Origin of the sequence: Paenibacillus pseudetheri, assembly GCF_924513355.1 — a bacterium.
Taxonomy (GTDB): Bacteria; Bacillota; Bacilli; order Paenibacillales; family Paenibacillaceae; genus Paenibacillus_AQ; species Paenibacillus_AQ pseudetheri.
In genome coordinates, this window is record NZ_CAKMAB010000032.1 from 1 (window position 1) to 57,671 (window position 57,671).

General features: G+C 45.0%; 56 protein-coding genes and 3 pseudogenes (1 of these 59 running past the window's edge). 44 read left to right on the forward strand and 15 right to left on the reverse strand.

The window, feature by feature from the left end; all coding sequences use genetic code 11:
- Window positions 1-197: 197 nt before the first annotated feature.
- Window positions 198-959, reverse strand: coding sequence for an AAA family ATPase (locus L1028_RS22410; RefSeq protein ID WP_149644975.1), 762 nt, complete (start codon window positions 957-959; stop codon window positions 198-200).
- Between the two features lie 514 nt (window positions 960-1,473).
- On the opposite strand from L1028_RS22410, the gene L1028_RS22415 reads away from it, so the two are divergent.
- The 12 genes from L1028_RS22415 (at window position 1,474) to L1028_RS22470 (ending at window position 12,870) form a co-directional block, all read left to right on the forward strand.
- On the forward strand, window positions 1,474-2,490 hold the full coding sequence (locus L1028_RS22415; protein ID WP_423803077.1) for a CgeB family protein: 1,017 nt from the start codon (window positions 1,474-1,476) through the stop codon (window positions 2,488-2,490).
- A 51-nt stretch (window positions 2,491-2,541) separates the two neighbouring features.
- Window positions 2,542-3,657: a CgeB family protein gene (locus tag L1028_RS22420; protein WP_234539990.1), complete on the forward strand. Its 1,116-nt coding sequence runs from the start codon at window positions 2,542-2,544 to the stop codon at window positions 3,655-3,657.
- A gap of 19 nt (window positions 3,658-3,676) precedes the next feature.
- Window positions 3,677-3,856: a hypothetical protein gene (locus tag L1028_RS22425; protein WP_234539868.1), complete on the forward strand. Its 180-nt coding sequence runs from the start codon at window positions 3,677-3,679 to the stop codon at window positions 3,854-3,856.
- Between the two features lie 245 nt (window positions 3,857-4,101).
- Window positions 4,102-5,565 (forward strand): glycosyltransferase family 4 protein, encoded by a 1,464-nt coding sequence (locus L1028_RS22430; RefSeq protein ID WP_234539870.1) that lies wholly within the window; start codon window positions 4,102-4,104, stop codon window positions 5,563-5,565.
- 331 nt (window positions 5,566-5,896) lie between these two features.
- The gene (gene wecB / locus L1028_RS22435) at window positions 5,897-6,991 is read left to right on the forward strand and encodes a non-hydrolyzing UDP-N-acetylglucosamine 2-epimerase (RefSeq protein WP_234539871.1); all 1,095 of its coding nucleotides are present in this window, start codon (window positions 5,897-5,899) and stop codon (window positions 6,989-6,991) included.
- Complete coding sequence (locus tag L1028_RS22440; protein WP_234539873.1) at window positions 6,981-7,967, forward strand: polysaccharide biosynthesis protein; 987 nt, start codon at window positions 6,981-6,983, stop codon at window positions 7,965-7,967. Before wecB ends, L1028_RS22440 begins: the two co-directional genes overlap by 11 nt.
- Window positions 7,964-8,803 (forward strand): dTDP-4-dehydrorhamnose reductase family protein, encoded by an 840-nt coding sequence (locus L1028_RS22445; protein ID WP_234539875.1) that lies wholly within the window; start codon window positions 7,964-7,966, stop codon window positions 8,801-8,803. Before L1028_RS22440 ends, L1028_RS22445 begins: the two co-directional genes overlap by 4 nt.
- Complete coding sequence (locus tag L1028_RS22450; protein ID WP_234539877.1) at window positions 8,800-9,783, forward strand: SDR family oxidoreductase; 984 nt, start codon at window positions 8,800-8,802, stop codon at window positions 9,781-9,783. The genes L1028_RS22445 and L1028_RS22450 overlap by 4 nt, the downstream gene beginning before the upstream one ends.
- Window positions 9,780-10,496, forward strand: coding sequence for a glycosyltransferase (locus L1028_RS22455; RefSeq protein ID WP_234539878.1), 717 nt, complete (start codon window positions 9,780-9,782; stop codon window positions 10,494-10,496). Before L1028_RS22450 ends, L1028_RS22455 begins: the two co-directional genes overlap by 4 nt.
- Window positions 10,497-10,503: 7 nt before the next feature.
- Complete coding sequence (locus L1028_RS22460; RefSeq protein WP_234539881.1) at window positions 10,504-11,079, forward strand: class I SAM-dependent methyltransferase; 576 nt, start codon at window positions 10,504-10,506, stop codon at window positions 11,077-11,079.
- Between the two features lie 31 nt (window positions 11,080-11,110).
- Window positions 11,111-11,833 carry a glycosyltransferase gene (locus tag L1028_RS22465; RefSeq protein ID WP_234539883.1) on the forward strand — a complete coding sequence of 241 codons (723 nt, stop codon included), beginning with the start codon at window positions 11,111-11,113 and terminating at the stop codon, window positions 11,831-11,833.
- Window positions 11,830-12,870: a glycosyltransferase family 4 protein gene (locus L1028_RS22470; RefSeq protein WP_234539885.1), complete on the forward strand. Its 1,041-nt coding sequence runs from the start codon at window positions 11,830-11,832 to the stop codon at window positions 12,868-12,870. Before L1028_RS22465 ends, L1028_RS22470 begins: the two co-directional genes overlap by 4 nt.
- A 65-nt stretch (window positions 12,871-12,935) precedes the next feature.
- Here L1028_RS22470 and L1028_RS22475 read toward each other — a convergent pair whose 3' ends face one another.
- Window positions 12,936-14,006, reverse strand: coding sequence for a glycosyltransferase family 4 protein (locus L1028_RS22475; RefSeq protein ID WP_234539887.1), 1,071 nt, complete (start codon window positions 14,004-14,006; stop codon window positions 12,936-12,938).
- Window positions 14,007-14,207: 201 nt separating this feature from the next.
- Here L1028_RS22475 and L1028_RS22480 point away from each other — a divergent pair, with 201 nt between their 5' ends.
- Complete coding sequence (locus tag L1028_RS22480; protein ID WP_234539889.1) at window positions 14,208-15,326, forward strand: YhcN/YlaJ family sporulation lipoprotein; 1,119 nt, start codon at window positions 14,208-14,210, stop codon at window positions 15,324-15,326.
- Between the two features lie 81 nt (window positions 15,327-15,407).
- Here L1028_RS22480 and nagA read toward each other — a convergent pair whose 3' ends face one another.
- The 8 genes from nagA to L1028_RS22520 all read right to left on the reverse strand — a co-directional run bounded on the left by nagA (window position 15,408) and on the right by L1028_RS22520 (window position 24,374).
- Entirely contained in the window at window positions 15,408-16,595 is a 1,188-nt protein-coding gene (gene nagA / locus L1028_RS22485) for an N-acetylglucosamine-6-phosphate deacetylase (protein ID WP_234539891.1), read from the reverse strand.
- Window positions 16,583-17,311 carry a glucosamine-6-phosphate deaminase gene (gene nagB / locus L1028_RS22490; RefSeq protein WP_234539893.1) on the reverse strand — a complete coding sequence of 243 codons (729 nt, stop codon included), beginning with the start codon at window positions 17,309-17,311 and terminating at the stop codon, window positions 16,583-16,585. Before nagB ends, nagA begins: the two co-directional genes overlap by 13 nt.
- Window positions 17,311-18,189: a MurR/RpiR family transcriptional regulator gene (locus tag L1028_RS22495; RefSeq protein WP_234539897.1), complete on the reverse strand. Its 879-nt coding sequence runs from the start codon at window positions 18,187-18,189 to the stop codon at window positions 17,311-17,313. The genes nagB and L1028_RS22495 overlap by 1 nt, the downstream gene beginning before the upstream one ends.
- Before the next feature lie 237 nt (window positions 18,190-18,426).
- Window positions 18,427-19,404: a LacI family DNA-binding transcriptional regulator gene (locus L1028_RS22500; RefSeq protein WP_234539900.1), complete on the reverse strand. Its 978-nt coding sequence runs from the start codon at window positions 19,402-19,404 to the stop codon at window positions 18,427-18,429.
- Window positions 19,405-19,694: 290 nt separating this feature from the next.
- Window positions 19,695-21,494 carry an FTR1 family iron permease gene (locus tag L1028_RS22505; RefSeq protein ID WP_234539902.1) on the reverse strand — a complete coding sequence of 600 codons (1,800 nt, stop codon included), beginning with the start codon at window positions 21,492-21,494 and terminating at the stop codon, window positions 19,695-19,697.
- A 47-nt stretch (window positions 21,495-21,541) separates the two neighbouring features.
- The gene (gene efeB, locus L1028_RS22510; protein ID WP_279306906.1) at window positions 21,542-22,873 is read right to left on the reverse strand and encodes an iron uptake transporter deferrochelatase/peroxidase subunit; all 1,332 of its coding nucleotides are present in this window, start codon (window positions 22,871-22,873) and stop codon (window positions 21,542-21,544) included.
- A 5-nt stretch (window positions 22,874-22,878) separates the two neighbouring features.
- Complete coding sequence (gene efeO, locus L1028_RS22515) at window positions 22,879-23,778, reverse strand: iron uptake system protein EfeO (protein ID WP_234539904.1); 900 nt, start codon at window positions 23,776-23,778, stop codon at window positions 22,879-22,881.
- Window positions 23,779-24,206: 428 nt separating this feature from the next.
- A complete protein-coding gene (locus L1028_RS22520; protein WP_234539908.1) occupies window positions 24,207-24,374 on the reverse strand; it encodes a hypothetical protein in 168 nt (55 codons plus the stop codon).
- 248 nt (window positions 24,375-24,622) lie between these two features.
- Here L1028_RS22520 and L1028_RS22525 point away from each other — a divergent pair, with 248 nt between their 5' ends.
- Window positions 24,623-24,847 carry a helix-turn-helix domain-containing protein gene (locus L1028_RS22525; RefSeq protein ID WP_019908812.1) on the forward strand — a complete coding sequence of 75 codons (225 nt, stop codon included), beginning with the start codon at window positions 24,623-24,625 and terminating at the stop codon, window positions 24,845-24,847.
- Between the two features lie 119 nt (window positions 24,848-24,966).
- Here L1028_RS22525 and L1028_RS22530 read toward each other — a convergent pair whose 3' ends face one another.
- Window positions 24,967-25,287 carry a hypothetical protein gene (locus L1028_RS22530; RefSeq protein WP_234539911.1) on the reverse strand — a complete coding sequence of 107 codons (321 nt, stop codon included), beginning with the start codon at window positions 25,285-25,287 and terminating at the stop codon, window positions 24,967-24,969.
- 512 nt (window positions 25,288-25,799) lie between these two features.
- On the opposite strand from L1028_RS22530, the gene L1028_RS22535 reads away from it, so the two are divergent.
- The 7 genes from L1028_RS22535 (at window position 25,800) to L1028_RS22565 (ending at window position 34,555) form a co-directional block, all read left to right on the forward strand.
- The gene (locus L1028_RS22535) at window positions 25,800-26,789 is read left to right on the forward strand and encodes a LacI family DNA-binding transcriptional regulator (protein WP_234539913.1); all 990 of its coding nucleotides are present in this window, start codon (window positions 25,800-25,802) and stop codon (window positions 26,787-26,789) included.
- Between the two features lie 21 nt (window positions 26,790-26,810).
- Window positions 26,811-27,788: an N-acetylglucosamine kinase gene (locus L1028_RS22540; protein WP_234539915.1), complete on the forward strand. Its 978-nt coding sequence runs from the start codon at window positions 26,811-26,813 to the stop codon at window positions 27,786-27,788.
- Window positions 27,785-29,083, forward strand: a complete 1,299-nt coding sequence (locus L1028_RS22545) for a 6-phospho-beta-glucosidase (protein WP_234539917.1) — start codon at window positions 27,785-27,787, stop codon at window positions 29,081-29,083. Before L1028_RS22540 ends, L1028_RS22545 begins: the two co-directional genes overlap by 4 nt.
- A gap of 24 nt (window positions 29,084-29,107) precedes the next feature.
- Window positions 29,108-30,034: an ABC transporter permease gene (locus tag L1028_RS22550; protein ID WP_234539920.1), complete on the forward strand. Its 927-nt coding sequence runs from the start codon at window positions 29,108-29,110 to the stop codon at window positions 30,032-30,034.
- A gap of 95 nt (window positions 30,035-30,129) precedes the next feature.
- Window positions 30,130-31,020 carry a carbohydrate ABC transporter permease gene (locus tag L1028_RS22555; RefSeq protein ID WP_042130810.1) on the forward strand — a complete coding sequence of 297 codons (891 nt, stop codon included), beginning with the start codon at window positions 30,130-30,132 and terminating at the stop codon, window positions 31,018-31,020.
- A 34-nt stretch (window positions 31,021-31,054) separates the two neighbouring features.
- On the forward strand, window positions 31,055-32,701 hold the full coding sequence (locus L1028_RS22560; RefSeq protein WP_234539922.1) for an extracellular solute-binding protein: 1,647 nt from the start codon (window positions 31,055-31,057) through the stop codon (window positions 32,699-32,701).
- 120 nt (window positions 32,702-32,821) lie between these two features.
- The gene (locus L1028_RS22565; protein WP_234539925.1) at window positions 32,822-34,555 is read left to right on the forward strand and encodes a family 10 glycosylhydrolase; all 1,734 of its coding nucleotides are present in this window, start codon (window positions 32,822-32,824) and stop codon (window positions 34,553-34,555) included.
- 272 nt (window positions 34,556-34,827) lie between these two features.
- On the opposite strand, the gene L1028_RS22570 is transcribed toward L1028_RS22565, so the two are convergent.
- Window positions 34,828-35,148, reverse strand: coding sequence for a hypothetical protein (locus tag L1028_RS22570; RefSeq protein WP_234539927.1), 321 nt, complete (start codon window positions 35,146-35,148; stop codon window positions 34,828-34,830).
- Window positions 35,149-35,318: 170 nt separating this feature from the next.
- Here L1028_RS22570 and L1028_RS22575 point away from each other — a divergent pair, with 170 nt between their 5' ends.
- The 8 genes from L1028_RS22575 to L1028_RS22610 all read left to right on the forward strand — a co-directional run bounded on the left by L1028_RS22575 (window position 35,319) and on the right by L1028_RS22610 (window position 41,315).
- Entirely contained in the window at window positions 35,319-35,633 is a 315-nt protein-coding gene (locus L1028_RS22575; RefSeq protein WP_234539930.1) for a hypothetical protein, read from the forward strand.
- A gap of 202 nt (window positions 35,634-35,835) precedes the next feature.
- Window positions 35,836-36,888 (forward strand): helix-turn-helix transcriptional regulator, encoded by a 1,053-nt coding sequence (locus tag L1028_RS22580; protein WP_234539932.1) that lies wholly within the window; start codon window positions 35,836-35,838, stop codon window positions 36,886-36,888.
- Between the two features lie 150 nt (window positions 36,889-37,038).
- Window positions 37,039-37,251: a hypothetical protein gene (locus tag L1028_RS22585; RefSeq protein WP_234539999.1), complete on the forward strand. Its 213-nt coding sequence runs from the start codon at window positions 37,039-37,041 to the stop codon at window positions 37,249-37,251.
- A 121-nt stretch (window positions 37,252-37,372) separates the two neighbouring features.
- Window positions 37,373-38,371 carry an NADP-dependent oxidoreductase gene (locus tag L1028_RS22590; RefSeq protein ID WP_234539935.1) on the forward strand — a complete coding sequence of 333 codons (999 nt, stop codon included), beginning with the start codon at window positions 37,373-37,375 and terminating at the stop codon, window positions 38,369-38,371.
- Window positions 38,372-38,527: 156 nt separating this feature from the next.
- Complete coding sequence (locus L1028_RS22595; RefSeq protein ID WP_234539938.1) at window positions 38,528-39,172, forward strand: DEAD/DEAH box helicase family protein; 645 nt, start codon at window positions 38,528-38,530, stop codon at window positions 39,170-39,172.
- A 150-nt stretch (window positions 39,173-39,322) separates the two neighbouring features.
- Window positions 39,323-39,880 carry an RNA polymerase sigma factor gene (locus tag L1028_RS22600; RefSeq protein ID WP_076300428.1) on the forward strand — a complete coding sequence of 186 codons (558 nt, stop codon included), beginning with the start codon at window positions 39,323-39,325 and terminating at the stop codon, window positions 39,878-39,880.
- Window positions 39,877-40,830 (forward strand): hypothetical protein, encoded by a 954-nt coding sequence (locus L1028_RS22605; protein WP_234539940.1) that lies wholly within the window; start codon window positions 39,877-39,879, stop codon window positions 40,828-40,830. Before L1028_RS22600 ends, L1028_RS22605 begins: the two co-directional genes overlap by 4 nt.
- 161 nt (window positions 40,831-40,991) lie before the next feature.
- The gene (locus L1028_RS22610) at window positions 40,992-41,315 is read left to right on the forward strand and encodes a hypothetical protein (RefSeq protein WP_234539942.1); all 324 of its coding nucleotides are present in this window, start codon (window positions 40,992-40,994) and stop codon (window positions 41,313-41,315) included.
- An 87-nt stretch (window positions 41,316-41,402) separates the two neighbouring features.
- Here L1028_RS22610 and L1028_RS22615 read toward each other — a convergent pair whose 3' ends face one another.
- The gene (locus L1028_RS22615; RefSeq protein WP_234539944.1) at window positions 41,403-42,125 is read right to left on the reverse strand and encodes a YheC/YheD family protein; all 723 of its coding nucleotides are present in this window, start codon (window positions 42,123-42,125) and stop codon (window positions 41,403-41,405) included.
- Window positions 42,126-42,362: 237 nt separating this feature from the next.
- Here L1028_RS22615 and L1028_RS31760 point away from each other — a divergent pair.
- Window positions 42,363-42,754, forward strand: a pseudogene (locus tag L1028_RS31760) (collagen-like protein).
- Between the two features lie 51 nt (window positions 42,755-42,805).
- Here the strand turns inward: L1028_RS31760 and L1028_RS22625 are convergent.
- Window positions 42,806-43,498: a YetF domain-containing protein gene (locus L1028_RS22625; protein WP_234539948.1), complete on the reverse strand. Its 693-nt coding sequence runs from the start codon at window positions 43,496-43,498 to the stop codon at window positions 42,806-42,808.
- Between the two features lie 214 nt (window positions 43,499-43,712).
- On the opposite strand from L1028_RS22625, the gene L1028_RS22630 reads away from it, so the two are divergent.
- The 11 genes and pseudogenes from L1028_RS22630 (at window position 43,713) to L1028_RS22675 (ending at window position 53,648) form a co-directional block, all read left to right on the forward strand.
- The gene (locus tag L1028_RS22630; protein ID WP_234539951.1) at window positions 43,713-44,648 is read left to right on the forward strand and encodes a LytTR family transcriptional regulator DNA-binding domain-containing protein; all 936 of its coding nucleotides are present in this window, start codon (window positions 43,713-43,715) and stop codon (window positions 44,646-44,648) included.
- A 138-nt stretch (window positions 44,649-44,786) separates the two neighbouring features.
- The gene (locus tag L1028_RS22635; RefSeq protein WP_234539953.1) at window positions 44,787-45,632 is read left to right on the forward strand and encodes an ABC transporter ATP-binding protein; all 846 of its coding nucleotides are present in this window, start codon (window positions 44,787-44,789) and stop codon (window positions 45,630-45,632) included.
- Window positions 45,629-46,339: an ABC transporter permease gene (locus L1028_RS22640; RefSeq protein ID WP_234539955.1), complete on the forward strand. Its 711-nt coding sequence runs from the start codon at window positions 45,629-45,631 to the stop codon at window positions 46,337-46,339. The genes L1028_RS22635 and L1028_RS22640 overlap by 4 nt, the downstream gene beginning before the upstream one ends.
- A gap of 204 nt (window positions 46,340-46,543) precedes the next feature.
- Window positions 46,544-46,924: a FlxA-like family protein gene (locus tag L1028_RS22645; protein ID WP_234539958.1), complete on the forward strand. Its 381-nt coding sequence runs from the start codon at window positions 46,544-46,546 to the stop codon at window positions 46,922-46,924.
- A 173-nt stretch (window positions 46,925-47,097) separates the two neighbouring features.
- Window positions 47,098-48,000 (forward strand): helix-turn-helix transcriptional regulator, encoded by a 903-nt coding sequence (locus L1028_RS22650; protein WP_234539960.1) that lies wholly within the window; start codon window positions 47,098-47,100, stop codon window positions 47,998-48,000.
- A 216-nt stretch (window positions 48,001-48,216) separates the two neighbouring features.
- Window positions 48,217-48,931: pseudogene (locus L1028_RS22655) on the forward strand (GyrI-like domain-containing protein); the annotation flags it as partial.
- Window positions 48,932-49,084: 153 nt separating this feature from the next.
- Window positions 49,085-50,476 carry a hypothetical protein gene (locus L1028_RS22660; RefSeq protein ID WP_234539962.1) on the forward strand — a complete coding sequence of 464 codons (1,392 nt, stop codon included), beginning with the start codon at window positions 49,085-49,087 and terminating at the stop codon, window positions 50,474-50,476.
- Between the two features lie 465 nt (window positions 50,477-50,941).
- Window positions 50,942-52,312 (forward strand): annotated as a pseudogene (locus L1028_RS22665) (SMI1/KNR4 family protein); the annotation flags it as partial.
- A 33-nt stretch (window positions 52,313-52,345) separates the two neighbouring features.
- A complete protein-coding gene (locus L1028_RS31765; RefSeq protein WP_423803078.1) occupies window positions 52,346-52,654 on the forward strand; it encodes an immunity 51 family protein in 309 nt (102 codons plus the stop codon).
- Window positions 52,655-52,810: 156 nt separating this feature from the next.
- A complete protein-coding gene (locus L1028_RS22670) occupies window positions 52,811-53,050 on the forward strand; it encodes a hypothetical protein (protein ID WP_234539966.1) in 240 nt (79 codons plus the stop codon).
- A gap of 133 nt (window positions 53,051-53,183) precedes the next feature.
- Window positions 53,184-53,648, forward strand: a complete 465-nt coding sequence (locus L1028_RS22675; protein ID WP_234539967.1) for a phage tail protein — start codon at window positions 53,184-53,186, stop codon at window positions 53,646-53,648.
- A 188-nt stretch (window positions 53,649-53,836) separates the two neighbouring features.
- Here the strand turns inward: L1028_RS22675 and pdxR are convergent, their stop codons facing one another.
- Complete coding sequence (gene pdxR / locus L1028_RS22680; protein WP_234539969.1) at window positions 53,837-55,267, reverse strand: MocR-like pyridoxine biosynthesis transcription factor PdxR; 1,431 nt, start codon at window positions 55,265-55,267, stop codon at window positions 53,837-53,839.
- Between the two features lie 171 nt (window positions 55,268-55,438).
- On the opposite strand from pdxR, the gene L1028_RS22685 reads away from it, so the two are divergent.
- The 3 genes from L1028_RS22685 to L1028_RS22695 form a co-directional block, all read left to right on the forward strand.
- The gene (locus L1028_RS22685; protein WP_234539971.1) at window positions 55,439-55,987 is read left to right on the forward strand and encodes a pyridoxamine 5'-phosphate oxidase family protein; all 549 of its coding nucleotides are present in this window, start codon (window positions 55,439-55,441) and stop codon (window positions 55,985-55,987) included.
- Between the two features lie 244 nt (window positions 55,988-56,231).
- Window positions 56,232-57,161 (forward strand): phosphotransferase, encoded by a 930-nt coding sequence (locus L1028_RS22690; RefSeq protein ID WP_234539996.1) that lies wholly within the window; start codon window positions 56,232-56,234, stop codon window positions 57,159-57,161.
- Between the two features lie 297 nt (window positions 57,162-57,458).
- Window positions 57,459-57,671, forward strand: partial view of an extracellular solute-binding protein gene (locus tag L1028_RS22695; protein ID WP_234539974.1) — the 5' end (the start) only. 1,452 nt of this gene lie beyond the right edge of the window; 213 of the gene's 1,665 nt are visible here — the first part of the coding sequence; it begins with the start codon at window positions 57,459-57,461; its stop codon lies beyond the right edge, outside the window.

Below are 57,671 nucleotides of genomic sequence, written 5' to 3' on the forward strand. Positions count from 1 at the left end.
GCTTTCACGTTATCTGGAACTTTGTTAACCTTTTGGAACCGCCGTATGCGGACCCGCATGTACGGTGGTGTGAGAGGACGGGGGCTTGCCGCCCCCTCCTACTTGATAAATATAAGAATTTATATGTTCCATGTTGTAAATTATCCTTATATTTCTCGCTTAAACGCTTACCATCCTTATAGGGACGCCGAAGGCGTTTATGCTTGTTCATCCTCTAATAGCTCACGCAGCATGCCCTGGCGGTCATTCATAAATGCTTTGGTCACGGTATAGTGCTCTGTTTCCTCCAAGGCGACAGACCTTATACCCTCACCTTCTAGAAGAAAAATCTCAGCTCCCGGATAGGACATTAGAATGGGAGAATGGGTCGCGATAATAAACTGTGAATCCTGTTGCACTAGCTCATGCATACGCACCAGCAGAGACATTTGCCGCAGAGGAGATAAAGCTGCTTCAGGTTCATCAAGGATATAAAGTCCGCGGCCTCCGAAACGATGAACGAACGCTGCGAAAAAAGACTCTCCGTGAGACTGCTCGTGCAGAGACTTGCCTCCATAGGAGTTCTTGATTGGTGGACCAAAACTAGGTTGTTCATCTAATTCATCAATGTAGGAAGCCACATTATAATAGCTCTCCGCGCGTAGAAAAAAGCCGTCCTTCGGACGTCTAACCCCTCTAGCAATTCTAAAATACTCATATAGACTCGAATGCGAGGAACGAGTATTAAAAGAGAAGTTAAGTGTTCCGCCTTCAGGGTTAAAGCCCCATGCAGCAGCAATTCCCTCTAGCAAGGTAGATTTCCCTGTGCCATTCTCCCCGACAAGAAAGGTTACTGGCTTTTGAAAAATAAGCCGATCCAGTGTTCTTACGGCTGGCAGATGAAATGGATAGGTTTGGAATGATGGAACCTGATCACGAAGCAGTTCTGCATGGCGCAAGTACAACGTGGTGTTATTCATAGTGTCCCCCTTGTGAATGCCATAAATAATCATTTTCGCTCAGATATGACGAGATGTAAGTCTCAAGCTAGGCCTTTATAGTGCGTGTTCTAAAAGTATGGTTTTCAGCACCGAGAAGATTGAAAGAAGGTAGAAACTGAGGAGCGGAGCGTAGTGGAAGCTACGTGAGCACCGGAAGTTTCGCCTGAATTCAATATTCGATGTCGAGTAATCTTCTTGGGATACTTCGTGATCAAAAGCGGACTTTTTGAACAACCTCTTATAGTATACCAGCATCCTGTGAGTGGATGAAATCATCTAAGGTTCGGGCAAGCCAGGCAAAAGACAGGGGACATCTGCCAATTTAGTTCTAGTAAAGACAGATGTCCATGAGGCGAGTGCTGACTCCGCATATAGTTATACTGTCTTGAGAATACGACGGGGCAGGGTGAAGGCCGTGAAAGCGAGAAAGAGAAAAAAACACAAGCGTCCGCGGGAATATCGCGACGGTTATCACGAAGGATATCGTCTTGGCATGTGTGAGGCTGTGCAGCGTCTGAATACTCCAGGGGTCGAAGCCTGCCGACCATTTAAGTTAATGTATGTTCCTCAAGGATTTCAGGCAATCGACACTGGCGTAACAGAGGCGCTGCAGCAGCTTGTAAGTGAGCTTGTAATAAGCACTCCTGAAACGATGCTGGAAACCGCGGCACGGGAAATGCCTGGGGCAGTGCTAGTGATGAATGGGCTTCATGTATTCCCGGAAAATCATTTAGAACAGATTTCGGAGATAAGAAAGCTAGGTATCCCAACCGCCATTTGGTTTGTAGATGATCCTTATTTTACAGAGGATACTTCAGTCATTTGCAGGCATTATGATCACGTATTTACACATGAGCTGGGTTGTGTGGAGTTCTATCAATCCCTTGGGGTGTCATCGGTTCATTATTTGCCACTATGTGTCAATCCAAAGATGTTCTACCCACGGCGCACCGGCCCGAAATATCAGTATGACATTATATTTATTGGTAATGCATTTCGTAATCGGACAGAGCTGTTCGACGAACTGGCACCTTATCTTAAGGGAAAGAAAGTGCTTATCGCTGGGGGGTTCTGGGAACGCCTTGCAACCTATGATCAACTTGCACCTTTTATCAGCAATGGTTTTATCCCGCCTGAGGAGACGGCGAACTACTACAGTGGTGCAAAAATAGTCATTAATATTCACCGCCCGTGGGAAGAGGGTCAGGATAACCGGAATAGCTACCGCCTTCCTTCTCGTTCTATTAATCCGCGCACCTATGAGATCAGTGCCTGCGGTACTATGCAGCTTACGGATGTTCGTGAGGATCTGGGGAATTATTATCGGCCTGGTTATGATCTGGATACTTTTTTCTCCGCTAAGGAATTGCAGCAGAAGATTGAGTACTATCTGAAGCATGAAAAAGAGCGTCGAATCTATGCTTTACGGGGATTACGGACTACCATGCGCAACCATACATTCACTGCACGTTTGCCTCATTTACTGAATGTGATTGCTTCACGTGTATGAAATCTATAACGGGATAAAGGAGCGAGGATTATGAACAATAATGAATTTATTATGCCTACACCACCATTACCTCTGACACCTCCAGAGGAAGAAAAGCTGCGTGGTCGTCTGAGTGGTTTTAAGGGTGGTTATGACGAGGGCTATTTACGGGGGCGCCTTGCGATCCTGAATGGTCGGTCTGAAGAAGTATTTCCTGTACGGGATATTCATGTCATGTATGTCGCTTCTGGCAAAGGCTACCCTTACTCTCCTTTAGATGATGCGGTTCTTTGCGCACTGCAAAAATTAACAGCTCAAGTCACGATTACGGATGTGCGTCAAAATCTAGTAGAACTGACTGCAGCGCAAAGACCGGATCTGGTATTGGTGCTAGACGGTATGGATTTACCTCTTGAGCAGATCGATGCTATACGCACTAGTGGCATTCGGACAGCTATTTGGCTTACTGATGATCCATATTACACTGACTTTACGGTCAAGATTGTGGCTCACTACGATTTTGTATTCACACTTGAACGTAATTGTATTGATTTCTATCGGGGACTTGGTTGCCCTGAGGTCCATTATCTCCCTTTTGCTGCTCACCTGGAGCATTACCGTCCTACTACAACACGTTCGTCAGTCAATCGGGAAGTTAGCTTTATTGGCTCCGCCTATTGGAACCGGGTCAACTTCTTCCGTGAGATTCTCCCTGACCTAATGAACTATAACACGGTGATTAACGGAATCTGGTGGGATCGTCTGCCTGAGGCTCCGCTCTACGGTGACCGTATTGAAATTGGCAAATGGATGTCCCCACAAGAGACGGCGGTAGCTTACAGCGGCTCCAAAATCGTCATTAACCTCCACCGCTCACACATTGATGAAGTAGTTAACAATAATACGCTCTCGATTCCAGCCGTTTCTCCGAATCCGCGTACCTTTGAAATTGCAGCAACGGGCACGTTGCAATTAGTAGATGCCAGAGATGATATGGGATCTTTCTACAAACCGGATGAAGAAATTGTGACCTTTGCGAGTCCTCAGGAAATGATGGATAAGATCCGTTATTACTTAACCCATGAGGAGGAACGCCGGGCGATCGCGTTGCGCGCTTTTGAACGGACGCTCAAGGATCACACTTACGCAAAACGTATTTACCAGATGCTACAAGTAATCTACGGCTAGACTTGGGCCTGAACTGGATATGGAAATGTGCGCTTTGCAGGGGACAGGTGTCGTGCCGGCATCTGTTCTTCCTCGATATACTGTAGAACCAGACCTCAGCATATGCCTGCAACCTGATGAAAAGAAGCTGATGGAGCGGCTTGGATTAGCTGAGCGGAGGAAAGGTGAGTATGGGCTGAGAGGGCGAGGCTCGGGCTAAGATAATGCTTCCGAAGCGAGTTTCACTACGGAGTAAGAGACTGAGCAACGCTTCGTAAAACTAAGCGGATGCTATCGAAGCGAGTTTTACTGCGAAGTAAGAAACTTGAGTAAAGCTTTGTAAAACTAAGCGGATGCTTTCGAAGCGAGTTTTACTACGGAGTAAGAAACTTGAGCAACGCTTCGTAAAACTTTTAGGGAGGTGAATGGCTGCTCCAGGCCCTCGTTAGGGAGCGCCGAAACGCCATGGCTGATAAAGCTACAATCGTCCTCTTTTCACATGTATCCAATACACGCAGTATTACCGGAGCGGAGAAGCTGTTGTTGTTTTTCGCTCAGGAGCTTTCTCCGTACTTTAATTGTATTCTCGTTGCACCTCAGGACGGCAAGCTGACTGCTCAGGCTCGAAGCTTCGGAATAAGTGTACATTTGCTCTCGATTCCTCTTTTATACGGAATGTACACTCCTTATGGAGGGCTCGAGGCAGATGCTCGTAAATTCCAGGAAGGCAGGGAGTATCACGAATTAACAGACTGGCTGACCTCTCTGCGCCCGGCGTTTATTATTACAAGTACCTGTGTGCATGCTTTGCCAGCAATGGCTGCCAAGTCACTGGGCATTCCGGTGATATGGAAAATATCAGAGACGATAACAGACAATGAATATACACCCATTAGTGTAGAGCTGATTCATCGGAATAGTGATGAGATTCTGGCTATTTCACAAACGGCAGCAGCTTGCTTTCCAGAGGAAGTCAGAGCGGAGAAAGTGATCCAGCTTCCGCCTTCTTGGAATGACAAAGAAATGATGATTGAGGCTTGGAGTAAGCTTCGGGGCGAACGACGGCGAGAGCTAAAGATTAAACCGCAGGAGCAGCTGGTCGGTTATATTTCTTCCTTTATTAATACGGAAAAAGGATTGGAACATTTTGTGAAAATGGCTGTGCTTGTGTACGCAGTCCATCCTAGTGCGAAATTTGTTGTCATAGGTTCAGCTGGTGACAAAAGCTACTATGATCGCTGTGTCCGCAAGGTAAAGCTTGAGGGACTGTATACCCGATTTAAATTTGTTGGTTATGCTGAATGCCTTCCATCTGCTTATTGCGCAATGGATGTGCTGGTTGTTCCCAGCCTGATCCGCGAAGGCTTCGGAATGACTGCTTTGGAAGGAATGGCTTTTGGAAAGCCCGTGGTCGCTTACGACTCTGGGGGCTTGCGGGAAATCCTGCACGCAGCAGGCTGCGGCGAAAATCTCGTACCCGCGTCGGACATTTCCGCGTTGGCCGAAAGAGTCAACGTCATGCTGGCGCAGCCGGGACTGGCGATAACCATAGGCGCCCAAGCGCGGGAGCGCGTCGACGCCGTTTATGGTCCAGCGGCTTATCGGAGCCGCCTGCAGGGTCTTGCGGAGATGTGGAGCCTCCGCTATTGCAGCGCACCGCCGGTGCGCGAGGCTGACAGCGTAGTGGAACCATCCGCTGTCCTGCCTGAATTGCCCCTTGCGTCGCCGGCTTTGCCGCGAAGCAAGGGCCTGCTGAGCCGCGTCGCCCGCAAGCGACGCGGCAAAGCCCGGGCGCGCCGGCGACGCGGGCGCCCGTTGGTTTTGCGCCGCGCTGCTCGCAAGCGGCGTAAGGGTTCTGTCCGGCGGCGGAGCACCGCCGGGGGCAAGCGCCGCCGAGCCCGCCGGGGTGGGCGGCGGCGCGCAGCGTAAGTGCCTCGCTCGCCGCGAAGGTGGCAAGCTGAGCGAATGGCGAGGCATTTATGCCCCAGATTGCCGCAAATCCGGCCAAACGAGAGAAAAGAGGGGTATAAATGCCCTAGATTGTCGCGAATTTGGCCAAACGAGAGAAAAGAGGGGTATAAATCCCCCAGATTGTCGCAAATCCAGCTGAAACCGCCAAATAAACGGTACAAATCCCGTAGATTGTCCCAATCTGCTATTCTACCAATCCTGCTAAAAGCCCAACACGCGCTTCTAGCAGTCTCAGTCCACCCGACTGAGCCAAGTCAGACCATCATCAAATAGGCAGAGGAGTGAACTCATGAAGATCATGACGATTTTGGGCACGAGGCCTGAAATCATCCGCCTCAGTGTTATCATTCCGCTTCTCGACGAACATGCTGAGCGGCACATTCTGGTGCATACCGGCCAGAACTTCACCGCCAGTCTCAGCGGCATTTTCTTTGCTGAGCTAGGATTGCGGGCGCCGGATTATGTACTGCAGGATAGGCAAGCAGGACTCGGCGGTCAGCTAGCCGCCATGTTCGGAGGGCTAGAGAGCATTTTACAGAAAGAACAGCCAGACCGTGTCTTGCTTCTGGGGGATACGAATAGCGCGTTATGCGCAATTTTGGCCGAACGAATGGGTATTCCGGTGGTGCATATGGAGGCAGGCAACCGCTGCTATGACCTAAAAGTGCCCGAAGAGAAAAACCGCCGTGTCATAGATGCCGTTTCGACCATTAATATGCCATATACACAGCAGAGCAAAAGACATCTAATCAGCGAAGGCTTCCCTAGCAGACGTATTGTGTTAACAGGAAATCCGATTCATGAGGTCATGACTCATTTTGAACAAAAAATTCAGGCTAGCAGCATTCTGGAGCAGCTGAATCTTACCTCAGGGCAGTATTTCCTTGTAACAGCACATCGTGCAGAGAATGTAGATGATCCAGAGTCCCTTGTACAAATTATGTCAGGTCTTAACGAAGTGGCTGAGCATTTTGGAATTCGTTTAATATGCAGCATTCATCCTCGCACCCGCTCCAAACTAACTGAGCAATTTTCTCTTCCAATGAACCCTCTCGTTGAATTTCATGAGCCCTTCGGATTTTTTGATTTTGTTTATTTGGAACAGCACGCCTTGTGTGCCATTACCGACAGTGGAACCGTACAGGAGGAATGCTGCTTGATGAAAGTGCCGACCGTCACGATTCGCAGAACAACGGAGCGTCCCGAAACGGTAGATTGCGGAAGTAACGTGGTGTCAGGTGTTGACCAGAAAAGTATTCTACGTAGCGTCAAGCTGATGACGGCGCTTCGTCGGGATTGGGAGGCTCCGGAAGGTTACTTAACTCCGGATGTTTCGGTAAAGGTAGTTAAATTTTTGCTTGGAGGGAACCTGCATGTTCAATAATAAACGGATTGTGGTCACAGGCGGCACCGGTTCCTGGGGGCATGAGCTGATTAGGCAACTTCTGCCGCAAAATCCTAAGGAAATCATCGTATTCTCCCGCAGTGAGTCCGCTCAGGTGGCGATGAGCCGGGAGTTCGAGGATCAACGTCTCAGCTTTATCATTGGTGATATCCGCGACAAGGATGCGCTGGTCGCCGCTTGCCGTGGCGTTGATTACATCTTCCATTTGGCGGCGCTCAAACATGTTCCGGTCTGTGAAGATCAGCCCTATGAAGCACTGAAAACCAATGTAGTCGGAACCCAGAATGTGATTGAAGCTGCCATTGTGAATGGCGTAGAGAAAGCTATTTACATCTCAACCGATAAGGCTGCGAACCCGTCCAATTTCTATGGGATGACCAAAGCGATTGGGGAAAAGTTGTTCGTCTATGCCAATCTAATTGGCTCGAATACCCGTTTTGTAACCGTACGTGGAGGTAATGTGCTCGGAACGAACGGCAGCGTAGTACATTTGTTCATGAAGCAGATCAAGGACAAGGGACAGGTACGTATTACCGATATGAAAATGACCCGCTTCTTTTTCACACTACGCGATGCGATTACTTTGTTATTTAAAGCTTCTGAGGTTAGCTTAGGTGGAGAAATCTTTGTCATGACGATGCCTACTTGCCGGATTATCGACCTGGCGGAGGTGTTAATCGAGGCCTCTGGAGAGCCGAATGTAAGTATTATTGAGACTGGAATTCGTCCGGGGGAGAAAATACACGAGATTCTAATGAGCGATTTCGAAAGCTTAACAACCGTTGTCTACGATGAACAGTATCTAGTGATTCTCCCTACGTTGAACATGCCAGAATTAAAAGCACATTATAGCGCTTATCCTCATGTCTCCTTTAATAGCTTCAGTTCTGAGACGAATCTAATGGATCGGGAAGAGATCAAAAGCATCTTGATCCGGGGAGGGTTTCTGCAATGAAGCTGCTTATCCTTGGTGGAAACGGTATGGCGGGGCATATGCTGGCGGATTATTTTCGCCGCCAGGGCAAGCATCACGTCTTCCATACAACCCGGGATAAGAGCGATCTTGGCGGGCTGTATGTAGACGCGAACGATATAGCCGGAGTAGAGAAGCTGGTCGATATCGTCTCCCCTCATTGCATCATTAATGCGATGGGGGTACTCAATCAATTTGCAGAACGTGACAAAATAGGGGCTTATCACGTAAATGGATTTCTCCCTCATCACTTGTGGCGGATGGCGGAAGCTATCCATGCGAGACTTATTCACATCAGTACCGACTGCGTGTTCGAAGGAACACGCGGGGGGTACACAGAAGAGGATATTCCTGATGGAACCTCTGCCTATGCAATTTCGAAAAGTCTTGGCGAGGTGCAGCAACCTGGGCATCTTACGATCCGCACTTCGATTATCGGTCCAGAAATCCGCCCAGACGGTATTGGTTTGATGGATTGGTTTCTGGCACAGCATGGTCAAGTGTCAGGATACCGCCGGGTGATTTGGAACGGAGTCACTACACTCCAATTAGCTAAGGCAATGGATACGCTGCTGGATTCTACGGTATCGGGGCTGATCCATTTAGCGCATCCGAAGCCGGTAAGTAAGTATGAGCTCCTTCAGCATATTCAGGCTGCTTTTCATAAAGAGGATGTGGAAATCATCCCTGAGGATGAACATGTTCAAGATCGAACATTAGTGAATACAAGAACGGATGTTAATTTGCCGTTGCCTTCGTACCCATTGATGCTGCAAGAACTAGCTGACTGGATGAAACAGTCAGAGATGTCCCCATGAAAGGTCAAAAACTACTAATCACCGGGGCGGCCGGATTCACTGGTCGACATGCTGTTCATTTGTTCTTGGCAGGAGGCGCTGAGGTTACCGCTGTGGTGCGTCCGTCATCGACAGCGGGTGCCCTGGCTTCCGCTTTGTTTCCAGAAGGAGTGAAGGTTTATTACTGTGATTTAAGCAATCGGAAGGCCGTAGCTGAGATGATCAAGGAAACTACACCGGAGGCTGTCCTTCATTTGGCAGGAAACAACTCGGTGCCCGAGTCTTGGCGCAACCCTTTGCTCTATATGGAGACGAATGTGATGGCTACGTTATATTTGCTAGAAGCCATGCGAAGTCTACCTACCAGTCGAATTCTTGTAGCTGGCTCGCGACTTAAATTCAAACCGGGTGTGGTGGCAGGGCCACCACACCCATACAGCCTCAGCAAAACAATAGAAGAGCTGGTGTCTTTAGCTTGGGGGACGCTGTTTAAACAGCCCGTTCTGCTGGCTGAGCCCTGCAACCTAATCGGTCCCGGTCCTTCTACGGGTTTCTGCTCATTATTGGCACAGCATATTGTTCGTAGTGAAGTGCATGCAGGCGAAGAAATCCCTCCCTTTAAACTTTCTTCTCGCTATGCATTACGTGATTTTCTAGATGTACGCGATGCTGTAAGAGCTTATGATTTTATATTGCGCGAAGGAACTAATGGAATCATTTATCGAATTGATTCAGGGACACAGCGGCAACTTGGGGATATTGCGGAGCAGCTGATAAGCTGCTCCAGTACTTCAATTCCGATGGACTGGGGACCAGAACAAGCTGCTCTCTCTATTCCTGTTAACGGAGTGGCGGGGGATAAACTAACAACTTCAGATGCCTCTGCAACACCTGAAGAAAATGTAACTTCATTAGGCTGGAAGCCGGGAATTGAGTTTAGCCAGTCCTTAACAGATATTTTGGACTATTGCCGCGTGCACTGGGAAGGACGGATGTTATGAGACCGAAAGTATCGGTAGTGATTCCTTTTTATAACTGCCCTTATATAGAGCATGCCTTGCAAAGTGTGCTTACACAGTCTTGGGAACCTTACGAGATCATCGTCGTCGATGACGGTTCGACCGTTCACACAGATCTGATTAGACCGTATTTTCCGCGAATTCATTATTTAGGGAAAAGTAACGGAGGAACCGCCTCTGCACTGAATCACGGCATCTTGCATGCAAGCGGAGACTATGTGGCTTGGCTCAGCTCAGATGACTTATTTTACCGAGACAAAATCAATAATCAGGTGCTGTTCATGGAGCAGAACCGTTTGTTGATCTCCTATACCAACTTCAATTTTATTAACGGTCAATCCCAGTTACTCCAGATGAATGCAGCACTATTATTTCCTAGTCACCTCGAGTATTTACGTTGTTTTTTACAGGGGAACCCTATTAATGGCTGCACGGTCATGTTCAAACGAGAGGTATTTGGAGCGATTGGGCTTTTTGATGAATCACTTCCCTATACACATGACTATGATTTATGGTACCGTGCGATTCTGAACGGATATGCACCCGTGATGCTGAATCAGTCACTCACCGCTTACCGTAATCATGAAGGGATGGGGACGCTTAAGTATTACGATGTAATTATGGCAGAGGCAGCTGCAACTAACGCTCGCTACAAGGGTCCGCTCCAGCACTTGATCTCTTCGATGGGGGGGTGAGAAGGTTATGTACCGGGAAATTGAAGTGAATGACTTTCTACCAATCTTATTGGATCAGTTGAAATTTTGTGAAAGTATACTGGATATCGGCAGCGGCACCGGTACCCTGCTTGAACGGTATGAAGCTCAAGTAGTTCTTGGGCTAGAAATTCACAGACCTTACCTACTGCATCGTGAATATAAATCACCTCATATTATTCCGGTGCACGGGGATGCTTCTCATATGGATAAATTATTCCTTCCTAATACGTTCTCAGCAGTCACTTTTATCGATTCCATAGAACACTTTGAAAGGAAGGAAGGACAGAGATTACTCCAGATGGCAGAAAGAATCGCCTATAATCGTGTAGTCGTGTTTACACCTCGGGGTTTTTTTCCGCAGGAGGGAATGGACCATTATCACTTGCAAGGAGAACATTATCAAAAGCACCGGAGCGGATGGGAGCCAGAGGACTTTATGGAGCTGGGGTATGCTGTAACTGTACTTAAAGGCTTTCATCATGCTCAAAATCCATCGTTTCGTGAGGCGTTTGGTGAAGGGCATGCCCCGGTAGATGCCTTATTGGCTTGCAAAACAGTATAAAGGCCGAGCTTCAGGTGAAGGAGGTGAGCGCATGAATAAAGAACCTAAAGTGTCGGTGATCATTCCTTTTTATAACTGTCCATATGTGGATCTCGCCATCCAAAGCGTCTTGGAACAAAGTTATTCGAACATAGAGATCATTGTAATCGATGATGGGGCTACCCTTTGGATGGAGAAGCTTGAGCCCTTCAGGGATAAGATTATTTATATACGAAAAAGCAATGGAGGAACCGCCTCCGCGCTAAACAAAGGGATAGAAGTGGCTACTGGAACTTATTTTGCCTGGCTAAGTGCTGACGATTTATTTCATCCGAATAAAATTAATCACCAGATGCAAATGCTCAAGAGCACAGATACTTTGTTTAATTATACAGCCTATTATTATATAAACGAGCAGGGTGAGCGGATTTCCGAGACGATAAGTATGATTTTTGACAGCAGGGCACATTTTATTGAGACGATGATGTTAGGCTGTCCGGTGAATGGAAGTACGGTTCTTCTCCATATGGATATCTTCCGCACAGTAGGGAGATTCAATGAGAAATTGTTGTATACACAAGATTATGATCTTTGGCTGCGTATTTTGCCGTTTTATACATGGTCTTATATAGAGGAACCGCTGCTTGATTACCGAGTTCATAATGAAATGGGCTCAGTGATTCACAAAGAGGAGCAGAAAAAGGAGATTGAGCAGGTACAAGCAAGACATCGCCGGGTTCTATCACGCTTGTTGCAAAAGGAGAGAGGGAAATGAAATTAATATTTCCTGTTCTAACTCTAACTAGGGGCGGGGCGCAGCGTATGCTCACGGAGCTGGCTAATCGTCTGACAGAGATGGGTCATGAAGTGACGATCCTCTTACCCAGCGATGGTGTCGTAGAATACGAGATGAAATGCAAACTGATCTATGCAAAAGAAGGAGAACTGGCAGTAAGCGATTTTCCTGCAGGAGATGTGATTATCTCCAACTTCTATACCACAGTCGAGGTATCACAGCGGGCAAGTGAAGAGGGGAAAGGTATTCATGTTCGATTGGCGTTTTGTTATGAGCCTACCTTTTTACCTGACAATAGCCGTTCTTTTTCATCGTATAATATTGCACCTAACCTACTCGTTCTATCACACTGGCAACAAGGAATTGTCCAGATGAACCATGGAATTAAAGGGAGAATCGTGCCGATCGGGGTAGGTCCTGTTTTTAATAATATGAAAATCCGTGATCGTAATAAAAGGCTGGTAATTTCCGCGATTATGCGCAAACCAGAGGGTGGATTCTCAGCTCACCGTGAGCAGGATTATTTACTTCAGCAATTAAACAAGGTTAAAGCCCATCATCCAGAGGTTGAAATATATTTAATTTCTCCTCCCGGAGAACAAGCGGAATCTGCAACGCTACAAGCCCTAGTGAACGACGAACGTTATCAAATAAGAACTCCAGCGAATGATACAGAACTCTGTTTCCACTATAGTGAGAGCGACATTTTTGTAAGTTCGAGCACGTATGATACAGGTTCGTTACCAGGGATCGAGGCTATGCGTTGTGGTGCAGCGCTCGTTACGGTTTACGCCGGTGGGAATAAGGAATATTGCACACATGGCCATAACTGCTTAATGTCCTACCGATTTCAGAATCGGCTTGCAGATGACATTATAACCTTAATCAGAGATCCGTCTTTACGCCAACGATTGGCTCGTAAGGGTGAAGAGGTTTCACAGGATTTCACTTGGGAAAAAAGTACACGAATATTTCAAAATATGCTATTTGAGATTGTATCAAGAAATCCTTCTTAGTATGTCCCGATATTATAAAAGAACCTTCAAATCCACAAAAAAGTGGTTTGAAGGTTCTTTTGCAGTTAGAAGATGGCAAAGGAGTTCATCATTTCACGAAAAGACTGCGCATATTTTTCCGTACCGTAACGTGAAACCATATAATTTCTTCCTTGCTGGCGGAGTGCATTTCGCAGTGGCATATTGTTCATTAGCTCTAGTCCTTCATTGACGGCCGTTTGGATGTTTCCAAGAGGGTAAAATTTACCGGAAATATTATGCACAATAAAAGATCTAACGCCGTCGGAATCCGTGCTAAGCACGGGACAAGTGCAGCAAATGGCTTCCGCAACAGCATATCCAAATCCCTCTGTAATCGAGGTGGATAACAGAAACCCACCAGAATTGGCTATGGAGGAATAATAAATCGGCATCACATGATTTGGAATATTGGTAAAGGTGCTCAGACGGTCGTTCAGACCTAAGGTCTGCAATTCTTCTTGGAAGAGCTGCTTTTGATCCTCTGTGGCTAATTCAGGATCATGAAACATCCATAAATGAAGGTTTGGTTTGTGAAGGCGAATTTGATGGGCGATTCTCAAATATTCCCGCCAATTTTTGTTGCTTTCCAGACGTCCGACCCAAGCAATGACCGGATCAGCTGGAGGCTCAGCAGGGATGTGCTGAAAAGACTGAACATCAACAATATTGGAAATGACATATCGATGCAGCCATGGACAGATTTCAATAAACAGCTCCAGTAAATGATCCGTTGGTGGGATTAGGACAGCATTACAGTAGGAGCGGAAATAAGGAATAGCGTCTTTGATTAGATCTTCCGCATGACTCCGTTTTCCAAGTCCTTGAGATTCGTATATCAAAATACCGCCATAACCGAGCTCACGCAGACGCTTAAGCAATAAATAATCGGATGTAACAATAATGGCATCATAGTTATGTGTCTCAAGAACTTCTTTAATCTCCTCATCTATAGAGGAAATGAAGACCGGAAAATTAGCCTTATTCTGGCTTCCTGAACCAGGCATTAGATATAAAACATGACATTCGATCCCATTACGCTGGAGACTCTCGCACCGCAGCTTATTTAAGGTCTCCACCCCGCCACTCGGTATATAAAACGTGAATAAAACTTTCATGCACGTGCCTCCTGACTTTTGCGGAGCAATACCGACTCGTTGAAATACGGCTTACTGTTTATAAGATACGCCGATGTGCATTCGCAGGTGACGGTAAACAGACATAGTTCCAAATCCTTTCAGGATAGCTTGTTCTTCGGAAGGTCATGCTAACGACTGTTACGCTGCACACATACAACAATAGAGATGGAGGATGAATTCATGATGCGATCCAAGATCAGCTTGTCAGTCTCAGCCGCATTACTTCTAGGCTTAGTGAGTATTACAGGGTGTGGGACGAACACGGCAGAAAAGACTAATGTGCAAACTAATAGTGTCCGGGGGGTTAATGACGGACGCATCGGTGTAAACTCCGTACGCGGAGGAACAATGGGTACGCATAATTTTACTAAAATGGAGGTTAGTCAGGAACTTGCTGATCGTATTGCTGCTATGCCTGAAGTTCGCACTGCGAACGTAATGCTTGCAGGTAAAAATGCGTATGTCGCCGTAACGTTACATGATACAACTACTGGTCTTCGGGCTAAAGGTACTACATCGTATCGGGCCAAATCGTCTACAGTTCCTCACAATTATGGTCCGACTGGAGTAATGTCGGGTACAGGAAGAGTGAAAATAGGACGCGATGGAATGAATGATACAGGGGTCGTAACGAATGGAACGAACGGAACCCTAAGAGGCACTGTGAATACAGTCCCTGGTACTACAAGCACTGGACCTGCAACACTTGGCATGGGTACTCACAGAAATGGAACAACCGGAATGGGAAGTCTGGGAACAGGTACAGGTACAGGGACAACTGGGACAACTGGGACAAGAACCCATACTTATAATAATGGACCTTTGCTGAATAGCAACGGTTCGAAACGTGATGTCAATATGGGGATCGGTATTGGTAACGGAATGGGTATGGGAACAAGAAACGCAACCGGAACAGGAACAGGAACGACAAATGGTTTAGGGACTGGAATGGGCGTTCGCAGTACCACTCCAAACTACACCAATAGTACGCATGGTACGAATTACAGAAGTAATTCGACTCACATGAACAGTACTCATTCGACCCACATGAACAATACAAATAACACTATGAATATGAAAGAAACAGATACGGTAACTAAAGAAATTAAAGCGAAAATCGCTGCTGAAGTTAAAAACCATGATGCAACAATTAAGGATGTATATGTATCAGCAAACCCAGACTTTGTAGAGCGTGTTAACGTTTATGCGGAAGAGGCCCGTGCGGGTCATCCGATCAAGGGTTTTGTGGATGAATTCCGGACGATGGTTGTGCGAATTTTCCCAACGCGTAATTATTAATCAATAGTTTTTTTATAAACAAAAAAAGCAACAGTCCTCACCTTTGTGGCGAGAATTGTTGCTTTTTTATTATATAGCCCCCTAAATGGTACTTGGGCGACCGCCAATCCATACACCTCGCAAATTCAATTCAGCGTCAAGACGCAGAATATCACCACGTTTTCCGGCTTCCAAGGTACCGATGGAACGCTCCATTCCAATGGAAATCGCCGGAGTAAGGCTTGCAGCACGGGAGGCCTCTTCTAGGCTGAGCCCTACTTCTTGTATGAGATAACGGAAGCCACGAATCATGGTAAGTGTACTACCCGCCAAAGCGGCAGGGTTATCTTTAAGTGTGGCGATGCCATTTTGAACCAGTACAGGTAAATCACCGATTGTATATTCACCATCACTAAGACCAGTTGCAGACATGGCATCTGTAATTAATAACAAATTGTTATCTTTTTTTAGATTAGCCACTAGAGAAATCGCTGCCGGATGAACATGTATGCCATCGGCGATGATCTCCGCACGTATGCGTTTATCGAACATTACAGCACCAGCAGCTCCAGGCTTGCGGTGATGTAGTGGTGTCATTGCATTAAACATATGCACGGCTTGATTTAATCCGGCATCTGCCGCGGCAATAACCTCTTCAAAGGAAGCATCAGTGTGACCGAGAGCAGCGGTAATACCATGCTTACGTAGCCAGAGGATAGCTTCTAGTGCACCTTCGCGTTCCGGAGCCAATGTGACTTGCCGGATCATGCCTGGATAATCATTCTCCCATTGTTCCAGCCACTCAATATTGGCAAGAACAATATGCTCAGGGTTTTGTGCACCGGACCATTTCGGGCTGATGAACGGTCCTTCCAAATGCATGCCCGCGATTTGGGTGTATGGCATCTCAGTGGCGCGATATGCGTTTATTTCGGCAAATACTTGGTCAATGGCAGTCTTGGAAGCGGTCATGGTCGTAGCCAGCATGGTAGTTGTGCCTTGGGTGCTGTGAAACTTAGTGATGGTATTTAGCGATTCAGCATCACTATACATAAAGTCGTGACCAGCTCCGCCGTGTACATGCACATCTACAAATCCAGGAATGAGCAGGTCTTCGGAAGCTTCACCACTAGCAGGCCAGTGAGCGTAAACCTCTGGAAGCCATGCTGCCTCGCCGGCATAATGAATTTGCTCACCCGATACGGCAATCACGCCATGCTCAATTAATCCTTGGGGAGTCAGCACTTTACCAAACAGTAATTTTCCTGGTTCTTTATTTATTTCAGCCATTTTCCTGCTCCTTCATCTACAAGGACGATTACATTTGGATGGCTCTGCAGTAAAGATGCAGGGCATTGGGTAGTAATCGGACCTTCAACGGCATTCCGGATGGCTTCAGCTTTGCCAGCACCGCGTACTAACAATAGAATCTGGCGAGCTTTCAGAATGCCGCCGATGCCCATGGTTATTGCTTGCCGTGGTACATCGTCCAAAGAGTCGAAGAATCTGGCATTTGCTTCCCGTGTGTCTTCAAGCAAATCAACGACATGGGTTTTGCTGCTGAGATTGTCATCTGGTTCATTGAACCCGATATGACCGTTGCTTCCAATCCCGAGGATCTGCAAGTCAACCGGTCCGTTCTCTTCCAGCATTTTGTCGTATGCGAGGCACTCCGCTTCCATATCTGCTGCATTGCCGTTAGGGATATGTGTCTGTCCTGGGTCAATATCAATATGATTGAATAATTGCTCGTTCATAAAACTGCGATAGCTCTGCGGGTGATCAACAGGCAATCCGATATACTCATCAAGATTGAAGGAAGTGGCTTTCGAGAAGCTTACAAGTCCTTTTTGGTGCATTTCAACCAATTTGGCATAAACACCAACTGGGGAACTTCCGGTAGCTAGACCGAGCACTGCTTTTGGATTGCTTTGAAGCAGGCTGGCGATAAGATTCGCACCCGTTTGTACAAAATCTTCATCACTATTGAACTTAAGAATATTCATTAAGATTGACCTCCTCGTTTGTTTCGGTAATGTTGGACATTCAAATAAGATTGCTCCAGTCTAGGAATAAAATCCCCAAAACGGGTGCTGACCATTCCAGTAAACAAAATATCAATGATGTGTAGCTGGGCAATACGTGAAGCCATATCTCCTCGGCGCATTCCTTTTTCCAGAGAAGAGGAGAAGAGTGGAATATCAGCCAAAGTTGCCAAGGTGCTGCTGCCGTAAGAGGTTAGCGCGATGGTGCTTGCTCCGCTGCCTTTGGCACAAGCTAAAGCATCAATGGTCTCTGGGGTTTCTCCGGAATACGATACTGCGAATACAACATCGCCTTCAGATAGCGAAGAGGCAGATGTAATCTGCATATGGGAATCGGCGAAAGCGGTGCAATTCACGCCAATGCGGATCAGCTTCTGATAGAAATCTTGTGCGACAATGGAGGAAGTCGCCATCCCGTAAAGATCCACTCGCCGTGCTTGGCACAATAAATTAACGGCTGCTTGTAATCGTTCCAGATCTAGGAGTGAAGTAGTATCCCGAATGGATGTCAGGTGGTTCGTCTGCATCGCTTCCACAATTACGGAAAGCGGGTTACCTGCAACGATATCCTGATAAGAAGAACCGCCATCCTGAGGCGCTGCATCGCTATGAGCAATTTCAGCCGCCAGCTTTACTTTGAAATCTGGGAAGCCTTTAAAATGCAGAACCTTACAAAAACGTGTGATAGTAGCAGGACTAATACCGCATTGCTCCGCGAGTTCTGTGATGCCCATATGAACGATTTCACCTGGTGATGACAGGATCCGTTCCGCCAGCTTGCGCTCCATTTGAGAGAGCTTGGACTTTTCATGCTCAAGTGCATATAAAATTGGGGACATCCATCCACCTCGACTTCTAATGTAGCTTTTTAAAATTATTTTTAAAATTACTTCTTTAAATAAGAAAATTATTTTCATACTCAGAATAAAACAAAATCTATCCGGATGCAAGGGGTAAAAATGAATACAATAAGGATAATATGCGAGAATTATTAGTCTCTCTTCTATATTAAATAAAAACGGCCCACTCACAGAAGACTGCGAGGTGGACCGTTTTTGAACAATACCTGAAACGTGCTATACCGTAGAACGTTCAATAATACGATACTCAAGCTTACGGTGTACAGGATGACTATCATTATTTTGGATCTGATCATAGATGATCCGAAAAGCTGTAACGCCCATATCGGGTAACTGGTTATCTATGGTGGTTAGACCTAAAGATCGTCCGATCGGCTGATCGTCAAATCCTATGACCGCAAGATCCTCAGGAATACGGATACCGTTCTTCCACGCTTCGATGATTAGACCGGCTGCCACATGATCGCCTGTTATAATTAGGGCATTGGGCCGGTTCTTCATTTTCAGCAGTTGGTGCAGTACACGCCCACCATCCTCTTCATTCATACAGTTATACATCATCCATTCTTCCTGAAAAGGCTGGCCTGTAGCGGCTAGAAAGTCACTAAAGGCAATTTGCCGGATAGAACTACTGCTGCCATGCTGTCTGCCTTCACAGTAACCTATCTGTGCATACCCCTTATCATGCAAGTATTGCAGGCCGGAGCGAAAAGCGGAATAATGTTCGATATACACAGAAGAGAAGCGGCGTTCACCTCTATCTTGGCAGATGACTATCGGGCCATATGCTGTATATTCATCAATGACTTCTGAGCTCATTCTCGTAGATACAATTACTACGCCGTCAATTTCTTTGTTGCGCAGCATCTCTAGAACCTTGAGTTCTTCTTCATGACGATAATCGGTCTGGCACAGAATCAAGCGGTATTGCGCCAGCAGCGCTTCTTGAGCCAAGCCTTCAATTATTACAGAGAAATAAAAAAGGTTGATATTAGGAATAATAACGGCAATAGCATGGGTACGGCCGGTAATTAGATGCACGGCATTCATATTACGCGTGTAGTTTAATTTTTCAATCGTATTTAAGACAGCGGTTCGTTTGGCTTCACTTACATAAGGGTGATTATTGAGTACTCGCGAGACCGTTGTCACGGAAACACCAGCCATACGGGCGATTTCTTTTATATTAGCCATTTGAGAACAACAGCCTCCCTTTGGTGCTTGTGTGTAATGTCTAGTCTTTTTATTCTATCATATCGTCTGTAAATTACCTCGCAAATAAAAAGCTTGCTATGGAATCCATTTCATAAATTAGACTGTAATTGCAAGGGATTACCGGACTAAACCGGCGTAACCTAACGGGCGTGACGGACCGGTACATCTAGCTTCATTTCTAATGTGAAAGTCACAGGATTAGCTTCTTATAAATGCTACGAAAAACGGTTGTCATCGTTATAGGATGACAACCGTTTTTTTCTTTGTAGTTATACAGTTTGTGACGCTTTTGGTGCTCTATTGCGTAGCATCTCCCACACAATAAACGCAAGGACAAGCAGCTGAGGAACTAAAGTTTCCCAAGTTGGATACATCCCGAGCCAGCTAATAGAAGGTAACCCATCCTGTACATGTGCAGGTAGTTTTCCTGCGACTTGAAGGGAGTGAATGCTCTCTCCAAGAAAGCGGAATACTAAATAGTAAATAAGAAATGTAGCTGTACGGAAGAAGGCGGCAATCGGCAATTTCGCACTTAAGGCAATAATTGCGTAACCCACAATCCCTAGAATCACTAGAGCACTACCGATCCCTAGCAGCAATTGAGACACTTTAATGGAAGGGGCCATCCCTACATAAAAAATGGTGGTTTCTGCTCCTTCACGTAAAATCGCAAGCGCTGCTACGGAGGACAATGACCAGAGATTGCCCTTGGCTAATGCTCCATCCACTTGCCGTCCAACATAGTTGTTCCAATTTGCGGTGTTTGATTTACTATGCAGCCAGCGTCCAATGGTAAGCATCATAATGACGGCTACAAGACCTGTGATGCCTTCAATCATCTCACGTGCTCCACCAGATGCCGCGCGGGAAATGGTATAGGTGAGTAGAACGGCTAATCCGATACTCGCTACAAGTCCTACAGCTGCACCAGACCAAATCCATTTCTGTGCTTTTGCGTTGCCATCACGTTTCAGGTAGGCAAGAAGGGCAGACAATACGAGGATCGCCTCCAGTCCTTCACGCAGAAGAATTAGCGCAGTATCCCAAGCATTATAGGTTGTCTCGCCAGCCAAAGGAGTCAGCTCAGTGACCATATTATCCATGATCTTTAAGGCTTGATCTAGCTTAGGTGGATTAGAGAGCAGATAGCCAGTGACTGCTGTACTTTCGTTCTCAATATTGGTATAGACCGCTGGAGATGCGATCTGTACTTGTCCTTCAGCAGAGGGCCAATCTACGATGAATTGCTCCATGATGTTAGCTGCTTCTGCGCTGTTGCCTGCTTTGGCGGTGGAAGCAGCTTTACTCAGATGGCTGATCAGTCCTTCAATAGATGCTGGTTTACCGGAAGTATCCCCAGCATCTATTGCTTTGCCTTCACTGTAATCGGCAAGCAGCTGATACAAGGCCTCAGCTTCTGATTTCGCCGACTCCTCGCGGAGCGGTTCTGCCTGCAGCGCAATGCGCAGCAGGCTTATCTTCGTCTCCAGCAAGCTGTAGACGGCGGAATTGTCGGCCCGGATGTTGCGCTCTGCCGGCTTCCATCCGCTGACGATGTCGCGGTATGCTGCCGCTGCCGCGCTCCAGTCGGCGCTGCGCGCCGCATCCCGCGTGCGCTCCGCCGCGGGCAACAGCTTCGCCGCCGTCTCCTGGCCGGCGGCTCCAGTGTCACCGCCGTCCGTGCCGGAGGCGGCGGTGACATACGCATCCACGCTTCTTGCGAGCGTGGACAGTGCCGTTTTGGCGGGCGCACCATCGCCCGCCGCAAGGGCCGCCGCCGCGTCTGCACGCGCGGCGTCAACGGCGGCAGCCGGACCGGCAAGTGCCGGGTCCGGCGTGTTCGCGTTCGCGGTGCGCCACAGCGCTGCGAACGCTTCTACATCGGCGGCGGCCGCGTCCCAGCGGCTCTGGCCGGCTTCGACGAGCGCGCTGCCGACAGGCGGCAGCAGCTCCTCGACCGAGCCATCGCCCTCCGCCCCCGCCGGGTTAGATAGCATCAGTATACACATGATGCTAAACAGAATCAGTACGGCTGCCTTCGATAGCAGCCGTTTATTAAGAGAGTACATCGGGATAATCCCCTTTCAATAATGGACAGGAACATTTGATTGAAAAATTAGCCTAAAAGTGCTTCCCCGATGTACCCGCCTTTACGAATACCTGGGAAGCAGGCAAATACCGCACTGCCTGTATGCGTCATATATTCGTTTAGCCGATCACTTTTCGAGAGGCGCTGCTGGATCGCAACAAATTGCTTCATTAAATCCCGTTGAAAGCTGATGAATAATAATCCTGCGTCGAGTTGACCTGTTGCGATATCTAATCCGCTGGAAATGGAGTAGGAGCGGCGCAGCATTTTGACTGTGCCGTCACCATGCGCTAAGGCAGAGTGTGAATCCGGCGGAATGACGGGCTTCCCGGAAGCATCAGCCGCTTTAAGATTCAGATCATCGAATTCATCCTTAGCACCGATAGGCGCTCCGTTATGACGATAACGGCCGAAGGTGGCTTCTTGATCGCTTAGAGAGGAACGGTCCCAGACCTCAATTCGAAAACGTACACGGCGAACTGCCATATAAGTGCCGCCGCTCATCCATGAAGGACCGTCACTGCTATTATTCCAGACCACTTCGTTCATTTCTGCTTCATTCGTGGTATCAGGATTACCTGTACCATCTTTGAATCCCAGAAGATTACGAGGCGTCGTTCCTTTAGGATCGGCTGTACCTGTGCGCTGGAAGCCTTCCTGTGTCCAGCGGAGTACGGCTGTGCCACGGGCGATACGTGCCAGATTTCGAATGGCATGGAAGGCCACCTGCAGATCATCAGCACATGCTTGGACACAAATATCTCCACCACACCACTTAGGGTCCAGGTTGTCTCCCGTAAATGCTGGAAGATCGGCTAATAGGGTTGGACGCTTGGAAGATAAACCGAATCTGTTGTCAAAAAAAGAAGGTCCGACACCAAAAGTAAGTGTACAGCGTGAAGGGTTTAAACCATCCACTTCACCTGTATCGGAAGGTGGTAGATTAGGGTTGTCATTGACGTTGCCTATGAGGCTGCCAGTAGTAAGAGAAGCTGCGGCAGTTGTCCATGCCTGCATTAGCTTTTTCACATCGGCTAACTTCGTTGTGGTCAGATCAAAGGCTGCGAAGTAAATAAAATTCTGCGCAGGGGTTAGAATGCCGGCCTGATGACTCCCGTAAAAAGGAATAGAGTCAGCATCGGAGGTTACTGTTGGCTCAGCTACGGCATTGCGCGCTGCCATAATTCCACCAACACCTCCGCCACCTAATAGTAGACCAAGACTAGTGGCGCCAGTAAGCCGCAGCATGTCGCGGCGGCTTAGTTTCTTATCTAATATAAGATTGCTCTTGGATTCTTCATTGAGAGGTGCACCCTCTGCATTCGCTGGTAAACCGGTAGATCTATTTTGCTTATTCATGATGATCACACTCCTAGAATAGTTCCCATGTTGGACAATGGCTCAGCCAAGGCATCTAAATTCTGACTCAATTTACGTACATCTTCTTCCTTCAGCTCTTCATAGGAAACATATCCATCTCCAGATTTGAAAGGAGCAAGCTCAGCTTGCAAGGCTGCAAACCGTTCACCAATCGTTTTTTCCAGCTCAGCATCTTTTTTCGCCAGTTCTGGCTTTAACAGCTCGTATATCTTTTGGGCGCCTTCAACATTAGCGACGAAATCATACAGATCTGTGTGGGAGTAACGTTCTTCCTCACCGGTTACTTTAGAAGAAGAAACCTCATTAAGCAGTTCTACAGCACCAGTAACGAGCAGATTGGCACCGATCTCTACGGTCTCTACTTTTGCACGTAGAAGCTGGGCATCTTTCAATAATTGGTCAGCAACTTCGGTCATATCTTTGGTTGTGTTATCCTGCCAGAGTGCTTTTTCAAGCTTATGAAAGCCGCGCCATTCAGCAGCATCTACGTCATTCTCGCGGGCATCAATATTCGGATCCAAATCACCAAGTGCTTCTGCAATCGGCTCAATTCGCTCGTAATACATGCGGGCTGGCGCATAAAGTGCTTTCGCATCCTCAATCTTTGCTTCTTTTACTGCGTTCGTGAAATTTTCTGTTTGCTTTACAAATTCATCACATTGCTCGATGACATATGTACGATATTGTTCAACCGCTGATGTAAAGTCGGCAGCAGTTGCTGTAGTAGTATCAGATGTATTTGTTGCCTTGGTACTGTTAGCAGCAGAGTTATTGTTGCTATTGTTACTAGTGTTGCTATTACTGTTATTGTTGCTACTGGCACATCCGGTAAATAGTATGGAGGCTGCAAGAAGACCAGCAGGCATGGCATATGTGAATTTCATTGAATGAAGCACCCCTTTTTTTATATGTGAATGATAATCGTTATCATTTATGCTGGACTTATCATAAGTCCGTATACATTTACTGTCAATATAAAATTGTGATGTATTTCATAGTTATATTTTGTAAGACAAAAAAACTCCCGGGATTGGGAGTTGAGTTTGTAAAAATATATCTAATTCTGGAGTCCGAAACTTAGCTCAAAAGGCGATAAATTTGCAAATAACGTCATCTGGGTCCGAAAGCATCAGAAGGAGATGATGAATACACTGTAGGAGCGGCAGACCACGACCAACAACACAAAGCAGCGATTCTCCAATAATGGATGAATCGCTGCTTTATGTTGCTTACAATTTTTATAATTAACCGGACCGTCTCATTTATAGGAAAAAGCTACTTATTCGACAGCCCATTCTGTGTCGTCATTATTTTATTGTTCATTATGGGATTCATGTTCCGTAGTGGGATGATTTTTGAATACTTCTGCGGCTTCCTCAGCAGAAAATTCCGGTTCGAATTTACCAGCTACTGGCAATTTGTTTAATTTCGTAGTTTGTACCTCTGCCTTAGTAGGTTCATTATTTTTCGAGTTGCTCATACTTACACCTCCTTTTAATAAGAAACAACTAGTTGTAGTTTGCCCTGTAAGGAGATGATTCTATCCAAGAGAATTTCAAGCTTTTGCGGGTGAATGTTCTCACTAAAGCGGTGTAATAAGCTTCGGGTGGTTAAGCCCATTTTGTAGTTATGACAGCACCATTAACTTCATCAATACATAATATGTTTTGACTGTATCCCTTTACCTTGTTATACCAAACAAACCCAGGGCAAGGAGGGGTGACACCATTGAAGGGGAACGAACACCACAGCAAATTTCTGTTGACTCATCGTGAGCGCGAAGTTTTCGAGCTTCTCGTGCAGGACAAAACGACTCGTGATATCGCTGGTTTATTATTTATCAGCGAAAAAACAGTTCGGAACCACATCTCCAATGTAATGCAAAAACTAAACGTTAAAGGCCGTTCACAAGCGGTTGTCGAGCTGATTAAGCTTGGGGAGCTGAAAATATAGCTGGCCATGTCTTCGGAAGTGACGCGTTTAAGCCTTCTCCACCTCTAGAGGTGAGGGAAGGTTTTTTGTTGCGAATTGATTTACGGATTCTGCCAAATTGAATTAGAAGGTACATTTCCTCACAGTGTTCTGAAGATGTCATTTATCGTGTAATACAAAGCATTAAGTTCTTCCATATAAACTGTTTTTATTTTGGTTTTATCAGGATTGTCACTTACCATTTCCTTAAAGACATCCAGATCATTAATGATACCATTAAGACTTGCGCGCTTTAACAATTCTGCATCGGAAATATCATCTTTAAACGATAATCTTAAGATTTCCATAGTGTCGTTTACAATATCTTTGAAATTTTCTTCTTCTCCATAGTAAGTTGCAATCTTATTCAGAAAGTCTGCATATTTATCTGGTATTTTCGAATTTTCTGACAAAATTATCATTTATATCTTCTCCCTACATGAATCAAATTTTTAAATAGTTTTAAGTAAATAGTCAGCCATGAAATCATTTAATAACAATACCCTAACTATTATAGGTGATTTTGATACATTGTATATAAAGAGTCTTATTGAAAATTTTTATGTTTAGTATTAGGCAGAAAGGAGACCCATATTTTTGGGGTGAGGGAAGGTTTTTTTGTGTGGTTCTTGAATTAATGATAAGCCATTATATCCTGCGGAAAAACTTTGCTATTCCCGACGATTTTGATTGCGGAATATTAAATTTGACTACATTTTATGGATTGACGGATATTGGGAATGGTTGTAAAATCATCTTAAAGTTAAAACCTTTAAACTTTTGAAATCATTTTGATACTTTCCATAAAAGTGAAACTGACATTCAATGTTCGATTCTCAGTCAGAGCGTAGTTATGGCGAGAAGAGTTAGTCTTTTTTATTTCCCTAAAAGTTATAACGTTTAAACTATTGAACTTGGAGGCATAGAAGCTTAGATGAACATTCATGATGTAGCCAAAAAGTCGGGGCTCTCTGTAGTGACCGTATCCAGAGTTATTAACAATTCACCTTCTGTACGTGAAGGCAATAGGCGGAAAGTGCTGAGTGCTATAGAGGAATTAAATTATCAGCCCAATTCAGCGGCGCGGAGTCTCGTGCGTGGCAAGACCGGAGTCATCGGTATGTCGATTACCAATTTTAACGACTCTTTCTATGACCGCGTGATTCGCGTGGTGAATCGGAAGCTGGCAGAACAAGGTTACTTCTTAGCCCTGTCCATAACCGAGAATGAGGATGAAGGCGTTAACTTCCTGTTTCAGAAGGATCGCGTTGACGGGATTATCCTGTTGTCTCCGATTGAGGAGAAAGAATATGTGGAGGAGCTGAAAAGAAAAAACATTCCGTTTGTCTTGCTGGATAACCAGCTCCAGCATGAGGATGTTCCCAGTGTCGTCGTCGATAACTATCAAGGGGGTTATGAAGCTACCAAGCACTTAATTGGTCTTGGACACACCCAGATCGCCTATATCGGTGGCCCTTCGGTATTCCTGAGTGTAGCGGAGCGCAAGCGGGGTTATGTACAGGCGCTGGATGAAGCGGGGCTAACGCCCTTCGGCACGGAATATTGCGGATTTACGGTAAGTAGCGGTTATGAGGTGGCCAAGAGATGGATTCGTGAAGATAAGCTGCCGACAGCCATTTTTTCCGGAGACGATTTTATTGCTCTCGGTGTTGTTCAAGCCCTGCGTGAGGAAGGAATTCTGGTACCTCAAGATATCTCAGTAGTTGGCTTTGATGATCAGCAGTTCGTAGGTGAATTTTATCCCCGATTGACGACAGTCAGACAGCCTGAGGCGCAAATGGGCAGCATTGGTGTTGATTTGCTGATGAAATTAATCAATGGGGAGGTGATGCCTGCTGTTGTAACGAAGCTCGCTCCTCAGCTTCTCGTGCGTGAATCCACCGCATCTGTAAGGTTAACCTAAATATTAGGAGTGAAATGAACTGTGAAGTACTTTTTGGGAGTCGATGCAGGGGGCAGCAAAACTTATGCAATGATTGCAAATGAACAGGGGGTGGTAATTGGTGTAGGCAAGGGAGGGAACGGGAATCATCAAAATAATCGTGAGCAGGCGGAGAACAGTTTGCAACAGGCTGTGTCGGGAGCGATTATAGCGTCGGGGCTGACAAAGGATCAGATGGAGTATTCCTGGTTCGGTCTGGCTGGAGCGGACAGAGAATCCGATTTTCGAATTTTACGACCAATCATCAGCAGACTTGGCCTTCCCCGAACTGAGATTTCCTGCGATACCTGGATTGCCTTGCGATCAGGTACAGAGAGTAATTATGGGATCGTGCTGATCTGCGGCTCGGGAGTGAACTGCGCCGGTAAAAATCCGCGAGGCGTTACATACCAATGTGGTGGATTTGGCTATCGGTTCGGTGATTACGGCGGTGGCTATGATCTAAGTATTGAGGTATTCCGTAGCGTTCTTCGGGCGGATGATGGAAGAGAGAAAGAGACTGTTTTAAGCGAGCGCTTAATTCATTTGCTGGGCTATTCCAGTGTTTCGGAGTTAAGGGAGGATTACCTGGATCATTCCAGAGACTTGCCTCCCCAGATTGCTGAGCTGCTGTTTCAAGCGGCAGATGAAGGAGACCAGGTTGCCACCCTACTGCTGACCAAGCAAGGGGATGAGCTCGGTTTGGCAGCGGTATCGACAATCCGCCATTTGGCTATGGAGGAGGATTCCTTTGACATCGTACTTGCAGGCAGCCTATTGACCAAGGGGGATCGCTCAGGCATCATCCGGCGGTCCATTGAACAGAGAGTGAAGCATTCGGCTCCAAATGGCACTTTAAGGATTCTAACCCGGGAACCGGTTGTAGGCGCGGTCGTTCTGGCAATGGAAAGCAGCGGTATGCGTGTGAATCAGGAGGTTCTTGATTGTCTATCACTGGGTAAGGAGGGGCTATTATTATGAAGGGGACTTTGAAGCTCGTTGTCATCGGAGCGGGTTCATCGTATACGCCTGAGCTTATTGAAGGCATCATCATGCATCATAAAGAGCTTCCCGTCCGCGAAGTATGGCTGGTGGATATTGAGGCAGGAAGGGAGAAGCTGCATACGATTGCGGAACTAAGCAAGCGTATGATTGCTGAGTCCGGACTGCCGATTACCGTGGCCCAGACGCTTGAGCGCAGGGAGGCCATCGCCGGAGCAGACTTTATCTGCACTCAAATCCGGGTAGGTATGCTGGAAGCGCGAAAATGGGACGAATTAATTCCGCTTCAATACAATGTCATCGGTCAGGAGACGACGGGTCCCGGAGGGATGATGAAAGGCCTACGGACCATCCCGGTTATTCTGGATATTTGCAAGGACATCGAGGAGCTGGCTCCGGATGCCTGGTTGCTGAATTTTACGAATCCGGCCGGTATGGTAACTGAAGCTGTTCACAAATATTCATCGGTAAAAAGCGTAGGCCTGTGCAACTCGCCGATCGGTTTTCAAAAGTGGCTCTCCGAGTTCTTCGGACTTCCTATGGAGAAGATCTACGCGGAGTTTGTCGGCATCAACCATCTGCACTGGGTATCCGATATCGTAATTGACGGAAAGAGCAAGCTGCAGGAGCTCATTGATTACCCCCAGAACTACAAGGCGAGTAATGTGCCGTTTGATTCCTGGGACCACCGGTTTCTGAATGCTTTGAAAGCCATCCCTTCTTATTACCTGAGCTATTACTACATGACGGACGCGATGCTTGCGGAACAGAAGGAAGCAGCAGCAACGACTGGATCGCGCGCTGAGGTAGTGAAGAAGGTAGAGGAAGAGCTGTTTGAGCTGTACCGGAACGTAGAGCTAAAGGAGAAGCCAAAGCAGCTGGAGCAGCGTGGTGGAGCCTATTACTCGGAGGCGGCAGTGTTGCTGATGCGCTCCATTTATAATGATTCCCGCGATATCCAGACGTTGAATGTAAGGAATAACGGAATGATTGACTTCTTGCCGGACGATGCCTCCATTGAGGTGAACTGTGTGGTAACCAGACAAGGTCCGCTGCCGATTCCGCTGCGCAAAATTCCGCAGCCCGTCAATGGCCTGCTGGCCGCGGTCAAGCAATACGAGAGCCTCACCATCGAGGCGGCTGTGCACGGAGACCGGGATATGGCCCTGCAGGCTATGGTTCATCATCCGCTCGTGCCTTCGGTCACCGTAGCTGAACAGCTGCTGGATGAAATGCTGGAGAAGAACAAAGCGTTTTTGCCGTTGTTTCACTAGAATCGTCCAGAGGAGGAAAAACGGATGAACACGGCCGAGAAACCAAGTAGATGGAAGAAATTCACCAGTCAATTGGATTTACAGTCCATGGTTTGGCCTGGAATTATCTTTGTATTCATTTTTAGCTACATTCCGATGTATGGCGTGGTTATGGCGTTCCAGCAATACGATATTTTTGGCGGCATTATGAAGAGCCCCTGGGTTGGATTTATGCATTTCAGAATGTTCTTCGAGGCGCCAGAGTTCTGGAATGTGATGCGAAATACCATTGTGATTAGCTTGCTTAAATTGATTATCTCTTTTCCTGCCCCGATTCTTCTTGCACTGATGCTGAATGAGATCGGAAATATGGGCTTTAAACGCATTATCCAGACCGTCAGCTATTTACCTTATTTTCTGTCCTGGGTTATTGTATCCGGTTTTGTATTTTCGCTGTTATCCGTTGACAACGGAACGGTGAACTATGTGCTGGAGCGATTCAATCTGGTAGGGGAGCCAGTTAACTTCCTGGCGTTACCCAAATACTTCTGGTCTATTCTAGTAAGTGTAAATGTGTGGAAGGAGGTCGGGTTTGGGAGCATTGTCTATTTGGCCGCGATTGCAGGCATTGATCCGACTTTATATGAAGCCGCTTCCATAGACGGAGCAAGCCGGTTTAAGCAAATTCACTTGATTACACTCCCCAGCATTACCCCCATTATCATCATCTTTATGATTCTTGCCATCGGCAGTCTGCTTAGTGCGGGCTTCGAGGACATTTTGCTGCTGGCAACCAATCCAATCCTGCGACCCTACTCCGATGTTATCGACACCTATGTGTACCGTGTGGGGATATTAAATGCCAGATTCTCTTATGCGACAGCGGTAGGGCTTTTCAAAGCGGTGATTAGTGTCATTCTGCTGGTGATGGCCAACAAAATCGCGCGCCGGGCAGATGTTAGTCTCTGGTAGGTACTACTACTCATAGCGAATGCTTCCGATGCAAGTTTTATTGGGATGTATCGACTGTAAGTAATGCTCCATAAACCTTTTAGGAGAGGTGAACAATGAGACTAAGCCTAGGTGACAAAATCATGCAGCGGACTATTTATATCCTTTTGACGCTGCTGGCGCTACTTATGCTGTACCCATTTTGGAACGCGCTGGTCATTTCCTTTAATCTAGGGAGCGATACGGCTCTCGGCGGTGTAACCTTGTTGCCGAGAGCATTTACCCTGGAAAATTATTATATTGTGTTTCAGGATCATCGCCTGCTGAATTCTTTTCTGATCACCATTCTTAGAACATTGAGCGGCACGGCATTGTCCGTCTTCTTCACGGCCCTGTTAGCTTACGGAATGTCCAAGAAAACATTGCTTTTTCGAAAACAATATATGGTGTTCTTTATGATTACGATGTTCTTCAGTGGAGGGCTCATCCCTAGTTATTTACTAGTTCGCTCTTTGGGTATGCTGGACACCTTTTGGGTTCTGATTATCCCCGGCATCATCAGCGTCTGGAACATGATTGTCATCCGCACCTTCTTCAACGCTTTGCCGGAGGGGTTAGAGGAATCGGCCAAAATCGACGGTTGCAGTAACTACGGCATTTTCTTCCGAATCGTTATTCCCGTCTCCGGCCCGGTGCTGGCCACGATTGCTTTATTTACTGCGGTCGGTTACTGGAACGACTGGTTTACGGGAGCGATCTATATTACGAAGGACGAACTGCTTCCTATACAGACCCTGCTGCGGCAGGTTATGAACTCCAACATTATGACCCAAATTGGTTCATCGAATGCCATCGCGCTGGATCATATGAACCGAAATCGGACGATTACCACGAAGTCACTGACTATGGCTACGATGATGATCGCTACTATTCCGATTATCCTGACGTACCCTTTTCTCCAAAAGTACTTTGTTAAGGGCGTAATGATCGGTTCATTGAAAGAATAGCAGTCTCCATATTATGTAGAAAGAAGGGAAAAGAATGGGCAATCGTATGAAATGGATATCTCTTTTGCTGATTTCGCTGGTGCTTCTTCTCGCTGCCTGTAGCGGAGGGGGGAATTCTAACACTTCACCAAACACAAGCGAGAAAAATCTGAATACCGAGGTCGCCACTGATGACGGCAGCGGGATTAAGCCTGTCACCTTCAGCTTCTATGGAAATTACGACTGGCTTACGACATCACCCTGGGGGGATAATGAGGCGACAAAATGGATTCAGGAGAACCGTAAGGTTACTGTTGAACCGATTCAATCGGGAGGTGCGGCCGGAGAAAAACTCAACACGATGATCGTCGGCGGTGATTTACCGGATGTCATCTTTACTGACCGGGGATCCTCAGTGGAACGGCTAGTGCAGGCAGGGCAACTCGTTGCGCTGGATGATTACTATGACAAGTATCCAAACTTCAAGAAATATGTGAAGGAATCCACTCTGAATTTGCTCCGTTCAGATGACGGAAAAATCTATCAAATCCCCAACTGGTATACATCCGGGCAATTCGGCAACGGCGGATGGATGGTGAATAAAGATATTTATAATGAGCTCGGCAGACCGACGCTGGAGACCTTTGACGATTTGTATCAATATTTACGCTTGGTGCAAGAAAAGTATCCGGATGTTGTACCTCTGGAGGTTGGCGAGAAGGGGGCAGGTCTGGAAATTATGTATGGCGGTTTTAAGGAGAACTCCACCAGTAAGTTCATTTCACTCATGGGATATCCGGAAGGCGACAAGCTGTCATCTATCTTGGACGATCCCGCTTACGAGGAGATGGTACTGTATATCAATAAGCTGTATCGTGAACGGCTGATGACACAGGATGCACTGCAGCAAACCCAGGATGCGGTCAAAGAAAAGGTCAATACCAACCGGGTAGCGGTCATGGTTGAATCCAATATTACTACGTATGGAGCCGAGGGACACCGGGCACTGACAGCGAACAATCCGGACAGTGGTTATGAAATTATTTGGCCTATTCATAAAGCCGGACTAGACAAAACACAAGTGTTTGTAAGCGGTTTCGAGACGCTGGGTTGGAACGTCAGTGTCATTACAAAAAAGGCCAAGGATCCGGAGGCCATCTTCGCTTATTTTGACTGGATTACGGGCCCGGAGGGACAGAAGGTGCTTTTCTTCGGTCCTAAAGGCTTGTACTGGGATGAGGAGGACGCAGACGGAGCACCAATTCCGAACGAGAAATACAAGACGACTCCTGCTAACGAGCGTACTGAAACGATGAGAAAATTCGAGGACTTTAACTGGGCGGGAAATACGACCTTTATTGATACGGCGAAAATGAGCCTAGAGGCGCTGCTTTCCGCGAACCAGAAATCATGGGAGACCGTGGCGCAGTCCACGGTGACTTGGAAAACCGCGCTGGACATTACGGAATTTGTGAATACCGATCCGCTTCCGGATACAGAGATTGGCATCATCGCACAGAATGTCGGGGATATTTATACCCTTGCTTACGCACAAATGGTTCAGGCGAAGTCGGATGAAGAGGTATTGTCGGCACTGGAAACAGCCAAAAAGAACACCCAAAAAGCGGGACTGGATAAGCTGCTTGAGTTCAGAACCGAAAAATGGCAGGAGAATGTCAAGAAAATCAATGTGACGAAGTGAGACTTTTATGAAATCTAAGAAATATAACTTCATGCTATACTTTATCTTTATATTTCTCGTTTAAACGCTTACCGTCCTTGGAAGGACGCTAGAGGCGATTATACTTGTGGAGGCGAGATTATGGCATTTGCGTTGAGATCGAGGTTCATAGCAGTATTAAGCTTTGTGTTGGTTTCTTCGATAGCGGTTGGTTCTGTTCCGGTTATGGCCGTGGAGGAGACGAATCCCCCTTTCGAAACGGAAGTTATTGTACGGACCGTAAACCAGTTTAAGAACACGGTGGATGTCCAGAATTTCATCCAGCTGTCCACAAGCTACGGTGTCGATGTCATCAGCATGAACGTGAAGCAGGATGAAGATGATGAGGTTCCGTCCGGAAGTGTATTTTATCAGAGTGATATTGCTCCGATTGCCCAAGGTTATCAGAATTTCGATGCCCTGCAGGCTGTTATTACGGCAGCCCATGCTGCAGGAATCAAGGTTCATGCCTGGATTCCCCAGTTCCATGATCAGCAGGCCTTCCTGGCTCACGATGAATGGCAGATGCAGGCGCTGGTTAATGGGGTTCAGACTCCGTTTACAGGTTCTAACGGCAACGAATACTTCGTTAATCCGATTCACCATGAAGTGCAGCAGTATGAGCGTTCCATCATTCAGGAAGTGATCGAGAATTATGATGTTGACGGTGTTGTGCTAGACTGGATTCGCTTCGACAATTACAACATGGACGTCAGTGATTACACCGTTGCGAAGTATCAGGCTCAGTTCGGGTACTCACCGCTCAGCATTGACTTCGAGACGGATTCACCTCAGCGTGAGCAGTGGAATGAATGGAGGACCGATCAAATTGGACAGTATGTGGGCGATATCCGTCAGGATATCACCCAGTCCTCGAAGCCGGATGTGCAGCTCGGTGTGTATATTTTGCCGCCGGAATTTACAGAGGTTGGACAGAATGTAGCCAAATTCAAAGATGATATCGACTTTGTCGCACCGATGGCGTACTTTGATGACTGGGAGTTCAATAGTGATTGGGTATACAGCACTTCCTACGGCATCCTGAAGGATACGAGCGACCGGATCAGTGGCAGTGACGTGGAGATTGTAGCTACACTGGATAATGACTGGACTGATGATCAATATCAGGAGATTTACAAGGGAATCCGCGAGAATTATCCGGACGTGAAGCGCCTGTCGTTCTTTGCCTACGGGGCCTGGCCAGAAGATGAATTGGCCAATATCAAGGAACGTGAAACCTGGCCGACGCCAGGCTGGACGCCTCCGGTAGAACAAGACTATCCGGCTCAATTACCAGCAGGATGGAAGGCTCGAAATATCGGTTCCATGCCGGGGAACGTTACCTACAATTCTTCCAATAAACAATTTACACTCAGCAGCAGCTCTACGGATATTTGGGGAAATGGAGATCAACTGAATTATATATACCAATCCGTTAGAGGCAATGCGGAGATTATTGTTAAAGTGCAGTCCACTAGCCGATTGGACGGTTGGGCCAAGGCTGGCATTATGATTCGGGATTCCCTGGTTCATAATTCAAAGCATGCGGATATGATGCTTACCCCCGAGAATGGGGCAACCTTCCAGTATCGTGTAGATACCGCTGGCAATATGGCCGACCATACTGCGGCTGCCTCGGCTCCAAGATGGCTAAAGCTGACCAGAAGTGGGGATACCTTCAAAGGGGCTATTTCAACGAACGGGAATAACTGGCAAACAGTTGGAACTGTTCAGATCCCGATGAATCGTAAGGTGTATATTGGCATAGCGCTCAGCAATCCGGGGGATGATTCGAGGAATAAGGCCGTGTTTGGAAATGTGAAAATTACGGATTAAGTCTAATACAATAATTTGGGGAGCTATAGCTGGCCAGGTCTCCAGAAGTGACGCGTTTAAGCCTTCTTCACCTTTAGGGGGGAAGGTTTTTTGTTGTTGATGTGTATTTACGGACTTTTCCAAATCCCTTTCTTGTATGGTTTTAGGCTGTTCTGCGGTCTTCTGTCTCGTCAAGGAAAGCTCGGCCAGTCAACATGAAAAGGGATTAACGGTTTATTCTCCGGTTGGGCGCGGAAACTTCTGTATTGAATTGAATTAGAGGTGTAATTTCCTCATAGTGTTCTGAAAATGTCATTTATCGTGTAATACAAAGCATTAAGTTCTTCCATATAAACTGTTTTTATTTTAGTTTTATCAGGATTGTCACTTACCATCTCCATAAAAACATCCAGATCATTAATGATACCGTTAAGACTTGCGCGCTTTAACAATTCTGCATCGGAAATATCATCCTTAAACGATAGTCTTAAGATTTCCATAGTGTCGTTTACAATATCCTTGAAATTTTCTTCTTCTCCATAGAAAGTTGCAATCTTTTTTAAAAAGTCTGCATATTTATCTGGTATTTTCGAATTTTCTGACAAAATTATCATTTATATCTTCTCCCTATATTCATCGTATTTTTAAATAGTTTAAGTCTTGGCCAGCTGTGAAATCACCTAATTGTAGTCAGGGATATTATAATTAGATTTGGAACAATTGGCGGTTAAAAATGATACAGTAGTACAGTTATAGTTGATCACTTCGAAAGCGGGTGCTGGTAATGCTAAAGACAGTATCAGTTATTTTTAATGAGCGGCCAAAAAGTTGGGGATTAAGAGGGGATCCATATCTTTGGGATGAGCTAGAGAATTACTTTCAAGAAGTGACTTATCCATGTACAGGTGAGGCGTTTGCACAGAGATTCAAATACGCGTTTGAGGAATTAACAGGAGGTAACTTAGATGATTTAGACAAACAAATCTATTGTGAGAAATACAGTCATGGTGGTATGTCCAGTGGGTATGTTTCTCTGGAGTTTTGGGTTGAAGTGGCGATTCCAATGCTAATTGAACGATTGGAGGAATTAGCAAATTAAATTGGTGAACAATAAAACGTTAAAGACCGTTCACAAGCGGTTATCGAGTTAATCAAGCTTGGGGAGCTGAAAAAATAGCTGGCCATGTCTTCAGAAGTGACGCGTTAAGCCTTCTTCACCTTTAGGGGGGGAAGGTTTTTTGTTGTTTATGCATATTTGCTAAAAGAACATTCAATTGATAATCATTCTCAATACATATATAATGAATCCAAAGTACGGGGAAGCAGGGATGAGCATGGAGCGTAGCGATGGTCTGAATGCAGCAGAAACAATTGATGCCCATAAGACGCTTAGATGCGAAGGGTTTAATATTACTTACCAGTTGGACGGAAGCCACTTTGAGATAAAACCACCGGTCGAGTTAGGGGAGGGCAGCTGCCGAAGCCTGCTTACTCAGCGTTATCTTCAGATGACGGATTTTGATCTCCAATTTAATCGGGATATCGAAGCGAAGGGCGAGTTTAGAACACCTCGTACGGAGCTGATATTCTGTATGGGACATGGAATTGAATGGGGGACCTCGCTGAAGCAGGACTATTTTGCCATAGATACAGGAGAAAGTGTGCTGCTTCACGGCGGAATAAGAAGTGAAAATTGTATATACCTTAGCGGAGCGGGCTACAGATTCCTCAGCATAGATATGAGTCCGGCACAATTTGAGCGGATGACCAGCGGACTGACCGAGGATACACGGCTCCAAGCCGGAGGAGGAGCTGGGTTGTTTTTTTGCAAAAACGCTATCACACCATCTATCCGGCTCATTCTGTCTCAAATTGCGGATTGTTCCTATAGTCAGGGTATGCGGGAACTCTATCTGGAGGGGAAAATGCTGGAGCTAATGGCTGTCTATCTCAATGAATCTTTATTTGAAGCTGATCGGATTTCCCACACAGTCAAGCTATCTAGAGATGATATGGAGAGCCTGCGGCTAGCCAAGGAAATTCTGCAACGTGATTATTTACATCCACCGACGCTAGCAGGGCTCTCTCGCATTATTTGCCTCAATGAGTTCAAATTGAAGAAGGGCTTTAAGGAAATGTTCGGTTATACTGTCCATGCCTATGTGATTGAACAACGGATGCAAAGGGCACAGCAGCTGCTAGAACATGGAAATATGACGGTAAGTGAAGCAGCATCCAGAGTCGGATACGTGAATGTCAGCCATTTCTCAGCAGCCTTTCGTAAAAAATTCGGTGTGCGTCCTGGAGAGTATCTGATCAGTGGCAGACAGCGTTCTTTAGGAACAAGGATGTAAGCTCGCATCGAAAACAGATGCTCCTGATTTGGTTGATTATAATCCCGGAAACGGTAGCAACCATGAAGAGCGTTCCTATACACTAGTGCACAGAGAATCATTCTCAGTGCACTTTTTTTGTGCGTAATTATAAAGAGTGGGGGAACAGCTGTGAGTAAAACCAAAACTGGCATGTCGAGACTGTTGGAGATTGCCGGAGAGAAGCGAGGCCTGCTGATCCTGTCTGGTGTATTGTCATCTGTCAGCGCCGTGCTAATGCTGGTACCATTTTTGTCTGTTTATTTCATCTTGGCCGAGTTGCTTCGTCATGCTACATCAAGTTGCGGAGCATATCTTGTTATGACAAACGTCAGCAAATGGTAAGTTAAACGATCGAACGAAAAGAAAGCGGCGAGATTACTGAACAAACTCATCTTTCAAGACCAGCGGTGTAGACTAACACTTACAATACTTCGCATCTCGATTGTGAAATGGAGGTTTCTTGATGAAAGCGATGATCATTGAAAAATACGGGAAAAGTCCTCTTCTAATGGCAGACATACCAACACCTTCAGTAGGTGATTATGATGTGTTGGCAGAAATCCATTCGGCGAGTATTAATCCTATCGATTTCAAGGTGCGGGATAGCAAAACTCGTATGCTGTTGAAATACGATATGCCGCTTGTGTTAGGAAATGATTTCTCAGGGATAGTCACCAAAGTAGGAAACAAAGTAACAAAATTCAAAATAGGCAATGCAATATTCGGACGGCCAAGAAAGAATAGAATTGGAACCTTCGCAGAATATATATCCATACATGAGGACGATATAGCCTTAAAGCCTCAAAACCTTTCCTTTGAGGAAGCGGCGTCAATCCCATTAGTCGGGCTTACATCCTATCAAACATTACATGATATATTACAGCTATCGGCAGGGCAAAAGGTATTGATTCAAGCTGGTTCGGGCGGCGTTGGGACCTTTGCTGTCCAGCTTGCTAAAGCGATGGGAGTTTATGTGGCTACAACTACTAGCGATGCTGGAGCTAATCTGGTCAAATCTCTTGGGACCGATCAAATAATCAATTATAAAACAGAACAATTTGATAAGGTCTTACAAAATTATGATGGCGTATTCGATACCATTGGCGGAGAGACATTAGAGAAAGCTTTTAAAATAGTCAAACCAGGCGGACAAGTTGTATCGGTTTCTGGGCTGCCCAATGCACGCTTTGGAGAAAAATATGGGTCTGGCTTTATAAAAACGAGCCTTTTTCGATGGGTTACCCGTCAGCTAACAAAATTAGAGAAGCAATATAATGTAAAATACAGCTTCTTGTTCATGAAACCAAGCGGGAGACAATTGGAGATTATTTCGGAGCTTATAGAAGCAGGGAAAATAAAGCCTGTAATTGATCGAATATTCCCTTTTGAAGAAGCTCAGAAGGCGATGGAGTATTCTGAATTGGGCAGGGCAAAAGGAAAGATCGTATTAAAGATAAAGTGATAGGGAATTTAACCCAACTCGTAGAATATAACTACTTGTGCCAAGAAAGGAGAATTTCGATGTGTTTTCACTGTTATAGGAAGATAAGAATCCGCCACCTCCCCGAAACTAACGTGTTAAAGTAAGATACTACACAAATCATATGGGGTGTATCGGATGAAGATAAATAATGATTATTTGAAGGAACAATTAAAACATGTTTACTGGCTTAATGGAGGACCTTGTGCTGGGAAGACTACCATGACCAAGAAATTTGTAGAGGAACTAGGCTTTCAAACATTGGGGGATGATGTCTTAAAATATAGACCATTCACTAGTCGTGTTGAATACCCTGCCCTTCAATTTCCTAATCCTGATTTGGATTGGAATAAGTGGTTCAATAAACCGGTAGATGAGCACTGCCAGTGGCTATTTCAAATCGTCGAAGAGATGATGGACTTCTTTATCATTGATTTGTTGAAAATGTCTAATGACAAACCAATTATAATTGATCTGGGAATAATGCCTGAGCGTATACTACCGTTTATCCCAGAAGAGAGAATGATTTGTTTTTATACTTCTGACGAAGAGGTAGAGAGATTATATTACTTCAGAGAAGATCATAAGATGATTTTAGATTGTATTAACGCCTACACGATAAATCCAGAAGAAACGATTAAACACGGTAACAAATCTATGGTTAAGTTCTCCAATGAGATTAAGAAAGCTTGTACTAAAATGGGGATCAAAACCGTTGAAAGAACACCAAGTATGAGCGTGGAAGAACAATTTAGGTTACTTAGAGAACATTTTGGATTGTAGAGATGACCAAAAGGCAGATCTATTACAAAGACCCCTTCCTTGTTTAGGAGGGGGTTGTCTTTATATATTGGTGTAAATTTTAATATAAGTGCAACCCATCCTAGCAATTCTCTACTATATAGATAAGAGTGTTTAAAAGGAGAAGAACGAATGGAAGACCAAGGAATAATCCACCTATACTTACAGCGTTCACAGCAAGCAATTTTAGAGACTAAAAATAAATATGGGGCTTACTGCAGAGTCATTGCAAGAAACATTATTTCAAATTTTTCTGATGTTGAAGAGTGTGAGAACGATACATACTTAGCGGCATGGAATGCGATACCGCCTAATCTGCCTAGGAATTTTTCGGTATTTTTAGGGAGGATCACCCGTAATATTGCGCTTGATAAGTATGGTTATAATACAGCGAAAAAGCGTAATCGTGAGTTTGAAGTCATTCTAACGGAACTAGAAGAATGTCTAGCTTCGCCTGATACTGTAGAAACAGAGTATGAAGAAGGTGAGATCGCAAACTTAATAAATCAATTTTTATATGGCATAGATGAGCAAGCGAGAAACATATTTATTGGAAGGTACTGGTATTCCTATTCAATAGATGAGCTTTCTATGAGATTTAATATGAGTAGTAGTAAAGTGAAATCTATATTATTTAGGACAAGAAATAAACTTCGAGTTCATCTAGACAAAGAGGGGGTTAACCTATGAAAAAAGAAGATTTATTTAAGGAGATCGGACTCATTGATGAAAACTTAATTGCAGCGGCTGGGCACAATGGAACAGAGAAAAGGAAAAAAGGAATTTCTAAAAAGTGGGTTATTTTGGTTGCCTGTCTTGTCCTATATAGTTCAACCGCTTCAGCTTTATTAGCAACAGAATATTATAAAAATCAAAATTCAGAGCCTTACATACGTTATTTAAATGCTGAAGACATGGAGTTAGAGCCTGCTACTCAATATGATGCGGAAAAATTTCTACATGCATTAAAAAGCGATAATAATGAATATGTATATATTGCTATTAATAGGCTGGTAGAAAGCTTTAATGATCCCACGTTGAGAGTAAAAGCGTTAAAAGAACTTCAGCCATTTATAAAAAATGAGAATCAAAAAATCGCTGATGCGGCTGCTTTTGCCGCAGATATTCTCTCGAAAAGTTATCGGAGCCCATATATTGTTAAGTTAGCGGACGGAAGTATGATATTTACGTTGTTCAACAATTATTCGGATTATGGAAGTCAAAATGTCATTTGGAGAATCAAAGACAATGTGCTTAGTGAGTATTTAAGGTTTTCTACACCTTCTATGTATGTAAAAAAAATCATTCCTTCACCTAATCAGAAGTTAATTGCGGTCGTTACATGCTCAAATAAAAGTGATTTCGTTCAAATTAGCAATATTGAAGAGGGAATGACTAGTCCAGAGTTAATAGAATCTGCAAGAGTCAAATATGGTGCACAAAAAGAATTAGATACATGGATTCGCACTGATCATGAGAATTATAGCTATGCAGATAAGATCGTGTGGAAAGACAATGATACTTTAGCGTTTGAGGGTTCTCTTGCCTACCAGAATACTGAGATTATTAAGAATGTTTCTGTAAAGTATCAGTTTAGTAAAAAGATAATGGAAGTAAAAGAGCTTAATAAATCTAGGTGAGAGCATGCGCAGGAGAGTGATTTGAAAGTCGTGTAGACAACCAGATGAGGGGTTGTGACCGTCTGATAAACGTACTTTCTTTTCTTGTCCACATTTATACCTTACCAAAACGATGCAATTGCATTTAATGAATAATATCGATAATAAGGGAGGTTTTGGGGATGGGAAATAGAAAAGCTGGCGGTTATGACCCCGTGCAGATCTTTAACTCCACATCGTTTAATGCGTTTGGGAAAGTTGAATATGCATCCATCTTATGTAGTGATGACAATTATAATGTTCAGCGTGACGAGACTTGGAAAGCTTCTAGCCGTGGAGTCTGTTTGGTGACTAGAATCACTGCAACGGTTAGAACGCCGAGTGGAAATATTCAAGCGGAACCTTATACGTCTTCCGGCACTTCTTACAGTCAGTTTGCCATTATACAGGTAGGGGTAAATAAGTTCCAAGTGACGCGTGTTGTAAGTACCAAAAGACGCAAGTGAAATTGCATGCGGGGTATTATCAAGGATAGGCACCAAACATGAAAGACGACAGGCCAAAGATAAGAGGCTGGTCGTCTTTTTTTTGCTTTAATGTTTCTTATACCATAATATTCTGCGATGCATTGTGGAATCTTTCAAGAGCCGGAATGGGCGTAAGTCCGGTTGATAATTACCTTCAATGATCCAAATCCGGCAGTTTCTGTCGATGCCTATATCGAACCCGACTTGTCTAAGCTTTGGGTAACGCTCCCCCAGTCGTGTGGCAGCCAATAATGCGATCTGTTCCGCTTTGACAAGCAAGCTCCGATCTCCGATTCGGGCTAATTTGAGCGCCTCAAGGACTGGAATGGTGCGGCTAGCCACATTCGTGACCAGATATCCTTGCGCCGCAACCTTCGCGTATGATCCTGTCACGTTCCAAGTGGATGAAGTACTCTTTTGTCGCTGAACCATTATCCGAATGTCGAATGGCTTGTGTTGAAATTGGGCAAGCTGCAGACGCCTTTGGACAATATATCCACGACCTCTGTTTTTTTTACGGAACAATTTAAGTAACTTATCGCTGTCTGTCATGGTGAAGGCATTCTTTTCGTTATGAATACGATAGGCGTTTGCACCGTTTCGTTTAATGAACAGGATATCCCTTCCGTAACTCCCATTGCGAGGTTTCACTACGACGCTTTGATAGTGAAGCAGCATATTCGTTAATGCGTTCTTCTTAAGCAACTGTGTCTCTGGCAGCCGTCCGGCGAGAGAGGAACCTTTGTGAAGGATGCGATATTGCAACCATTTGTCTCTTTTGATTAACATTAGAACCACAGCCCTTTTCAATCTTCTACGGTAATTCTAAGTCAAATTAGGAATCAGCAAAAGTGGATATTCGTCCATATTTATGAGCCGAAGCAGGTGAAAAAGGTTTTTAGGCGGCTTAATTTCATTACCGTTCAGCTTCGGCTTTTCGGGGATTATTTATTGGTATTCGCCCACGCACTCTTTCCGCGAATGCATATGATGATTGTGCCTACTCATTGAAAGGAGCGATCACATATGGGATTTTTTCCAACGCCGGGAAGCGGCCAATTCCCAGGGTTCCCGGGTGGACCAGGAGGACCAGGAGGACCAGGAGGACCAGGTTTTCCAGGTGGATTTCCTGGGACTCCGGGACCTCAGGAGGTGCACCGGGAGGCGTTCAAGCGCCGACGGCACCTCCTCCGCAATTCGTACCGCAAATGTCGGCTACCACATTTGCCATCGACCCCGGTGCGATCAGACGCTGTATGTTCCGCAACACATACATTTGGTTGAACAACGGTGAGCAATTCTGGTTCTTCCCGGTATTTGTCGGGCGTAATTCTATTGCAGGGTTCAGATGGTTCGGTTTCTTCTGGGGGTACTTCGGTATTGATTTGAATCGGATTCGCTCGTTCACCTGCTTCTAAGGCAGACAGCGAAAGAGAACAGTCTGAGGGCTGTTCTCTTTGGGGGGTCCTTTATGGATTCGTATCCTGGTATTTGTCGATGTACAGCGTCCCGTCCAATTGGAGCTCTGCGTAAAATACTTGATCTAAAGAATGAATGTTGGCTTTCTTTAATTGTTGGTTGAGCCAGACAACAGAGACATCTATTTTAGTAAGATTTTTTTCTACGATCTTACCATCAACGATAAGCTCAGTAGGGATATTGTGAATAGGTGTAACGGTTGCTTTTATATCTTTTTTTGTTGCAGGCAGCAGTTCTTCTTTTTTCAACACGCTAAGTTTACCGTCAGGTTCCAGAATTGCAAATTCGACTTCTTCGGGTGAGAAGACATCCTTGCTCCGAAGCAACATGCTTAAATCGTCAATGTTGAGGTGCTGCTTAGCCAATGCCTTTTCCAGAATCTTACCTTGCTTGACGAGAATCGTAGGTTGGCCGTCGAGAATCTCACGTGCTTTGACAGAGCGCAATCCGATCAATGCCACACTGAATGCCAAGACCGACCATAAGACCAAGCTAGATATTCCTTGCAGCAGCGTGATTTGTCTGTTGACGATAATTTCCGCAGTGGTGGAGCCAAAGGTGATCCCTGTTACATAATTGAAGAACGTTAGATGTCCGACTTGTTTTTTACCGAGTAGACGCGTCAATATGAGTAGAGCAACGAAAGACGTTGCTGTACGAAATAGAATTTCTCCATATGTCATATGCTGAACCCCTTGCATAACAGATAGTCTTAAAGTGACCCCCATTTTCCTCACTTATACTTGTTAAGTGAAACGAATCGAATGAACATGGACGGCTGGACGAAGGTTTAGATAGGACATGCCGTTGTATTTTTAGTTAGAAACTGACAAAAAAGTATCCTGACCTTATAATTGTTTTATATATCCAAGTAGTGTCGCTGATCAGGAGGACGAAATGCAATTTCAACCAATGTATTATGACGGGGAATTATTTCTACCGAAGATTGAATTAAATATGATATTGAACCAATCGGTTGCTATTATAACGGACTTGAAGCGAAAGCAGCTTTTAATGAATCAATTAGTGGACCATTCTCAATATTATTTATTTCGGGCTGGGCAAAGCGAGTATATGCGTTTAACGGTGCAAGAGCTAATTACTTTTCTTATCCAAGTAACGGAGAGGAATGAGCGTGCCGCTTTGTTGATGGATTATTTTGTTCTAAAAGAAGAACGGAAGGTGAGGATTAAGGATCTAAGCTCATCGAAAAGGATGTATGTGACCTTGCTGCGTGTTTTTTTTGCGCATCAGCCTACACTTGTACTGGAGGAACCTTATTTTTACTTGGAAGAGCAGGATCGTCGTCAATTCAAACGGATTCTGGATGATCTTTCGCAAGAAAAGCAGATATTGATTTTAACTTCGAATTTAGAGGATGCTCTTATTTCCTGTGATACCATTTATCGGTTGAACGAGTCCGGATTTCATCCATTGGATATTCGGGACATCGAAGAGGATAAGCAGGAATTACGGAAACAAGACGAGACCAATATAACCTTGCAGAAGATCTCAACCAAAAGAAATGACAAAGTAATTTTATTTAATCCGCCTGAAATCGATTTTATAGAAAGTGTAGAGGGTTCGATCCTTGTTCATGTGGATGGGGAAAATTATGACTGTGCTTTGACGCTGACCGAACTCGAGCAAAGATTGTTAAATTTCGGTTTTTTTAGGTGTCATCGTTCCTACATTGTTAATCTGCAAAAAGTAAGAGAGATTATTACATGGACGAAGAATAGCTACAGCTTGCGGTTAAATACAGGTAAAGATGCCGTGGTTCCGTTATCCCGTTCAAAATTGTCTGAATTAAAAGCACTTCTGAACATTTAATTTCCTGGGTAATGTCGAACCAATCAAGTACGCTGTGGTACTATTCAGGCGATAACAGCTACATTTCGGCGGGTTTTGATGGCTTGAAGCATGCAATCTTTATATATTTAAGCCATCAATGCTAAGGAAGTGGTGTTAATGGATGTTATCCAAGTAGAACGTGTCCGTAAGAGATTTGGAAATAAAGATGCGTTGGCAGATGTGTCTTTTTCCATCCCGAAAGGGGAAATTTTTGGCTTCCTCGGTCCGAGCGGTTCAGGAAAAACGACATTAATCAAGATTTTAACTGCGCAATTAAATCCGACAAGTGGACAGGCAAGTGTATTTAACCAGCCATCGGAGATGATGCAGCAGTCTGCACAGAAGATGCGCTTCGGCATTTTGACGGATAACAGTGGTCTATATGAAAGATTATCGATTGAGGAAAATTTGGAGCTGTATCGTAAGTTATATGATCTTCCCAGATCTGCGGTCGATAAGGTGCTGCAGTTTGTAAACTTAAGAGGAGAGCGCAAAAAGAAAGTCAATCTCTTATCGAAAGGGATGCGTCAGCGTGTCATGTTGGCCTGCGCGATTATCCATGAGCCCGAAATATTATTTCTAGATGAACCTACTTCGGCTTTAGATCCGGTAAACTCAGCACATATTTATAAAGGCTTACGCTACTTAAATGACAAAGGGACAACGATTTTTTTAACTACGCATGATATGGCTGAGGCAGAATTAATATGTAACCGTGTAGCGATTCTGTATCAAGGACAAATCCAAACCATCGGTTCACCGAAGGATCTTAAACGACAGCACCGGAAGAATGTAGTTTGTGTTGAATTAATCAATGGGGAAGCTTACGAGCTCCCGATCGATGAGGGAACAGCTGATCAAATCGCGGATTGGATGAGACGAGGGTTAATTGACCGGTTAGAAACGATAGAGCCAAGTCTAGGTGATATTTTTATTAAAATGACAGGAAGTGAGTTACTATGAGTATCTCATTAAAACGTGTCCAGGCGATATTTGTGAAGGATTACAAAGAGTTTTCTCGCAATTATGCGATCTCTATTATGCTGATTTTTCCAATGATCATTGCACTTCTTTTTCGACGTTTAGACTCATCTGTGCCTGGAGTTTTCGCTATAGTTCTTAATCTTTCGTTTGTGTTAGTAGCCTGCTTTGCACAAGCATGCTTGATTGCGGAAGAAAAGGAGCGTAACACTTTAAGATCATTAATGATGACTCCGGCCACGACCATGGATGTTTTAATCGGTAAAAGTACTTTAGTCTTTGTAATGTCTGCTGTTGTTCTGGCTATTGTTACGTACATAATTGGTTATGAGCCAGCTAGTATATGGGCGTTTGTGTCAGAATTGATTCTTTCGATTATTCTATACACAGCACTCGGAACGATATGTGGTTTATTCTCCAAGACGGTGCTTGAAGCATCATTAGCTATACTTCCTGTGATGTTCGTATTCACTGGGGCACCCTGGGGAACGTTACTAGTGGATGATTTTCCTATCTTCAAAGTGCTGGAGTACGTACCAAGCACTCAACTTGTGTATTTCTTAGAAATAAGCAATATAAGCTTTACGACGCGAGAATTATTAAAACCTCTCCTCATTACTTTAGCATGGACAGTTGTGCTAACAGTAGTGTCTGTCATTTTGTATCAGCGGCGGTTGAAGGATGAGTAAGGGAGCTCTGAGGGGACTTTAGCCAGCCTTCGGTGGGTCTTTGGTAGGGGTGAAACCAAGCAGCCGACTGAGACTATACGACGATTATTCTCCAATTGAGGCTGTGATGTTGTCATGACGGGGCCTGCCGGGTAATAAAGATGATTAGAACTTTCAAATTTGGCTGAATTTGGATTGGGAGCCGAGGAAACGGAGGGAAAGATCATGGCGGCACAGACAGTATCAGGCATCAGCTCTGTACAGACCATTGCGGCCTACGGCGGTACACAGAGTGATGTCAGTTCCCTGGAGAAACAGCGGAACCGGCTGATGATGGAGCTGGATAAAGTGAATGCGGCACAAGGAAGTGAGAAGCAGACTCCTTATCGCCGGGAGCAGCTGCAGCGGCAAATCCGGCTGCTGGAGTCCCAACTCGTACAGAAAAGCGGGAGTAGCGCCGCCGTGAATTTTGTACCGGCTTCTCCGCTTCAAGATCACCTCCCCCTCTCGCGGATTGAGTGGAAGGGAGGCCTCAAGGGCATCGGTCTGACCGATCCCCGGACGGCGACGGTGAACTCGGAGGGCCATTTCGACGCGTTAATTTAGGCAAGCCAGCGAAGGTGCGAAAAGCGTCCGGTGATGAACCGGCTTTTCGCACCTCTTTTTTGAATAGGCGGTGAACCGTATCATAAGTAGCGGCAAGTTTCTATTGTACAACTCGAATCAAGTATGTAAAAATCGCCGGTGATATGATCAAAAGGAAAGGAGAGAGGACTTTCATGTACGAATGGAATGAAATGGTCCAACTAATGGTAGACTGGGTGGAGAGCAATATTACGGAGAATAAATCCCTATTGCAGATGTCGGAACAGCTAGGCTATTCACCCTATTATTGTTCCAGGCAGTTCAATCAATTAACCGGGATGACATTGCGAGATTACATCTGGACTCGAAGGATCAGCCGTGCCGCCCTGGAGCTCCGCGATACGGATCAGCGGGTTCTGGATATTGCCGTAAAGTATGGATTCTCATCACAAGAGGCGTTTACACGAGCATTCAACAAGGCATTTCAGCTCACCCCCGCAACCTACCAAAAAGCTCCCCGACCTATTCCGTTAGCTATTCGTCAGGAGGTATTCTCACCTTATCATTATTTGATCAAGGAGCGGGATAAGATGAGTAAGGTGCATTTGCAACCGGCGGAGATCAAAGTCGAGTTCATTCCGGCGCACAAATTTATCGGGATCTGGGACATGTCCGTAACAAACTATGGGGACTTCTGGGGAAACGGACACTCTTGTGATGAGATCAGCGGTACGTTGGAGAGTATGTCCAACCATGCCCTCCCTGGGCAACTTGGCCAGACGGCGGGATGGTTTTACCAGAATGGTCAAAAGGGGTACTTGTATGGAATCCCCGTTTCACTGGAGTATGATGGACCGATTCCGGAATGTATGGAATGCAGGGAAATTCCGGAATCGGAATATTTGGTCTTTTTCCACCCGCCTTTCGACTACCTGAAGGATAATGGCGCTGTTATGAGGACGACTGAAGAGGTAGCATGGAACTTCGACCCCCAAGGTATGGGATACAAATGGGATGAAGGGATCAAACAGGACTACCAACGACATTTCCCAGAGGGATATGGTTATGCAGTGTTACGACCTGTAAAAAAGATATAGCTGATTAAGGAATTATTTGAGCACAGACTATACCTTTAATAAAGTATGGGCCATCCCCAAAGGATGGCCTAAAAACTTGCCGTTACAGATATCGCGGAGAACCGTATCTTAAGTAGCGGCAAGTTTCTCCTAGGCACCCAGCAAAACTGTGCATGAGATGTCGGATGGATGCTGACGACACTTGCTATATTGTTAGTGAAGGGAGGTCATTCGAACATCCGTCGGAGACGCCTAACATCTGCGGCATTTGAGCTTCAAGCTGGAGAATTACGAGTTATGGATGTGGCGGTGAAATACAGATATAGCTCAGCAGACGCATTTTCTAGAGCTTTCCAAGCTTGCACGGTATTCTGCCCTCTTCGGTAAAGTTGCATGGCCCCTCATTAAAAGCCTATCCCCGCTTGACCTTTCAATTAAGCATTCAAGGTCGAAGTGCAGTGAACTATCGTATCATTGAAGAAGAGTCATTCTGTATCGTAGGCATTACGAGAAGGGTGCCTATCCAATTTAATGGCGTAAATCCGGAAATCGCATCTATGTGGAAAAGCTTAACTTGCGATGACATTGACCAGCTCAAAAAGCTCTCGAATGTTGAACCTCAGGGACTGATTCAAGCATCGGTGAATTTTTCTGAGGGGAGAATGGAAGAAAAGGGGGAACTTGACCATTATGTTGGCGTTGCTACAACCAAAGAATGCCCCGGAAATTTAACAAAACTAGATGTTATGCAGCAACATGGGCTGTATTCGAAGCCGTTGGACCATTTCCCGATACATTGCAAAATGTCTGGGGACGCATCTGTTCTGAATGGTTCCCTACCGCTAATTATGAGTTGGCAAGAGGCCCGGAGATTTTATGGAATGAGAGTAAGGATATATCTTCACCCACCTTCAGAAGTGAGGTTTGGATACCGGTTTTGGAAAAACAATAAACGGTGATTACTATTGCACTTCTGATTTGTCAGACCATCCCATAGAAAGATGGCCTTTTTTTGTTGTGGGGGATGGTTTGTAAAGTTCAGATTGACCCTTATTTTTACATATGAGAGAATAATGGAAATTTTAAAATGAAAGGAAAATAATGTATGAGCAATCTTTTCCGATTCATTCCTATTAGTCAATTAGCAGATAAATTTCCGGAAGGATCTTGGTGGGCGAAGTTTTACCAGGATTTCAGTGAAGAGCAGCTAGCCGCTTATTATGAAGGGGATTTGATGCTGCCTTCTCTTAATCTGGATTGGGAGCAGGCTTTCCCGCAACAAAAAGAGGTAATCTTCATTTTTATCGATGGGAATTTTACTGTAGACAATCTCTATAATAAAGAAACAGATGGTGGCATAGGGCTTATGGTAACCGGTAATTTGAATGCGAAAAATATAGCTGTAGGCGGTCAGGAAATCTATGTTTCGGGCAATCTGATGGTTGAGGAAATATTGTGCGGCACCTACAATCATGGGGAAACAATTGTTATAGGTGATCTTAGCGCTGCGGTTTTAGTTCAGGATGACGAGTACAGCATCAAAGTAGACGGGCAGAAATCTATTGCATGCTTAGTAAATGTATGGGAGGGAGACGGCGTATTTCAGGAGCTTCCGGTGGACATTCATGAGGTGTTTATTGATGAAGTTTTTCTGGATATGGATGAGGAGGACACGGAATTTTCCTTTTGCACGCTGGTGAATGTTATTGTAGAAGGGCGTTCCGCATTGAAAAAAGTAAATGAACCCCTCACGAGAAAGAAACCTGTTCATTTATATTTTACCCATAACACGATCAATGAGGAAAATATATTGAAATTGACTCAGTGTATTTTAATGACGGATGACAAACCATCTTTTGATTTTCAGGAGCAAGGCGTATTTTTCAAAGTTCAACTGGAGCATATTGATGCAGACGGGGATGCGCGGGATCTCAGCGTTTATATGAATGATAACCGGCATCACTATTATATTTGGCTGGAGCAAGATCATTCCATCGGTTTGTTGAGGAGAACCATAGATGAAGGGTCTGAGTGGGAGGATATTACAGAAGAGTCTCAGGAACAGCTAGCGGAGATTAGCGATTGCTGGACTATGTTGTTGACCTGTATTAATATGGCTGAGCTTTATTTACGAAACATTGAGGTCCAATATGTGCAAGACATTTTGCAACACGATGTGATTCAGGAATTATATTCGGAAGAGGAGGATGACGGGTTCTGGGACGGCTCCAAATGTTACAGCTTCCGTCAAGCGCATACGGACGAGGACGGAGACTACCTGCATGCTCGGATTGAAATCAAGACTCCGGATGAAGCGTATTATTTTTATACAGTGGATCATGGAACTTATGTTTCCCGGCATTATCAGCCGCCCAATCAATATGGCAAGCAGGACATGTCTTTTTTGGACCTTAGGCGCTGGGAGGCATCAGAGCAGTATTTTACAAGATTCAAGCAATTTATTGATCAGAAGATAGAGTTTGGTGTAAATAGTTAGGCTTGATGACGTTCTAAGAGGTGAGCTTTGTCGTCAAGGAGGTCACGCATCACTTATCACGCATCACGCATGGCAACCGATCTTCCACCGAGGAGACCAACATTGGCTGAAACAACAAAACAGGCGAGAAGGAAGCACCAGCTCTTCCTCCTCGCCTGTTTGTGTTCATGTATTTTGCCTAGGGTTTATCCATTTTACTACGGTGTTCCTTGGTTACCCCATGGATATACGTTAAGGTCGGGGAATCGACGGCCCCTAGCCCCCGGATTATAGGTAAAGGACGATGGTATCCCCGTGTTGCAGGTGATTTACAGGGTAGTTATAGTTACCGTTTCCTGTCGGGGTCATGGCTACGTTTAGCTGCTCTATTTCGATTTTTAATACCTACATCCCATCTGGTAGAATAGGGAAAACCATATTTCTCTATATTCTAGTAATTTGATTATAAGCTTTGGGAGGTAGACCATGGACAAAGAACTAATCGCACAGCTGACACAGTGGCATGAAGATGATGAACACCAGAAGATTGTAGACACCCTGATGGCGATTCCTCCAGCGGACAGAGATTACGAGGTAGTCAGCAGTCTGGCAAGAGCGTATAACAATTTGGGACGTTATGAAGAAGCGCTTGGACACTTCGCGATGATTGCGGAACAGGGGCAGAATGACCATCTGTGGCATTTTCGTGTGGGATATTCCTACTATTATTTGAATCGATATGAGGAAGCGGTGAGAGTGCTGAGTATTGCCCATGACCTCGATCCGGATGATGAGAATACGGCCCTATTTCTGAAATTCAGCCAGCGCAAGCTACGCAAAGAACAGCACGCCGCAGCCAGACAGGCAATCAGAGACCAGCATAATGATTCGGGGACGGCTGCACCTCCTTTTGAGGGGATGGATCTCTCCGACTTTTGGGACGATAGCGATTATGCGTTAAAAGAATATGTTTCTGCCCCGCCTACGGATGAACTGATTGTTTCTGTAGAAGAAGAACTCGGTTACAAGCTTCCTGCCTCTTATATCAGTCTGATGAAGCAGCACAATGGGGGAGTTCCTTATAATACTTATTTTCCGACGGAGGACGCGACCTCATGGGCTGAGGATCATATTGCGATTACGGGTATTATGGGCATCGGACGTGAGAAAAGCTATTCACTCTGCGGCGATCTCGGCAGCCCGTTTATGATTGAGGAGTGGGGATACCCTGACATTGGCGTGGTAATTTGTGATTGCCCTTCGGCAGGCCATGATGTCGTGATGCTGGATTACCGGAACTGTGGGAGGGACGGCGAACCCGAGGTGATTCATGTGGATCAGGAAGACAATTATGAGATTACGTTCTTGGCCCAAGACTTCGAGACGTTTATACGCGGCCTACTGAGTGATGAGGAATACGACACCTCTGAAGAAGATAAAGAGGAGGATTTGCGCAAAGTAGCCGTAGGCCAATTCTCGCCTTTGCTTGCCAAGCTGTGCAGCCATGTGCCTGAGGTAGATCAGCTTGAGCAGAAGATCCGTAGAGTCTGTACCCGAATCGTAGAAGAGAAGGGACACTTTTCCTTTCATGCGGATGAGCTTTCTACTCTGATGTACGATGTGCAGTTCTGGCTGTATACTAGCTCTTATCCGAATACGAACCGTCAACAATATCTGGATGTATATGAGAAAATGATCGCTTTTGGCGGCGAGTTCGGTCAAGGCGGGTATGCTCCGAGATGGATCAGCGACTGGCTGGATGGGCGAATACGGGAAGGGCTGATTGTTCAGAAAAACGGGGTGCTTTGCTTCACGGATCAAGCCCGCTCTGAGGTCATTGCACGGCTGGAAGCAGAATCCGCAGAAGAGGACGTTGCCCCTTTTATACTCGTGGATCAGCAAGGTGGAGGCATGTCTGTCATTCTAAATGTGGGTAGCTACCGATCGGAAGTGTTCGAGGCCCGGGCAGACGAAGGATTTGAAGGCAACGGGTACGATTGGGCTTCTTTGGCGGCTGTGTTTGTGAACGAATATATGCCTGAATGGGTAGATACGATTCATTTTGACCCGGAAGCGGATATGTTCTGTGCTTGTTCGGAGAATAGCGAAGCTATTAAGCAGTTCGCGGTGCGGTTGAAGCAGGCCTGTGAAAATGAGACGTTGATCCGGGATCTTTTTTCCCGCGCGGAGCTCGATTGATCACAACAGTATTCAGGGGCTCGGTCACACAGAAGGTTGAGAGAATGCGTCAGGTATAAAAAGGCAGGGAGTTCATAGCAAGAAACGATTACGAAAAGAATAAGGCAAAAATGTTGATGGTAAAAAGCTGCCTCAATGCTAGCCTGTTGATCTATCGTGTACCAGTTCGAGCAGTCTGTTCGTATTCATTATGGGCTAATGAAGGATGGTCTAACAGATGCAAAGGGTAATCCAAAATTGCTCGCACACACCGCTTTAGTGTTATCACTACAAGACACACTAATCGTCGGCATTCCACTTTGGATACAGCGTATTATTTTTTGTCTAATCATTAACCGCGCAAGTAAAAAGGGGACTTATGTAAAACTGGTGAAGTATACAGGAAGTCCTGTTTAATCTCTATGATTCTACCGTCGGAAACTATGGGGATGACTAAGCCCCTAGATGATTATTTTTGATATAATATAGTTAAATTTTTAGTTATTGTATCCTGTTGATAGGGAATAATGAGAGAAAAGGAGAGATGGAAATGACGTATATCGTTGATTTTAAAAATGTGTCGATGGTCGGAGTGGAGTCTTCACCTGTAGCAGAGGCGCTTGCCGGTTTACGTGCGAATGAAGCTCGTTACTTTATGAACAAGTACAAGCATGAATTTACAGTTGTCCCAGCTAGCGAAAGCCAGGAAAACCTTGATTATGTGAGCCGAATTTTAAAAGAAGAACGTAATATTGAGTTTGCGGCAAAACCTTTAGAAACGTCGCGTTTTCAAGTGGAAAATATTAAATTCACTTATGTCTTTTATGAAGACGGACTTGAGGTTAATGTCATGTATACGGTTGATGATCCTAAGAAGCGAGCCGTTGGTTTTAAGCTTTCTGAGGGGATGGAGATACCAAAGGAGTTAGAAGAGAAGTTTAAATTTGCTAGGCAGAAGTCTAAACTAGCCGGTACAATCCGTGGCTCGTATTTTGTAATCAAAGGAGAGTATTAAAGGAGTAAGAATAATACAAGCCTCTATTCCGAGTGGCGGGATAGAGGCTTTATTTATTTGATATCTGCATAAGCCAAGTATCTTAAAATGAGGGCGTAACCAAGGGATTCACGGTAACTGTAACCATCGGACCAAGTAATTTAAAGTCCATACTTTCTTTTAATTTATCTAATCCTGCGGAAATGATTTTACAGAATTATCTCCGAAAGGCGATGTATCCCCTGCTCAATTGATGCTTCATCTACTTTTGCAAACCCTAATACCCATCCCTTTCTTTTGCTATCCAGACAATAGGGTCCAAGAGGGTAAACACGTATTCCATGTTGTAGGGCTAAATTTGTCACAGTTTCTTCGTCGTATGATTCCTCAGCCTCAAGTAACATATGCAATCCTGTTTCTACTCCACTGAGTGTAAAACGCTCCCCTAAACCACTAGCCATAATAGCTTTTGTCATGACTTCGTGCCTTCTTCGATATACATTTCTGACTCTTCTCATATGCCGCATAAAATGACCATTTTTAATGAAATGGGTTAGTGTTAGCTGATCCATAATCGGAAGATGACGGTAAGTCAGCTCCTGTACCTTCGCTAGTTGAGCGATTGCCTCGACTGAACCTATAATAGCTGAAATACGAATGCCAGGAGCAATCATTTTAGAGAAACTCATGAGATACAAAGTATTATTGGATGCCTGACTAAACAACGTTGGCAGCGGCTCCCCACGATACCGGAATTCACTATCATAATCGTCTTCAATGATCCAAAACCGTTCTTGAACCGCTTTATGTAGCAATTGTTGCCGACGGGGCTCCGACATAACGACCCCTACTGCGCACTGGTGAGAAGGGGTGGTAAAGATCAGTTTGGATTGAGGGTGAATATGCTCCACCACTAAACCATACTCATCAACGGGAACAGGTACCACATTCATTCGTCGATATTTCATCGCCATCCAAGCAGCTGGGAAACCTGGATCTTCTACTGAAACTGTGTCCCCATCAGCTAAAAGCGACTGTGCGATCAAGTCGATACTATGTTGAGCTCCTGAGGTCAACAGAATCTGATTGGGTTGGATATGTATGCCCCGTTCAAGGGATAAATAACGTTGTATTTGCTCACGTAATGGTGTGTAACCGTAGCAATTACCGTAAGCCCAGCTTGATAAATCCATTTCAGCGGATGCGTGGAGCAGCGATTGCCGCCAGCTTTTTTGAAATTGTTCATCCAAATAGGGTTCATGAGGACTGAAATCAATATCCACTTCTAGCTGTTCTTTACCTCTGAACCAGTCATGTAAATGATCAACAGCTGAGTCTAACAAGGAGAGTGAAGGAGGTGTGGGACCCTCTGTTTCTATTTCCTTCGTTGAAACATTGAATTGCTTCCATTTACTAACTCGCGTTCCTCCTCGGCGAGAGGTAACTGTATAACCTCGACTTAACAATTCCTCATAGACGATCTGTATAGTTGAGCGTGAGACACCTACGATGTGAGCTAGTTCGCGGGTAGGTATTAGTAATTCTCCTGGCGCCCAGACTCCGCTAGTAATATTATGAATCGCTTGATCAAGCAATTGCTGCCAGATCGGTCTCTTATCATTACGAATTACTTTCATCATCGTACACACCTCCAAATAGAAGCCTATCATAATAATATTAATTATGGATTGCTCTAAACGGTGATTTTTGGATATTTTAATGCAATCCATACATTGATATACTACCGTAACAACGCTGGTATTCGCAATTTGGTCGTTGCCGCACACTAGAGTTAAAGGAGAGATATCAATATGAATTCGGTTCGTTACAAGAGCAGGGAATGCCTGGATCAAGAGAAGATTGAAAGGTTCCTTAAGCAAGCGAGATTGGGTTATCTGGGGTTGGTTGATGGTAATCTCCCCTATGTTGTACCACTTAATTATGTATGGACTGAAGGGAAACTCTATTTTCACGGGGCTGGAGACGGAAGGCGTAATCAGGTGATGAGTGATAATTCAGAGGTGTGTTTTACGGTATGTGAGGAATACGGAACCATTACGGATCCGGTACCTGCGAAAACGGATACAGCTTATATGAGCGTAATGATATTCGGACAAGCAGAACCGATCACAGATTTGGATGAAGCCACTCATGTACTTCAGGAAATGATGAATAAATATGTACCGGGTTACTATAATCGGCCCTTGTCCAAGCAGCATGTGGAGAAGTATAGGTCAGCTGTATTCGGCGGTCCGGTTCAAGTTTATCGGGTCATTCCGAGCCATATGACGGCAAAAGAGAGTCCTATTGAAGCAGAAAAAATGTATAAAAAGAGCATGGAGAATGAACGTCAAGTTTAACCACAAGAGATGCTGGTTTCGTTAGAAATTTCATCAAAAAAAAGCCTTTTGGAATAAAATCCAAAGGCTTTTTGTATGCTTATTTTTTTCAAGACCTTATTCAACATCATAATTGATCAGAAAGAAAAAGTCTATACTTTGGGCTGGATTTTATTTACTATTGTGAAGCCGGCAAAACTTAATCAATGGAGTGTTGTTAATGGACGTTACCTATCATCTCGATCAGGCCGACTTACAGGATTATATTGGACGGATTTTTGGCACCAGTTATTTAGTTACTCGTGTTTCACGAATGCATGGTGGCGCACAAAAGGTGGTCTACAAGATTGAGTGCAGTAATGGATTTTCCTGCGTTTTGTATGTGTGGGATCTTTCCATGAATTATTTTGAAGAAGAAAAAGCGAATGAAGATATAAATGAACAGTCCTATGGAAGTGATTTGTTTGAATTAAACAATAAGTATTTAACACAACATGGAATTCAAACCCCAGCGCTTTATGATCTGAACAAGGAAAGAGATCGTTACCCATTTGATTATGCGCTTGTTGAATATATAGAGGGACGTAAGGCGGAAACCTTTTTCCAACATACCGAATTAGCTGTTCAAGATAAAGTATTTCAGCAGTTGGGGGATATGCTTACTACTATGCATACCACCGAAAGGCAGTTTTTTGGGAAAGCCAATGCTAACGAGATCAGTACAGAACAATGTCATTCATTACAAATGAAAAATGCGAAAGTACAGCTAGCTTATGCCTCTCAACATATGGAGAAGATCGGGTCTAATCAAAGTAAACTGCTCGATAAGTTGTATGAGCTTGAATCAAGAATTCAGCCAAGAAAGCAGTATGGATTTATTCATGGGGAACTGGGTCCTGACCATGTATTGGTTAATGATAAGCTGGAGCCCTTTCTGATCGATATTGAAGGAGCAGCGTTCTTTGATATCGAGCATGAGCATAGTTTTTTGGAGATGCGATTTGGAGACTTCTATCGATATCTTAAGAATGATAAGCTTGATCCGGATAGGCTGTTATTTTATCAATTTCATCACCATATATCATTAACTTCAGCGGGTTTAAAGCTACAGCATAGAGGATTTCCCGATCAACAATTCGCAAAAGGTCTAGCTGAATATCAATCTGAACGTGCGCTTAGGTTTATCGAAAAATGAAGAAATGAAAATGAAGCAAGAAGCGGCGCGTCATCTCTTGTCAAATATCGTGGGAGCTGAATATTCGAGTTATTACACGGTAACGTTTCAACGAAGCGAAGGGGGAGTCAACCTAACCTAGGGAGACTCCCTCTCTCTTGTGCGTTCTAGGACAAGCCTGACGGTAGTCAAGAGGTGTATACGAAAGTAAAGACTAGTATATAGATGGGAGGCATTCCCTTTCCTATACTAGAACTAGGAAGAGAAGCTGCATGAAGTAGATGCACGACCTAATTTGAGACAATGTGGAGGGGTAATATGAAGAAAAAAAGTAGAATACTTCTAATCGTCGCATTGATTCTAAGTTTAACTATCACGGCATGCGGCATAACCACAAATGAAGGGGAGAAGCAGCCTGAGAAGCAGCCTGAGACACCTGTGGAACAAAAAAATGAAGTGATTGAAGTTTCAACAGTTTCGGCAAGCGATCAGTATCTCAAATTCGATGAGGGCGAAAGCTTTGAAAAGAAC

What these genes read in the sequence shown, in the direction of transcription:
- L1028_RS22410 (WP_149644975.1), bottom strand. Translation starts at nt 959, where the DNA reads ATGAATAACACCACGTTGTACTTGCGCCATGCAGAACTGCTTCGTGAT.
- L1028_RS22415 (WP_423803077.1), top strand. Translation starts at nt 1,474, where the DNA reads ATGTGTGAGGCTGTGCAGCGTCTGAATACTCCAGGGGTCGAAGCCTGC.
- L1028_RS22420 (WP_234539990.1), top strand. Translation starts at nt 2,542, where the DNA reads ATGCCTACACCACCATTACCTCTGACACCTCCAGAGGAAGAAAAGCTG.
- L1028_RS22425 (WP_234539868.1), top strand. Translation starts at nt 3,677, where the DNA reads ATGGAAATGTGCGCTTTGCAGGGGACAGGTGTCGTGCCGGCATCTGTT.
- L1028_RS22430 (WP_234539870.1), top strand. Translation starts at nt 4,102, where the DNA reads ATGGCTGATAAAGCTACAATCGTCCTCTTTTCACATGTATCCAATACA.
- wecB (WP_234539871.1), top strand. Translation starts at nt 5,897, where the DNA reads ATGAAGATCATGACGATTTTGGGCACGAGGCCTGAAATCATCCGCCTC.
- L1028_RS22440 (WP_234539873.1), top strand. Translation starts at nt 6,981, where the DNA reads ATGTTCAATAATAAACGGATTGTGGTCACAGGCGGCACCGGTTCCTGG.
- L1028_RS22445 (WP_234539875.1), top strand. Translation starts at nt 7,964, where the DNA reads ATGAAGCTGCTTATCCTTGGTGGAAACGGTATGGCGGGGCATATGCTG.
- L1028_RS22450 (WP_234539877.1), top strand. Translation starts at nt 8,800, where the DNA reads ATGAAAGGTCAAAAACTACTAATCACCGGGGCGGCCGGATTCACTGGT.
- L1028_RS22455 (WP_234539878.1), top strand. Translation starts at nt 9,780, where the DNA reads ATGAGACCGAAAGTATCGGTAGTGATTCCTTTTTATAACTGCCCTTAT.
- L1028_RS22460 (WP_234539881.1), top strand. Translation starts at nt 10,504, where the DNA reads ATGTACCGGGAAATTGAAGTGAATGACTTTCTACCAATCTTATTGGAT.
- L1028_RS22465 (WP_234539883.1), top strand. Translation starts at nt 11,111, where the DNA reads ATGAATAAAGAACCTAAAGTGTCGGTGATCATTCCTTTTTATAACTGT.
- L1028_RS22470 (WP_234539885.1), top strand. Translation starts at nt 11,830, where the DNA reads ATGAAATTAATATTTCCTGTTCTAACTCTAACTAGGGGCGGGGCGCAG.
- L1028_RS22475 (WP_234539887.1), bottom strand. Translation starts at nt 14,006, where the DNA reads ATGAAAGTTTTATTCACGTTTTATATACCGAGTGGCGGGGTGGAGACC.
- L1028_RS22480 (WP_234539889.1), top strand. Translation starts at nt 14,208, where the DNA reads ATGATGCGATCCAAGATCAGCTTGTCAGTCTCAGCCGCATTACTTCTA.
- nagA (WP_234539891.1), bottom strand. Translation starts at nt 16,595, where the DNA reads ATGGCTGAAATAAATAAAGAACCAGGAAAATTACTGTTTGGTAAAGTG.
- nagB (WP_234539893.1), bottom strand. Translation starts at nt 17,311, where the DNA reads ATGAATATTCTTAAGTTCAATAGTGATGAAGATTTTGTACAAACGGGT.
- L1028_RS22495 (WP_234539897.1), bottom strand. Translation starts at nt 18,189, where the DNA reads ATGTCCCCAATTTTATATGCACTTGAGCATGAAAAGTCCAAGCTCTCT.
- L1028_RS22500 (WP_234539900.1), bottom strand. Translation starts at nt 19,404, where the DNA reads ATGGCTAATATAAAAGAAATCGCCCGTATGGCTGGTGTTTCCGTGACA.
- L1028_RS22505 (WP_234539902.1), bottom strand. Translation starts at nt 21,494, where the DNA reads ATGTACTCTCTTAATAAACGGCTGCTATCGAAGGCAGCCGTACTGATT.
- efeB (WP_279306906.1), bottom strand. Translation starts at nt 22,873, where the DNA reads ATGAATAAGCAAAATAGATCTACCGGTTTACCAGCGAATGCAGAGGGT.
- efeO (WP_234539904.1), bottom strand. Translation starts at nt 23,778, where the DNA reads ATGAAATTCACATATGCCATGCCTGCTGGTCTTCTTGCAGCCTCCATA.
- L1028_RS22520 (WP_234539908.1), bottom strand. Translation starts at nt 24,374, where the DNA reads ATGAGCAACTCGAAAAATAATGAACCTACTAAGGCAGAGGTACAAACT.
- L1028_RS22530 (WP_234539911.1), bottom strand. Translation starts at nt 25,287, where the DNA reads ATGATAATTTTGTCAGAAAATTCGAAAATACCAGATAAATATGCAGAC.
- L1028_RS22535 (WP_234539913.1), top strand. Translation starts at nt 25,800, where the DNA reads ATGAACATTCATGATGTAGCCAAAAAGTCGGGGCTCTCTGTAGTGACC.
- L1028_RS22545 (WP_234539917.1), top strand. Translation starts at nt 27,785, where the DNA reads ATGAAGGGGACTTTGAAGCTCGTTGTCATCGGAGCGGGTTCATCGTAT.
- L1028_RS22550 (WP_234539920.1), top strand. Translation starts at nt 29,108, where the DNA reads ATGAACACGGCCGAGAAACCAAGTAGATGGAAGAAATTCACCAGTCAA.
- L1028_RS22555 (WP_042130810.1), top strand. Translation starts at nt 30,130, where the DNA reads ATGAGACTAAGCCTAGGTGACAAAATCATGCAGCGGACTATTTATATC.
- L1028_RS22560 (WP_234539922.1), top strand. Translation starts at nt 31,055, where the DNA reads ATGGGCAATCGTATGAAATGGATATCTCTTTTGCTGATTTCGCTGGTG.
- L1028_RS22565 (WP_234539925.1), top strand. Translation starts at nt 32,822, where the DNA reads ATGGCATTTGCGTTGAGATCGAGGTTCATAGCAGTATTAAGCTTTGTG.
- L1028_RS22570 (WP_234539927.1), bottom strand. Translation starts at nt 35,148, where the DNA reads ATGATAATTTTGTCAGAAAATTCGAAAATACCAGATAAATATGCAGAC.
- L1028_RS22575 (WP_234539930.1), top strand. Translation starts at nt 35,319, where the DNA reads ATGCTAAAGACAGTATCAGTTATTTTTAATGAGCGGCCAAAAAGTTGG.
- L1028_RS22580 (WP_234539932.1), top strand. Translation starts at nt 35,836, where the DNA reads ATGAATCCAAAGTACGGGGAAGCAGGGATGAGCATGGAGCGTAGCGAT.
- L1028_RS22590 (WP_234539935.1), top strand. Translation starts at nt 37,373, where the DNA reads ATGAAAGCGATGATCATTGAAAAATACGGGAAAAGTCCTCTTCTAATG.
- L1028_RS22595 (WP_234539938.1), top strand. Translation starts at nt 38,528, where the DNA reads ATGAAGATAAATAATGATTATTTGAAGGAACAATTAAAACATGTTTAC.
- L1028_RS22600 (WP_076300428.1), top strand. Translation starts at nt 39,323, where the DNA reads ATGGAAGACCAAGGAATAATCCACCTATACTTACAGCGTTCACAGCAA.
- L1028_RS22605 (WP_234539940.1), top strand. Translation starts at nt 39,877, where the DNA reads ATGAAAAAAGAAGATTTATTTAAGGAGATCGGACTCATTGATGAAAAC.
- L1028_RS22610 (WP_234539942.1), top strand. Translation starts at nt 40,992, where the DNA reads ATGGGAAATAGAAAAGCTGGCGGTTATGACCCCGTGCAGATCTTTAAC.
- L1028_RS22615 (WP_234539944.1), bottom strand. Translation starts at nt 42,125, where the DNA reads ATGTTAATCAAAAGAGACAAATGGTTGCAATATCGCATCCTTCACAAA.
- L1028_RS22625 (WP_234539948.1), bottom strand. Translation starts at nt 43,498, where the DNA reads ATGACATATGGAGAAATTCTATTTCGTACAGCAACGTCTTTCGTTGCT.
- L1028_RS22630 (WP_234539951.1), top strand. Translation starts at nt 43,713, where the DNA reads ATGCAATTTCAACCAATGTATTATGACGGGGAATTATTTCTACCGAAG.
- L1028_RS22635 (WP_234539953.1), top strand. Translation starts at nt 44,787, where the DNA reads ATGGATGTTATCCAAGTAGAACGTGTCCGTAAGAGATTTGGAAATAAA.
- L1028_RS22640 (WP_234539955.1), top strand. Translation starts at nt 45,629, where the DNA reads ATGAGTATCTCATTAAAACGTGTCCAGGCGATATTTGTGAAGGATTAC.
- L1028_RS22645 (WP_234539958.1), top strand. Translation starts at nt 46,544, where the DNA reads ATGGCGGCACAGACAGTATCAGGCATCAGCTCTGTACAGACCATTGCG.
- L1028_RS22650 (WP_234539960.1), top strand. Translation starts at nt 47,098, where the DNA reads ATGTACGAATGGAATGAAATGGTCCAACTAATGGTAGACTGGGTGGAG.
- L1028_RS22660 (WP_234539962.1), top strand. Translation starts at nt 49,085, where the DNA reads ATGAGCAATCTTTTCCGATTCATTCCTATTAGTCAATTAGCAGATAAA.
- L1028_RS22675 (WP_234539967.1), top strand. Translation starts at nt 53,184, where the DNA reads ATGACGTATATCGTTGATTTTAAAAATGTGTCGATGGTCGGAGTGGAG.
- pdxR (WP_234539969.1), bottom strand. Translation starts at nt 55,267, where the DNA reads ATGATGAAAGTAATTCGTAATGATAAGAGACCGATCTGGCAGCAATTG.
- L1028_RS22685 (WP_234539971.1), top strand. Translation starts at nt 55,439, where the DNA reads ATGAATTCGGTTCGTTACAAGAGCAGGGAATGCCTGGATCAAGAGAAG.